Origin of the sequence: Cupriavidus sp. SIMBA_020, from assembly GCF_046535395.1 — a bacterium.
GTDB classification, from domain to species: Bacteria; Pseudomonadota; Gammaproteobacteria; order Burkholderiales; family Burkholderiaceae; genus Cupriavidus; species Cupriavidus campinensis.
In genome coordinates this window covers 1-56,763 of the sequence record NZ_JAWRWU010000010.1, presented here as the reverse complement: position 1 = coordinate 56,763, position 56,763 = coordinate 1, and the positions used below count along the sequence as shown (strand labels likewise).

General features: G+C 68.0%; 49 protein-coding genes (1 of these 49 only partly in view). 21 read left to right on the top strand and 28 right to left on the bottom strand.

Translation table 11 applies throughout. The annotated features are described in order from the left end of the window. Positions 1-273, top strand: partial view of a hypothetical protein gene (locus tag SB751_RS19155; RefSeq protein WP_144201015.1) — the 3' portion only. 99 nt of this gene lie to the left of the window's left edge; the window shows 273 of its 372 coding nt (coding positions 100-372); its start codon lies beyond the left edge, outside the window; its stop codon occupies positions 271-273. 64 nt (positions 274-337) lie between these two features. Here the strand turns inward: SB751_RS19155 and SB751_RS19150 are convergent, their stop codons facing one another. Next, on the bottom strand, positions 338-2,323 hold the full coding sequence (locus tag SB751_RS19150) for a diguanylate cyclase domain-containing protein (protein ID WP_410748297.1): 1,986 nt from the start codon (positions 2,321-2,323) through the stop codon (positions 338-340). 350 nt (positions 2,324-2,673) lie between these two features. On the opposite strand from SB751_RS19150, the gene SB751_RS19145 reads away from it, so the two are divergent. Continuing rightward, positions 2,674-4,167 carry a putative bifunctional diguanylate cyclase/phosphodiesterase gene (locus SB751_RS19145; RefSeq protein ID WP_377732460.1) on the top strand — a complete coding sequence of 498 codons (1,494 nt, stop codon included), beginning with the start codon at positions 2,674-2,676 and terminating at the stop codon, positions 4,165-4,167. A 167-nt stretch (positions 4,168-4,334) separates the two neighbouring features. Here the strand turns inward: SB751_RS19145 and SB751_RS19140 are convergent, their stop codons facing one another. Then, entirely contained in the window at positions 4,335-4,661 is a 327-nt protein-coding gene (locus tag SB751_RS19140; protein WP_144201011.1) for a PadR family transcriptional regulator, read from the bottom strand. 562 nt (positions 4,662-5,223) lie between these two features. Between SB751_RS19140 and SB751_RS19135 the strand changes: the two genes are divergently transcribed. Then, complete coding sequence (locus tag SB751_RS19135; RefSeq protein WP_410748296.1) at positions 5,224-6,135, top strand: DMT family transporter; 912 nt, start codon at positions 5,224-5,226, stop codon at positions 6,133-6,135. An 8-nt stretch (positions 6,136-6,143) separates the two neighbouring features. Here the strand turns inward: SB751_RS19135 and SB751_RS19130 are convergent, their stop codons facing one another. From SB751_RS19130 to SB751_RS19115, 4 genes are all read right to left on the bottom strand, one after another. After that, complete coding sequence (locus SB751_RS19130) at positions 6,144-6,545, bottom strand: PXPV repeat protein (RefSeq protein WP_144201007.1); 402 nt, start codon at positions 6,543-6,545, stop codon at positions 6,144-6,146. Positions 6,546-6,661: 116 nt separating this feature from the next. After that, positions 6,662-7,117 (bottom strand): ferric iron uptake transcriptional regulator, encoded by a 456-nt coding sequence (fur, locus tag SB751_RS19125; protein ID WP_144201005.1) that lies wholly within the window; start codon positions 7,115-7,117, stop codon positions 6,662-6,664. A gap of 478 nt (positions 7,118-7,595) precedes the next feature. Continuing rightward, positions 7,596-9,011, bottom strand: a complete 1,416-nt coding sequence (locus tag SB751_RS19120; RefSeq protein WP_144201003.1) for a heavy metal sensor histidine kinase — start codon at positions 9,009-9,011, stop codon at positions 7,596-7,598. Continuing rightward, the gene (locus tag SB751_RS19115; protein WP_144201001.1) at positions 9,008-9,685 is read right to left on the bottom strand and encodes a heavy metal response regulator transcription factor; all 678 of its coding nucleotides are present in this window, start codon (positions 9,683-9,685) and stop codon (positions 9,008-9,010) included. The genes SB751_RS19120 and SB751_RS19115 overlap by 4 nt, the downstream gene beginning before the upstream one ends. A 178-nt stretch (positions 9,686-9,863) precedes the next feature. Between SB751_RS19115 and SB751_RS19110 the strand changes: the two genes are divergently transcribed. From SB751_RS19110 to SB751_RS19100, 3 genes are read left to right on the top strand one after another with little or no spacing between them, the layout of a single operon-like run. After that, positions 9,864-13,064: an efflux RND transporter permease subunit gene (locus SB751_RS19110; RefSeq protein WP_211942692.1), complete on the top strand. Its 3,201-nt coding sequence runs from the start codon at positions 9,864-9,866 to the stop codon at positions 13,062-13,064. Beyond that, complete coding sequence (locus SB751_RS19105) at positions 13,061-14,266, top strand: efflux RND transporter periplasmic adaptor subunit (RefSeq protein ID WP_211942693.1); 1,206 nt, start codon at positions 13,061-13,063, stop codon at positions 14,264-14,266. Before SB751_RS19110 ends, SB751_RS19105 begins: the two co-directional genes overlap by 4 nt. Next, positions 14,263-15,651: an efflux transporter outer membrane subunit gene (locus SB751_RS19100; protein ID WP_244844464.1), complete on the top strand. Its 1,389-nt coding sequence runs from the start codon at positions 14,263-14,265 to the stop codon at positions 15,649-15,651. Before SB751_RS19105 ends, SB751_RS19100 begins: the two co-directional genes overlap by 4 nt. Positions 15,652-15,698: 47 nt before the next feature. Here SB751_RS19100 and SB751_RS19095 read toward each other — a convergent pair whose 3' ends face one another. Then, positions 15,699-16,592 (bottom strand): LysR family transcriptional regulator, encoded by an 894-nt coding sequence (locus SB751_RS19095; protein WP_144200994.1) that lies wholly within the window; start codon positions 16,590-16,592, stop codon positions 15,699-15,701. 114 nt (positions 16,593-16,706) lie between these two features. On the opposite strand from SB751_RS19095, the gene SB751_RS19090 reads away from it, so the two are divergent. Beyond that, a complete protein-coding gene (locus SB751_RS19090; RefSeq protein WP_211942695.1) occupies positions 16,707-17,591 on the top strand; it encodes an aldo/keto reductase family oxidoreductase in 885 nt (294 codons plus the stop codon). Here SB751_RS19090 and SB751_RS19085 read toward each other — a convergent pair. Beyond that, complete coding sequence (locus SB751_RS19085; protein ID WP_244844466.1) at positions 17,583-18,512, bottom strand: DMT family transporter; 930 nt, start codon at positions 18,510-18,512, stop codon at positions 17,583-17,585. The genes SB751_RS19090 and SB751_RS19085 overlap by 9 nt on opposite strands. 118 nt (positions 18,513-18,630) lie before the next feature. On the opposite strand from SB751_RS19085, the gene SB751_RS19080 reads away from it, so the two are divergent. Next, positions 18,631-19,068 (top strand): Lrp/AsnC family transcriptional regulator, encoded by a 438-nt coding sequence (locus SB751_RS19080; protein WP_144200990.1) that lies wholly within the window; start codon positions 18,631-18,633, stop codon positions 19,066-19,068. Between the two features lie 209 nt (positions 19,069-19,277). Beyond that, on the top strand, positions 19,278-20,936 hold the full coding sequence (locus SB751_RS19075) for a hypothetical protein (RefSeq protein WP_186296943.1): 1,659 nt from the start codon (positions 19,278-19,280) through the stop codon (positions 20,934-20,936). 76 nt (positions 20,937-21,012) lie between these two features. Here the strand turns inward: SB751_RS19075 and SB751_RS19070 are convergent, their stop codons facing one another. Further along, positions 21,013-21,762: an SDR family NAD(P)-dependent oxidoreductase gene (locus SB751_RS19070; protein ID WP_144200987.1), complete on the bottom strand. Its 750-nt coding sequence runs from the start codon at positions 21,760-21,762 to the stop codon at positions 21,013-21,015. Between the two features lie 106 nt (positions 21,763-21,868). On the opposite strand from SB751_RS19070, the gene SB751_RS19065 reads away from it, so the two are divergent. Next, positions 21,869-22,777 (top strand): LysR family transcriptional regulator, encoded by a 909-nt coding sequence (locus SB751_RS19065; RefSeq protein ID WP_144200985.1) that lies wholly within the window; start codon positions 21,869-21,871, stop codon positions 22,775-22,777. On the opposite strand, the gene SB751_RS19060 is transcribed toward SB751_RS19065, so the two are convergent. Beyond that, positions 22,737-23,804, bottom strand: coding sequence for a LysR family transcriptional regulator (locus tag SB751_RS19060; RefSeq protein WP_144201186.1), 1,068 nt, complete (start codon positions 23,802-23,804; stop codon positions 22,737-22,739). The genes SB751_RS19065 and SB751_RS19060 overlap by 41 nt on opposite strands. 177 nt (positions 23,805-23,981) lie before the next feature. Here SB751_RS19060 and SB751_RS19055 point away from each other — a divergent pair, with 177 nt between their 5' ends. Further along, positions 23,982-25,682: an FAD-dependent oxidoreductase gene (locus tag SB751_RS19055; RefSeq protein WP_144200983.1), complete on the top strand. Its 1,701-nt coding sequence runs from the start codon at positions 23,982-23,984 to the stop codon at positions 25,680-25,682. Positions 25,683-25,737: 55 nt separating this feature from the next. Here SB751_RS19055 and SB751_RS19050 read toward each other — a convergent pair whose 3' ends face one another. After that, complete coding sequence (locus tag SB751_RS19050) at positions 25,738-26,352, bottom strand: flavodoxin family protein (RefSeq protein ID WP_144200981.1); 615 nt, start codon at positions 26,350-26,352, stop codon at positions 25,738-25,740. A 287-nt stretch (positions 26,353-26,639) separates the two neighbouring features. Here SB751_RS19050 and SB751_RS19045 point away from each other — a divergent pair, with 287 nt between their 5' ends. The 6 genes from SB751_RS19045 to SB751_RS19020 all read left to right on the top strand — a co-directional run bounded on the left by SB751_RS19045 (position 26,640) and on the right by SB751_RS19020 (position 32,004). Beyond that, the gene (locus SB751_RS19045) at positions 26,640-27,203 is read left to right on the top strand and encodes a hypothetical protein (RefSeq protein WP_144200978.1); all 564 of its coding nucleotides are present in this window, start codon (positions 26,640-26,642) and stop codon (positions 27,201-27,203) included. Positions 27,204-27,207: 4 nt separating this feature from the next. Beyond that, positions 27,208-28,179, top strand: a complete 972-nt coding sequence (locus SB751_RS19040) for a GlxA family transcriptional regulator (RefSeq protein ID WP_244844470.1) — start codon at positions 27,208-27,210, stop codon at positions 28,177-28,179. Between the two features lie 149 nt (positions 28,180-28,328). Next, positions 28,329-29,069: an SDR family oxidoreductase gene (locus tag SB751_RS19035; RefSeq protein ID WP_144200974.1), complete on the top strand. Its 741-nt coding sequence runs from the start codon at positions 28,329-28,331 to the stop codon at positions 29,067-29,069. A 19-nt stretch (positions 29,070-29,088) separates the two neighbouring features. Further along, positions 29,089-29,589, top strand: a complete 501-nt coding sequence (locus tag SB751_RS19030; RefSeq protein WP_144200972.1) for an Ohr family peroxiredoxin — start codon at positions 29,089-29,091, stop codon at positions 29,587-29,589. A gap of 257 nt (positions 29,590-29,846) precedes the next feature. Continuing rightward, positions 29,847-31,052, top strand: coding sequence for an NAD(P)/FAD-dependent oxidoreductase (locus tag SB751_RS19025; RefSeq protein ID WP_144200970.1), 1,206 nt, complete (start codon positions 29,847-29,849; stop codon positions 31,050-31,052). Between the two features lie 232 nt (positions 31,053-31,284). Then, complete coding sequence (locus SB751_RS19020) at positions 31,285-32,004, top strand: response regulator transcription factor (protein WP_281287537.1); 720 nt, start codon at positions 31,285-31,287, stop codon at positions 32,002-32,004. Positions 32,005-32,013: 9 nt separating this feature from the next. On the opposite strand, the gene SB751_RS19015 is transcribed toward SB751_RS19020, so the two are convergent. Genes SB751_RS19015 through SB751_RS19005 form a run of 3 tightly spaced genes read right to left on the bottom strand, consistent with a single transcriptional unit; the run spans position 32,014 to position 34,842 of the window. Continuing rightward, on the bottom strand, positions 32,014-33,216 hold the full coding sequence (locus tag SB751_RS19015) for a DUF3734 domain-containing protein (protein ID WP_144200968.1): 1,203 nt from the start codon (positions 33,214-33,216) through the stop codon (positions 32,014-32,016). A gap of 58 nt (positions 33,217-33,274) precedes the next feature. Then, on the bottom strand, positions 33,275-34,057 hold the full coding sequence (locus tag SB751_RS19010) for a 3-hydroxybutyrate dehydrogenase (RefSeq protein ID WP_144200966.1): 783 nt from the start codon (positions 34,055-34,057) through the stop codon (positions 33,275-33,277). A 41-nt stretch (positions 34,058-34,098) separates the two neighbouring features. After that, positions 34,099-34,842, bottom strand: coding sequence for an acetoacetate decarboxylase (locus SB751_RS19005; RefSeq protein ID WP_144200964.1), 744 nt, complete (start codon positions 34,840-34,842; stop codon positions 34,099-34,101). 413 nt (positions 34,843-35,255) lie between these two features. Between SB751_RS19005 and SB751_RS19000 the strand changes: the two genes are divergently transcribed. Continuing rightward, positions 35,256-36,032: a DUF899 domain-containing protein gene (locus SB751_RS19000; protein WP_144200962.1), complete on the top strand. Its 777-nt coding sequence runs from the start codon at positions 35,256-35,258 to the stop codon at positions 36,030-36,032. Between the two features lie 36 nt (positions 36,033-36,068). On the opposite strand, the gene SB751_RS18995 is transcribed toward SB751_RS19000, so the two are convergent. Both SB751_RS18995 and SB751_RS18990 read right to left on the bottom strand, forming a co-directional pair. Further along, positions 36,069-37,478 carry an amidohydrolase family protein gene (locus tag SB751_RS18995; RefSeq protein ID WP_144200960.1) on the bottom strand — a complete coding sequence of 470 codons (1,410 nt, stop codon included), beginning with the start codon at positions 37,476-37,478 and terminating at the stop codon, positions 36,069-36,071. A gap of 2 nt (positions 37,479-37,480) precedes the next feature. Beyond that, a complete protein-coding gene (locus tag SB751_RS18990) occupies positions 37,481-38,833 on the bottom strand; it encodes a nucleobase:cation symporter-2 family protein (protein ID WP_250025689.1) in 1,353 nt (450 codons plus the stop codon). A 233-nt stretch (positions 38,834-39,066) separates the two neighbouring features. Between SB751_RS18990 and SB751_RS18985 the strand changes: the two genes are divergently transcribed. Continuing rightward, the gene (locus tag SB751_RS18985; protein ID WP_144200956.1) at positions 39,067-40,065 is read left to right on the top strand and encodes a helix-turn-helix transcriptional regulator; all 999 of its coding nucleotides are present in this window, start codon (positions 39,067-39,069) and stop codon (positions 40,063-40,065) included. A 52-nt stretch (positions 40,066-40,117) separates the two neighbouring features. Here SB751_RS18985 and SB751_RS18980 read toward each other — a convergent pair whose 3' ends face one another. The 7 genes from SB751_RS18980 to SB751_RS18950 form a co-directional block, all read right to left on the bottom strand. Beyond that, on the bottom strand, positions 40,118-40,768 hold the full coding sequence (locus tag SB751_RS18980; protein WP_144200954.1) for a DsbA family protein: 651 nt from the start codon (positions 40,766-40,768) through the stop codon (positions 40,118-40,120). Between the two features lie 194 nt (positions 40,769-40,962). After that, positions 40,963-42,306, bottom strand: a complete 1,344-nt coding sequence (locus SB751_RS18975; protein WP_410748295.1) for an epoxide hydrolase family protein — start codon at positions 42,304-42,306, stop codon at positions 40,963-40,965. A gap of 245 nt (positions 42,307-42,551) precedes the next feature. Then, positions 42,552-43,655: a CobW family GTP-binding protein gene (locus SB751_RS18970; protein ID WP_144200948.1), complete on the bottom strand. Its 1,104-nt coding sequence runs from the start codon at positions 43,653-43,655 to the stop codon at positions 42,552-42,554. After that, positions 43,652-44,278: a UbiX family flavin prenyltransferase gene (locus SB751_RS18965; protein ID WP_144200946.1), complete on the bottom strand. Its 627-nt coding sequence runs from the start codon at positions 44,276-44,278 to the stop codon at positions 43,652-43,654. Before SB751_RS18965 ends, SB751_RS18970 begins: the two co-directional genes overlap by 4 nt. Next, positions 44,275-46,566, bottom strand: a complete 2,292-nt coding sequence (locus tag SB751_RS18960; protein ID WP_211942702.1) for a xanthine dehydrogenase family protein molybdopterin-binding subunit — start codon at positions 46,564-46,566, stop codon at positions 44,275-44,277. The genes SB751_RS18965 and SB751_RS18960 overlap by 4 nt, the downstream gene beginning before the upstream one ends. Continuing rightward, entirely contained in the window at positions 46,563-47,054 is a 492-nt protein-coding gene (locus tag SB751_RS18955; RefSeq protein ID WP_144200942.1) for a (2Fe-2S)-binding protein, read from the bottom strand. The genes SB751_RS18960 and SB751_RS18955 overlap by 4 nt, the downstream gene beginning before the upstream one ends. Continuing rightward, positions 46,963-47,922 (bottom strand): FAD binding domain-containing protein, encoded by a 960-nt coding sequence (locus tag SB751_RS18950; RefSeq protein WP_410748294.1) that lies wholly within the window; start codon positions 47,920-47,922, stop codon positions 46,963-46,965. Before SB751_RS18950 ends, SB751_RS18955 begins: the two co-directional genes overlap by 92 nt. 145 nt (positions 47,923-48,067) lie before the next feature. Here SB751_RS18950 and SB751_RS18945 point away from each other — a divergent pair, with 145 nt between their 5' ends. After that, on the top strand, positions 48,068-48,985 hold the full coding sequence (locus SB751_RS18945; protein WP_144200938.1) for a LysR family transcriptional regulator: 918 nt from the start codon (positions 48,068-48,070) through the stop codon (positions 48,983-48,985). A gap of 19 nt (positions 48,986-49,004) precedes the next feature. Here the strand turns inward: SB751_RS18945 and SB751_RS18940 are convergent, their stop codons facing one another. From SB751_RS18940 to SB751_RS18920, 5 genes are all read right to left on the bottom strand, one after another. Next, positions 49,005-50,396, bottom strand: a complete 1,392-nt coding sequence (locus tag SB751_RS18940) for a nucleobase:cation symporter-2 family protein (protein ID WP_144200936.1) — start codon at positions 50,394-50,396, stop codon at positions 49,005-49,007. 236 nt (positions 50,397-50,632) lie between these two features. Further along, complete coding sequence (locus SB751_RS18935; RefSeq protein ID WP_211942703.1) at positions 50,633-52,063, bottom strand: UbiD family decarboxylase; 1,431 nt, start codon at positions 52,061-52,063, stop codon at positions 50,633-50,635. Positions 52,064-52,187: 124 nt separating this feature from the next. Beyond that, positions 52,188-53,102: an amidohydrolase family protein gene (locus SB751_RS18930; protein ID WP_092293969.1), complete on the bottom strand. Its 915-nt coding sequence runs from the start codon at positions 53,100-53,102 to the stop codon at positions 52,188-52,190. Positions 53,103-53,122: 20 nt separating this feature from the next. Continuing rightward, the gene (locus tag SB751_RS18925) at positions 53,123-54,025 is read right to left on the bottom strand and encodes an amidohydrolase family protein (RefSeq protein ID WP_410748293.1); all 903 of its coding nucleotides are present in this window, start codon (positions 54,023-54,025) and stop codon (positions 53,123-53,125) included. A gap of 362 nt (positions 54,026-54,387) precedes the next feature. Continuing rightward, positions 54,388-55,296: a LysR substrate-binding domain-containing protein gene (locus SB751_RS18920; RefSeq protein ID WP_144200928.1), complete on the bottom strand. Its 909-nt coding sequence runs from the start codon at positions 55,294-55,296 to the stop codon at positions 54,388-54,390. Between the two features lie 167 nt (positions 55,297-55,463). Here SB751_RS18920 and SB751_RS18915 point away from each other — a divergent pair, with 167 nt between their 5' ends. Continuing rightward, positions 55,464-56,486: a DUF1338 domain-containing protein gene (locus SB751_RS18915; protein WP_144200926.1), complete on the top strand. Its 1,023-nt coding sequence runs from the start codon at positions 55,464-55,466 to the stop codon at positions 56,484-56,486. Positions 56,487-56,763: the final 277 nt, after the last annotated feature.

Sequence of the window (56,763 nt, the reverse complement as noted above, 5' to 3'; positions counted from 1 at the left end):
TGCAAGACCTCGTTCACCAATTTCGATGCGATTCCGGCCCCCGGCCTGCGCGGCATCGACGCCGTGTTCGGCGGCCAGTGCCCGAGCTGCGGCAACGATGTGGTCGTATTCAAGGGCGAGCCCCAGGCGGTGGCCGAGGCCATGCTGGCCTACGAGAGGATGATGGGCGAGAGCGCGCGGCTGGGCTACCAGTCGGCCGATGGCCGGCACGTGCCGTTCGACGAGGCCGCGCCGCAGGCATCGGACGCTTCCGACGACTCGACCAAGCACTGAGCCGCCGGGCGGGTGGCGCTTTCAGCGCCGAAAGTCCCCCGGCTGGGCAGGTCCTGGCCGCCCCTCAGGCTTCCAGCGCCATCAGCTCCGCCGGGCCAATCTCGTAGCGGCCCCGGCCGAGCGCCTTGGCGCGGTAGAGCAGCGTGTCGGCCATGCGCTTGAGTGTCTCGTCCGTCATCGGGCTACCGCGATAGAGCGCCACGCCGATGCTGACGTCCACGTCGGCCATCACGCCGTCGAAGTAGAAGCGCTGGCCGATAGCGTCGAGGATGGACTCGGCCACGCGCTGGGCCGTGGCGGGCGAGGCGATGTCTTCCAGGATGACCGCGAATTCGTCGCCACCCAACCGCGCCACGTGGTCCTGGTCGCGCACGCAGCGGCGCAGGCGCAGGGCGAACGACTGCAGCAGCATGTCGCCCGTGGCATGGCCGTGCGCGTCGTTCACCGCCTTGAAGCGGTCCATGTCGAGGAACAGCAGCGCCATCAGACGATACTCATCGCGGCTGCGCGCCATGGCGGCGTGGAGCTGGCTCTCGAAGGCGCTCCGGTTCTCAAGCTGCGTCAGGTGATCGGTTTGGGAGATCCGCGCCAGCCGCTGGTGCTCCAGCTTGCGCTGCGTAATGTCCTGCACGTGGATGTGCACCCCCACCACTTGCTTGCCATCCTCGCTCCATTCGGGGCGGTAGCTCATTTCCATCCAGTGCGGCTGCGGCGTGCGGTATTCGCTCTCGAACGTGATCACGGCACCGGCCAGCGCCTGTTGCAGGTAGGGGCGCGCCAGCGCGTAGCGCGCCTCGCCCAGCACCTCGCGCACGGTCTTGCCCCGGATCTCCTCCACCCGCATGCCGAACGCCTGCTCGTAGGCGACGTTGTTGAAGACGTAGCGCTCGTCGTTGTCGATAAAGGCCAGCAGCGAGGGCAGGTTGTCCGTGACCGCGCGCAGCCGGCGCTCGCTGCGCGCCAGTTGCTGGCCGCGCTGGCGCACATCGCGCATCAGGCGGATGAACGCGCGGGTCACGTCGCCGATTTCATCGCGCTGCGGGCGGCGGGGCAGGCGCTCGAAGGCGTCGGCATCGTCGGCGCTGGCCTGCACCACCTGATGCAGCCGCGATAGCGGCATGAGCAGCCGCCGCACCGCCAGCCAGATCAGCAGCGCCACGCCGCCCAGCACCAGCCCGGCCATCATCAGGAAACGCCGCTGCATCTGGCGCAAGGGCGCGTAGGCCTCGCGCGCGGGCAGCACGGCAATCAGCTCCCAGCCCGTGGTGGACATCAGGTGGCGCGCAATCACGGGCCGCTCCGGCATCAGGAATTCGAGCGTCGCGGGCTGGTCCGTCTCGCCGCAGGTGTCACCCAGGGCGCGGGCCGGCTGGCGTGCCTGACGGGTGTCCGGATGCTGCACGTAGACCGGCCTGGCGCCCGCCGACACCAGGCAATAGAACCCGGTGTTGCCCAGCCGGCTATGGGCGATCTCGACCAGGAAGTTCGAGCGCGACAGATCGAGCCAGCCGCCCACGAGGCCCAGAAACTGTCTGGACGCCGAGACCACCGGCATCGCCACCAGCACGCCAATCGTGCCATCGACGCGTGCGTGGATCGGCGCGGCCACCACCGGGTTCAGCGTGCGCACCGCCTCGCGGAAGTAGTCGCGGTCGCCCACTTCGATCGGCGGGCCCGATGACGTCAGCACGCTGCCATTGGCATCCGTCACCACCACTGAATTGAACGCCGCCGGCACAGGGATGGTCTTGCCGATGACGTCGAGCAGATCGGCCCGCACGTCCTCCCGGGCCCGACCGCGTGCATTTTCCAGCACCGCGCCAATCTGTGGCGCCATGTGGGCCAGCATCACGGTGCGGTCGTCCATGGCGGTGTCGAGCTGGTCGGCGGAGAGCTTGACGATGGAGTCCTGCTGGTTCTGGAGCGCGTCCTCCAGGTCCCGGTGCGCGTAATACAGCGAGCCGAGCACGATGCCCGTCCCGAGCACGGCGGCCAGTACCGTGGTGATGAGCGCGATGCGCGCTTTCAGGGAGGGTTGGAGGCGGGGCATGCTGACAAACGCGGGCAAGACGAAAGGCGAGGGCACGCAGGAGTGGAGAACAATGCTGCTCACGCACTTCCCATGCCTGATTCCGGGGGTGCGGCAGCGGGGCAACGTACCACGCATCACCCGTTTGAGTCAGCCGGGGGAAACGGCGTTGACAAGCCCCATGCGTTGCTGCCCGCCCCGCCGCGCATGTGTGTGCGGAAGCACTGTGCGCCGTTGGGCCGGCACGGTATAGTGCGCCCGGCGTAGCGAGTTTGCCCCCCAAACGAGGGGAGCCGGCGCCCCCCGGCCCGCGATGCAGGCCCGGGATATTCACCGTTTTCAGCGTTTCCACCGTCTTTTATCCTGCCTTCATGACCTTGTCCACGTGGTTGCCCGTTCTGTCCTGGCTGCTGGTTGCAGCGGGCGGCGCCTTGGTGGGCTGGATGGCGCGGGCGTGGTGGAGCCGGCGGGCTCCCGGGCAGGTCAGCGCGGCACAGGCGACGCAGGACCAGACCGAGCGCCGCCGCGTGGACGAGTACATCCGCCATCTGGCCCAGCATGACGCGCTGACCGGGCTGCTGAACCGCGCCGCGCTGCACAGCCGCACCGAGGCCGTCCTCGACGATGCGCGCCGCCAGGGCGGGCGCGTGGCGCTGCTGCTGCTGGACCTCGATCACTTCAAGCACATCAACGAAACCCTCGGGCACCCGGTGGGCGACGATGTGCTGCGCACGATTGCCCAGCGCCTGCGTGGCACGGTGCAGCCGCGCGACGTGGTGGCGCGCATGGGGGGCGACGAATTCGCCGTGGTGCTGGGCGGCCTGCGCCATGACAGCGAGGCCGAGCTGACGGCGGCCAAGATCCTGGCGCGCGTGTCCGAGGGCTTGCAGCTCGCCGGGCACCTCGCCGGGCAGCCGCTGCGCGTGACGCCTTCGCTCGGCATGGCGATCTATCCCGACGATGGCGAGACGCTGACGGACCTCCTCAAATCCGCCGATTCGGCCATGTATGCGGCCAAGCGCGGCGGCCGGGCGCAGTTGCGGCGCTTTGCGAGCGAGATGGCCGAGGCGTCGCTGACCCGCTTCACGATCGAGGCACTGCTGCGCCGCGCGCTGGCCGAGCAGGAATTCCGGCTGCGCTACCAGCCCATCGTCGACCTCGTCACGCTGAACGTGGTGGGCGTAGAGGCGCTGATCGCCTGGGAAACTCCCGAACGCGGCGTGATGCAGCCGTCCGAATTCATCCCGATTGCCGAGCAGTGCGGGATGATCGACGCGCTGGGCGAGTGGACGCTGGCCACTGCATGCCGCGAGATCCAGACCCTGCGCACCGAACTGGGCCGCGACATCGACGTGGCGGTGAACATCTCGCCCTTGCAACTGCGCCGCGCGGACTTCCCGGAGACCGTCGCGCGCTGCCTGCAAGCGGCCAGCCTGCCGGCGCCGAGCCTGACCATCGAGGTCACCGAAGGCATTCTGGTGGATGGCGGCGAGACTACGATCGAGTCGTTCCGGCGCGTGCGCCAACTGGGCGTGAGCGTGTCCATCGATGACTTCGGTACCGGCTATTCGGGGCTGGGCTACCTGACGCGGCTGCCGATCAGCAAGCTCAAGATCGACAAGTCATTTGTCGATGACCTGGCCATGCCCGGCCACGACCGCGCCGTGGCCGCCGCGATCATCGCGCTTGGCCATCAGCTGCACCTGCACGTGGTGGCGGAAGGCGTGGAGTCGATGGCGCAGCTGGAATTCCTGCGTGGCGAGGGCTGCGACGCGGTGCAGGGCTTCCTGTTCTCCCAGCCGCTGGGCTTCAGCGCGCTGCGCGACCTGCTGCTGGCCGGCAACGGCTTCTCGCGCGTGGCCTGAGGACGTTCCGGCACCCATCCGGCGCCCCATCCGGCGCCCCATCCGGCGCCGCAGAAACGGGTACGCCTTGAGTGCGCCTTGGGTACGCCTCAGGTACGCTCCGACCATGAAAAAACCCGGCTGGCGCTCAGGCGCACAGCCGGGTTTGTCTTATCCGGGGACGGGGCTCAGCCGTTGACGGTGGACGCCGCCGCATCCTCGCCATTGGGCGAATGGAGCCGGCGGTACAGTTCGTCGATACGCAACCGGCTGCTGGCCAGTTCCTCACGTCCCTGCTCGGTCAGTTGATAGACCCGCCCGATACCGTCGCGCAATACACTTTCCAGATAGCCATCCATCTGCAACGCGCGCAGCAAAGGCCGCACCGTGCCGATATCCACCTGGAATCCGTACTCCATCAGCATTTCTGCAAGCATGGCCACGGTGGCGGGCACCTCCATGGCGAATTGCAAGACGTAGACGCGGGCTAACAAGCCAAGGAACTGTCGTTTCATGAGGCAGGCAACGCAAAGGGGGGACTGACGGTTGACGCGGATTTTACCGCGCGCGCTGCGGCGCTGCCCGTGAGATGCCGAAGTCGCATACGATAGCCGCGTGTCCGACGGCAGAAAAAAAAGAAGCCGCCAGGGTTGCCTGGCGGCTTGTCGGGAATGCGTCGGAGGGGTCAATTAACTCTGGCGCAGAACAGAGTTTAGCGGAATCGAATACGCGATGTCACGCCCTGTGCTAAGGCTCCCCACAAATGGGGGGTAGGTATGTAAGGCATCCGAAAGCGATATTGCGGCCAATCCGCAACATTGGTGATCTTTGCCCCACTTTTGGGCAAGTTTTGGGACTTTTAGCGCGTGTTCTTCGACCCCTTCCGTGGTCAGGATCAGGTCCGATTCCAGCGCGCGGCTTGCCGCCGGGCGCGGTGTAATGGCAGTACCGCGTCACGGGTCGGGGAGTTCGACCCTCCGACGACACGCCCCCATGCCGATCAATTTCTCGTCGTTTTGTATCCAATGCGCAACAGTTTCGCGGCGCGCGCCCGAATCGTTGCTTCTCACCAAGGCCATGAAACCTTCCGACCTGATTCGCCTGCTGTCGCTGTCCGCCATCTGGGGCGCCAGCTTTCTGTTCATCCGCATCGGCGCGCCGGTGCTGGGGCCGCTGCCGACGGCGTTCTTCCGCGTGCTGATCGGCGCCGTCACGCTGGCGGCCTGCCTGATGCTGATGAAAGTGAAATGGGACATGCGCGGCAAGTGGCGCCCGGTGATCGCGCTGGGCATCATCAACTCGGGCATCCCGTTCGTTATGTATTCGGTGGCCGCGCTCTGGCTGCCGGCAGGCTATTCGGCCATCTTCAACGCCATGACGCCGCTGATGGGCGTGCTGATCGGCAGTCTGTTCTTCGCCGAGAAACTGACGCGCGCCAAGGCGCTGGGGGTGCTGATCGGACTGGCCGGGGTGGCGGTGCTTACACGCACCGGCCCGGTGGTGTTCTCGCACGAGGTGCTGCTCGGCGCGCTGGCCTGCCTGGTGGCGACCTCGTGCTACGGGTTGGCCGGATTCCTGACGTGCCGCTGGATCACCGCGCGCGGCGGGCTGGATAACCGGCTCGTGGCGGCGGGCAGCATGGTCGGCGCGACGCTGTTCCTGCTGCCGTTCAGCCTCGCCGCGCTGGTGCGCGAGAACACGCTGCCGGCGGCTGGCCCTGGCGTGTGGGCGGCCATGCTCGGCCTGGGCATGGTTTGCACGGCCATCGCCTACGTGTTGTATTTCCGGCTGGTGGCGGATCTCGGCCCGGTGCGGTCGCTCACGGTGACCTTCCTGATTCCGCCGTTCGGCATCGTCTGGGGCTGGATGTTCCTGGGCGAGGCGCTGTCGTGGGCGCACGCCGCCGGCATGCTGCTGATCGGCGCGGCGGTCTGGCTGGTGCTGAAGCCGGCCGCGCCGGCGGTGAAACCGGCAGCGGCAAGCTCCTGACCGCCGCCTCAGTGGCGATGGTGGTCGCCGCGGTCGCCGTGGTCATCATGGCCGCGATGGTCATCGTGGCGGTCGCGGCCATCGCCATAGCCATGGCCGTTGCCGTGACGATGCCAGGCCTGGTACTGGCGGCGGTCATACCAGCGGCCGCCATCCCAGTAGCGATCGCCATGCCAGCCGATCACGACCGGCGCCACCACCACCGGCGCCGGACGATAGGCCACCGGCGGCGGCGCCACATAGACAGGCGCCGGACGCGGCTCGACATAAACGGGCGCGGGGGCCACATAGACCGGGGCCGGCACGCCCAGGTTGACGTCGATATCGACGCGCGCCATGGCGGCTGTGGAGGCCGTCAGCGCAGCGGCGCCAGCGACGAAAACCAGGAGGGAAAGGGGACGCTTGTTCATCGTATTCACCAGGGGTGAGAGGTTATGACTCCACTCTACCCATCTGGCGTATTACGATTCACGCACATTTGTAACAGAATCGGCCAATTCTGTAAGCGATCTGGCCGGCACTTCTGTCAGATCGACGACTCGCTTCCCGGCACCACCTGGCAGGCCGGGCACAGGCCATAGAGCACCAGCATGTGCTCGCGCAGCTCGAAGTCATTCTCGGCTGCCACCTTGCGCTGGCGTTGCTCGATTCCCTCGTCACGGAATTCCTCCACCCGCCCGCAGCTCACGCAGATCAGGTGGTCATGATGGCCACCCTCGTTCAGCTCGAACACGGCATGGTCGGCCTCGAAGGTGTGGCGCAGCAGGATATTGGCCTGCACCAGCTGGTTCAGCACGCGATAGACCGTGGATAGCCCCGCATCCACTTCCTGCGCCAGCAGGATCCGGTAGACATCTTCCGCGCTCAGGTGACGGCGGTCGCTGCGCCGGAACGCCTCCAGCACATGCATGCGGGGCGATGTGGCCTTGAGGCCGGCGCGTTGGAGAGGGGTAGGGCTGGACTTCACGGATGACAAGGACATGCGGCGGCTCGCACCGGGCGGGGTGCGCTCAGTTAGTTGACTCCACGAGGATTCCGAAGGGCGGTGGGCGCGGGTATCGAAGCATCGAGGCATCGATGGCCCACCGGCCGGGGCGTGCGGGAAATCAGGCGGGAAGCACCCGGGCCGGACGATGCAGACTGGCAGCCCCGTCCCGGGCGGCGCGCCGTGCCTGACGGCGCGCGGAATAAAAAGGTGGCCTGGCTTGTCGCTGGATGACGCGATCGGGAAAACGGGGTCTGGATGTTTTCCCGATCTTCCTGCGACTGGCTACTACCAAACGCTCCGTGTGTCGGAGCGGTCCCCACAAAAGTCGGTAACCGGCGCCGCATTGCTGCCACGCCCTGAAATCTGCTTTGTCTGCGGCGGCGGTGCCGTTCGTCAGACAGTGAAAGCCAGTGTAAATGGGAATCGATCTCATTTCAAGAAAAATCTGCGGGGGGCCGATAACCTTGCGGCCTCAAGCGAGGGGGCTGCTGTGCCGGTCGGGAAACTCGAGCCGGAACGAGGTGAGCGCTTCCGGCTCGGATTGGACCGAGACGGCGCCATGGTGCAGGTCCATGATGGTCTTGACGATGGCGAGGCCGATGCCGGATGACTCCACGGAGTTCGCCCGCGACGGGTCCGCGCGGAAGAAGCGGTCAAACAGCAGCGGCAAGTGCGCAGGGTCGATGCCGGGCCCGGCATTGGTGATCTCGATCGCGGCGTGGCTGGCGCCCGCGCGCCCGCGCACCAGGATCTCGGAGCCCTGGTGCGCGTACCGTACGGCATTGGCAAGGAGATTGCCCAGCGCCCGCCGCAGCAGCGTTGCATCGGCGAAGACCCTGCCGTGGGCGTCGACGCGGATAGTCACTGCGCGGGCCTCCGCCAGCAGCTCGAAATAGTCCGCCTGACGCAGCAGTTCGTCCTTCAGGTCGAGTTCCGCCAGATGGAGCGCCACCCGCGCATTGTCGGCGCGGGCGAGGAACAGCATGTTCTCGATCATTCGGGAGAGCCGTTCGTACTCTTCCACATTGGAGGCGAGCAGGGACTGGTACTCGTCGGCGGAGCGGTCGCTGCCGAGCGCGACCTGTGTCTGGCCGAGCAGATTGCCAATCGGCGTGCGGAAGTCGTGCGCAAGATCGGCCGAGAAGTGGGAAAGCCGGTCGTAGCGTTCGCGCAATCGATCGATCATCTTCTGTAGCGCGCCGGCCAGGTCGTCCAGCTCCGCCGGCAGGGTGGAAGGATCGATCGGCAGGGTGCCGCTGGTGAACGTGATGGACTCGGTTCCGGCCGCGATGCGCCGCAGCGGCGCCATGCCCGCACGGAGCGCGGCGTATCCCAGGATGCCGGCGCCAAGCGCACCGAGGCAGGCCGCGGCGAAGACCTTCCAGCGATAGGCGCGCAGGAGCGCAACCCGGCTGCTGGCCAACTGGAAGATCTCCAGCGTGACCGGTGCCGCGACCGCGCCGGCACGAACCTGCAACGTGATCAGGCGCACGGGGGTGCCGCCGGGGGTGTTCCACATCGCCACGGGGAACATGTCGGGCCCGGTCTCACTCGCAAGATCGGGGTGCTCGGGCCTGGTGCCGTAGTCCGCGCCATTGGCGGCCAGCAACGCGCCGTCGGCGGCGCGTACCCGCATCCCGTATTCGTCATTGCCCTTGACCACACCCAGTATTTCGTTCCAGGCGGGGCTGCCAGGCTGGTCCGATGGGGAGAGCCCAGCCAGCGCGTGCCCGGCCCGCGTGGCCTTGCGCAGCAGTTCCGCGTTGTCACGCTCGATGATCTGGGTGGCCAGCGCGCGATACAGGTAGATACCCACCCCGCCAAAGGAGACGCCGGCGATCAAGGCAAAGGCCAGGGCCAGGCGGGCAGTCAGCGAACGCGTCTTCATCCGGGCTTTCGGCTCTCAAGCACATAGCCGATGCCGCGCACACTGTGAATCAGCTTGGGCGCGAAGCTGTCATCCATCTTGGCGCGCAGGCGCCGGATCGCCACGTCCACCACGTTGGTGTCGCTGTCGAAATTCATGTCCCAGACGTGCGAGGCGATCTGCGTCCGGCTCAGGACCTCGCCATGACGGCGGGCCAGGAAGTGCAGCAGCGCGAATTCCCGGGGCGAGAGGTCGATGCGCGCGCCCGCGCGGGTTACGCGGTGGCGCAGGAGGTCGATGTCGAGGTCCTCGATCTCGATGCGGTCCGCTTCCCGGACCGGCCCCCGCCGCAGCAGCGTCCGGGCGCGCGCCAGCAGTTCCACGAACGCGAAGGGCTTGGCGAGATAGTCGTCGCCGCCCAGTTCCAGCCCCTTGACCCGATCCTCCACCTCGTCCCGGGCAGTGAGGAAGAGCACGGGCGTGTCCTTGTGCTCCCGGAACTGCTTCAGCACTTCCCAGCCGTTCATGCCCGGCAGCATCACGTCCAGGATGACGAGGTCGTAGTCGCCCTCGAGTGCGTGGTGCAGGCCGTCCCGCCCCGTGGTGACCAGATCGACGACGAACGACGACTCGGTAAGCCCTTTGCGGAGGTACTCCCCCGTCTTGGGTTCATCCTCGATGACCAGAATTTTCATGATTCGTCCCCGGCTGCCCAGCGATCGCAGCCCAACCTTGGGGCCGATGATAGCCGGGCGCTCCTCCCGCTTGAATGACAACACTGTAATCAATTTGACCGCGATGCGGAGGGGGTTGGATTTCTAGAATCAGGCCCTGTCATGGCTGATTTGCGCGTGCTGGCGCCTGGAGTGAACTATGTGGATTGTGCGGCTCGCCTTACGTCGGCCTTATACCTTCGTCGTTCTGGCAATACTGATCCTGCTGGCCGGGCCGGTTGCCATCCTGCGCACGCCGACCGACATCTTCCCGTCGATCGACATTCCGGTCGTGAGCGTGGTGTGGAGCTACAACGGCCTGTCCGCGCAGGACATGGCGCAGCGCATCGTCACCGGCTATGAGCGCTCGCTCACCAACAGTGTCGATGACATCGAGCACATCGAATCCCAGTCCTTGCCGGGCGTGAGCGTCATCAAGGTCTTCTTTCATCCGGGCGCGGACATCAATCGTGCGATTGCGCAGACCACGTCGGGCGCGCAGTCGCTGCTGAAGCTGCTGCCGCCCGGCACGACGGCGCCGCTGATCCTGAGCTACAACGCCTCCACCGTTCCCATCCTGCGGCTGGCGCTCGGGAGCGACACGCTTCCCGAGCAGGAGCTGTATGACCTCGGGAACAGCTTCATCCGCACCCAGCTGGCCACGGTGCAGGGCGCCTCCATTCCCCTGCCGTACGGCGGCAAGGTGCGGCAGGTCACGGTGGACCTGCACGTGCCGGCGTTGCAGGCGCGAGGCCTGTCCCCCCTCGATGTGGTCAACGCGATCAACGCCCAGAACCTGGTCCTGCCCGGCGGCACGGCCAAGATCGGTGCGCTCGAGTACCGGGTGGACCTGAACGGCAGCACCGACACCATCGCCGCCCTGAATGACCTGCCGATCCGTAGCGGCCCGGAGGGCACGGTCTATGTGCGCGATGTGGCACAGGTGCGCGATGGCTACGCCCCGCAGCTGAATGTGGTCCGGCAGGACGGCAAGCGCTCCGCGCTGCTGGAGATCGAGAAGAGCGGCAATACCTCCACGCTGGCGATCATTTCCCAGATCAAGGCACTGCTGCCCGGCGTGACGGCGGGGCTGCCGAAGTCGCTCGTTGTGCAGCCGATCTCGGATCAATCGGTCTTCGTCACCTCGGCGATCGACGGCGTGCTGCACGAGGCGCTGATCGCCGCGTGCCTGACCGCCGCCATGATCCTGCTCTTCCTGGGGAGCTGGCGCGCCACGCTGATCATCGCCATCACCATCCCGCTTTCCGTGCTGGCGGCGCTCATCGCCCTGTCCGCCCTGGGGGAGACCCTCAATATCATGACGCTGGGCGGCCTGGCCCTGGCCGTGGGGGTGCTGGTCGATGACGCCACGGTCGCCATCGAGAACATCACCCATCACCGCGAGATGGGCAAGCCGCTGGAACAGGCCATTCTCGATGGCTCCGCGCAGATCGCGCTGCCCACGCTGGTATCCACGCTCTGCATCTGCATCGTCTTCCTGCCGATGTTCATGCTCAGTGGCGTGGCGCGCTACCTGTTCGTGCCGATGGCCGAGGCCGTGGTGTTCGCGATGATGGCGTCCTACTTCCTCTCCCGCACGCTGATTCCCACGCTCGCGCACTACCTGTTGCGTGGGGAAGGGGCGGCGGGTGGCCGCGTTGGTGGCCGCTTCTCTCGCGGGTTCGACCGTGCCCACACCGCCTTCGAGCATGGCTTCGAGCGCGTGCGGCAAGCCTATTCGGCGCTGCTTGGGGCGGCCCTGGGCGCGCCCCGCCGCGCGATGGCGCTGTTCGCGCTGCTTTGCATCCTCTCCATGACGCTCGTGCCGTTCCTGGGACAGGACTTCTTCCCGGCCGTCGACAGCGGCGAGATTCGCCTGCACCTGCGGGCACGGACCGGCACGCGGATCGAGGAAACGGCACGACTGGCCGATCAGGTCGAGGGGAAGATCCGGGAAGTCGTCGGCCCCGCCAATGTCGCGGGCATCGTCGACAACATCGGCCTGCCCGTCAGCGGCATCAACCTGACCTACGACTCCGCGCTGCCCATCGGCACCGGCGACGCCGAGATTCTCGTCTCCCTGAAGCCGACGGCCGGCAGCTCGAGCGCGCTGGTCGACAAGCTCGACGCCGCATTGCCACTGGCCTTCCCGGGCATCAGCTTCTCGTTCCTGCCGGCCGATATGGTGAGCCAGATCCTCAACTTCGGCCTGCCGGCGCCGATCGACGTCCAGATCGTCGGGAACGACGCGGCAGGCAACCGCGCCGTCGCCAATCAGCTGCTGCGCAAGCTGTCCGCGATTCCCGGCCTGAGCGACCTCCACCTCCAGCAGCCCGACGACCAGCCCGCACTCACCGTCAACGTGGATCGCACCCGTGCGCTACAGGCCGGCATGTCGCAACGCGATGTGGCCCAGAACCTGCTCATCTCGCTGTCAGGCAGCGGGCAGACGACGCCGAACTTCTGGCTCAATCCGAAGAACGGCGTGAGCTATCCGCTGCTGGTGTCGGTGCCCCAGTATGCGATGGACTCGCTCCAGACGCTGTCGAACATTCCGCTCGGCATCGGCGCCGCAAGCCTGAAGCAGGGCGGCGCGGCGCAACTGGGCCAGTTCGGCACGATCCGTCGCGGCAACCAGGCCGGCGTGGTCTCGCATTACAACGTGCAGCCGGTGCTCGATCTGTTCGGCTCGGTGCGTGGCCGCGATCTGGGTGCCGTGGCGGCTGACGTCCAGCATGCCGTCGATGGCGTCCGTGCCACGCTGCCCGCCGGCTCGCGCATCGCGGTGCGCGGACAGGTGCAGACCATGCACGCCTCGTTTTCCGGCCTGATGGTGGGGCTGGCGGCGGCGATCGTCCTGGTCTACCTGCTGATGGTCGTCAACTTCCAGTCATGGCTGGACCCGGCCGCCATCGTGGGGGCCTTGCCGGTGGCCCTGTCGGGCATGGCGTGGATGCTCTTCGCCACCCGCACCACGGTCAGCGTCCCCGCGTTGACGGGCGCCATCATGTGCGTGGGCATCGCCACGGCCAACAGCATCCTCGTGGTCAGCCGCGCGCGCGAACTGCTCCAGGAGGGGAAGACGGCCCTTGCCGCAGCCTTCGAGGCCGGCGTCGGGCGCTTCCGGCCCGTGATCATGACGGCGCTGGCCATGCTCTTCGGCATGATTCCCATGGCGCTGGGCGCGGGCAGCGCCGGCGCCCAGAACGCCCCGCTGGGCCGCGTCGTTATCGGCGGACTGGCATTCGGCACCACGGCAACGCTTGTGCTTGTCCCAGTCTTCTTTGCCGCCCTGCATGGCTGGATGGAGAAGCGGGCGCGCGCCTCTGCAACCCTCACTCAGGTACACGACCCCGTATGACCTCGAACGAACCCCCTATCGCGCGGCAACCCGTGTCCCATCGGCCACGGCTCAGGATCGCCGCCGTGGCCGCCGTGGTCACCGCTGTGGTGGCTGCCGCCCTGACCGCCGGCATCGTTCCCCGGGTGAGCGGCGAAGCCGCCTTGCAGTCCCGGGCGCTTGTCGCGCAGGTGCCAGCCGTCAGCACGGTCAATCCGAAGGCGGCGTCCGCGGCGCAGGACATCACGCTGCCGGCCGATGTCCAGGCCTATCAGGACGCCGCGATCCACGCGCGCGTCAGCGGCTATCTGCGCCAGTGGTATGTCGATATCGGCGCACAGGTCAAGGCGGGTCAGTTGCTCGCCGAGATCGACGCACCGGAAGTTTCGGACCAACTGCGCCAGGCCCGCGCCGACGAGGCCACGGCCGCCGCCAACTACGCGCTGGCCAGGACCACCGCCGACCGCTGGAAGGACCTCCAGATCACCCACTCCGTGGCGCAGCAGGAAACCGACCAGAAGGTCGCCGACATGGCGGCCAAGGGGGCGCTTCTGGCCTCGGCACGGTCCAATACCGCGCGACTGGCGCAACTGGCGTCCTATACGCAGATCCGCGCGCCATTCGATGGCGTGATCACCGCGCGCAACGTGGACGCGGGCGCGCTGATCGATGCGGGCAGCGCGCCGGCCCAGGGCCGGGAACTGTTCCACATTTCCGCCGGCAGCCGGCTGCGGGTCTATGTGCAGGTGCCGCAGGGCGTCAGCGCGGCGGTGCGCCCGGGCGTGAAGGGCTGGCTGACGCTTCCCCAGGCGCCGGGCGAGCGTTACCCGGCGACGGTGACGCGCACGGCCGGGGCGATCGACACCGTAACACGCAGCCTGCGCGTGGAACTCGACGTCGACAGTCAGGGCGGCAGGATTCTCCCGGGCGCCTACGCGGAAGTGCACATCGAGCCCGAAGCGGGGCGCCCCGGACTGGACCTGCCCGCCAGCACGCTGATGTTCCCGGCCGGCGGCCCGTCGGTGGCCATCGTGGGCCAGGACGGCAAGATCGCGATCCGGCGCATCGCGCTGGGGCGGGATTTCGGATCGCACGTGGAAGTGCTGAGCGGGTTGACGACAAGCGACCGGGTCATCGTCAATCCGGGCGACGGACTCACCAGCGGCACCACCGTACGCGTGGTGCCGGCGAGGCCCGCCGCCGGGCAGGGAGGTGCAACGTGAAACGGCTTGCGATGGGGCTGCTGTGCGCGTGGCTGGCAGGCTGTGCCACCGCGCCCGACTACCACGCGCCGGCCATGCCGCTGCCGGCGCACTACACAGAGGCGCAAGACGTGGCGCGCCAACGGATTCCCGCCAACTGGTGGGCGGTCTATCAGGATCGGGATCTGGACGCGCTGATCCGTCGTATCGACGTTTCGACCCCAACGCTCGGGAAATCGCTGGCCCTGCTGCGTGACGCCCGCGCCCAGCGCGACGCGGCGCGCGCGGCGTATTTCCCGACGATCGGCGCCAACGTGAGCGCAAGCAGCAGCCATGTATCGGCAAACGTGGTCGGGCGCTCGCTCGCTGGCCAGACCACGCCGGACCGATTGATCGGCTTCGGCGCCAGCTGGGAGCCGGACCTCTTCGGGCGCATCGGCAACAACGTGGATGCCGCGGATTCGCGCGTGCAAGCCAGTGCCGACGATGTGGCGGCGGTTCGCCTGAGCCTGCAGGCGGAGGTGGCGGTGGACTACTTCGGCATCCGCTCGCTGGACCGCGAGTCGGCCCTGCTCAGGCAGACCGTGGAGGCCTATTCCTCCGTGCTCGAACTGGTGACAAATCGCTATCGGGGCGGCATTGCCGCCGAGAGCGATGTGGCGCAGGCGCAGGCCCAGCGCGACAGCACGCGTGCGCAGCTGGCCGACCTCACCCTCGCGCGCACCCAGTTGCAGCACGCGCTGGCCACGCTGCTGGGCGAGCCGGCGAGCACGTTCTCCGTCGCCCGGCAGGACAGCTATGACACGCAGCTCCCCGTCGCGCCATCCGCCGTGCCGAGCGAGCTGCTCCAGCGGCGCCCCGATATCGCCGCAGCGGAACGGCGCGTGGCGGCTGCCAATTCCCTGATCGGGGTCGCCCGGGCCGCGTTCTTTCCGAGCCTCATGCTGAACCTCAGCGGCGGGGTAGAAAGTTCGGGCCTGGCCGGGCTGCTCACCGCGCCGAGCCGCTTCTGGGCGGTCGGCCCGGCCCTGGCCGCCACCGTGTTCGATGGCGGCAAGCGGCGGGCGGGGGTCGATAGCGCCCGGGCGCAGTTCGATGCCAGTGCGGCCGACTACCGGGAGACGGTGCTGAAGGCGGTGCAGGACGTGGAGGACAACTACGCCGCGATCCGCCTGCTGAAGGAGGAGGCGGGCAGCCAGGCGTCGGCAGTGACCGCCTCCCGTCTGGCCCTGGCCCAGGCCACTGACCGCTACCAGAAGGGGGCGTCCGCCTATCTCGACGTGAACGTGGTGGAGGCGACGACGCTCGCCAACGAGCGGACGCTCGAGGAAATCCGGCGGCGCCAGCTGTCGGCCAGCGTCTCGCTGTTTCGCGCGCTGGGGGGCGGCTGGCAACCTGCCGATTGAGGACAAAAAACCATCAGGACGGTCGTTGCTGCCGGTCGTTGCAGCCTTCACCCCGCCGTCTTCACGAAATCGATAAAGGCGCGCAGCGGGGCGGGCACGTGGCGATGGCCGGGGTAATAGAGGAACGGCCCGGAGAAGGTCTGCCACCATGGCTCCAGGATGGGCTCCAGCGCGCCGCTGTCGAGGTAGCGGCGCAGGCCGCCTTCGAAGAAATGGACCACTCCGCCGCCCGCCAGGGCGATCTCGAAGGCGAGGTGGAAGGCGGCGGCCGGCTTCACGACCAGCGGGCCGGGCGGGTCCAGCGTCACCACCTCGCCATCGCGCTCGAAGAGCCACGGTGGCTTGGCGCCGCCCGCGAACTGGCCGCGCAGGCAGGCGTGGCCGAGCAGCTCGCGCGGATGGGTGGGCCGGCCGTGGCGGTCCAGATAGGACGGCGCCGCAGCCGTCGCAAAGCGCTGCACGCGCGGGCCAATCGGCACGGCGATCATGTCCTGCTCCAGCCGCTCGTCATAGCGGATGCCGGCGTCGCAGCCAATTGTCAGCAGATCGACAAAGCTGTCCTCGACGATTACCTCGACGCGGATATCGGGATAGGTCTCAAGAAAGCGCGGCAGCAGGGTGGCCAGCTCCAACGTGGTCACGCTCGACGGCACGTTGAGCCGCAGCGTGCCGGTGGGTTTGTCGCGGAACAGGTTCAGCACGTCGAGCGAGGCTTCCATCTCGCTGAAAAGCGGCGTCAGCTTCTCCAGCAGGCGCAGCCCGGCTTCGGTCGGGGCCACGCTGCGCGTGGTGCGGTTCAGCAGCCGCAGGCCGAGCCGGGCTTCCAGCCGCCGCACGGCAATGCTCAGGCTGGAGGCGGATACCCCGCCGCTGCGGGCGGCATCCCGGAACCCGCCGGCACGGGCGACTGAGACAAAGGCGGCAAGGTCGTTGAATTCCATCGCGGCAAGGGCACGGGTTGTGCAGATTATTGAACAACCCGTGCAATCTAGATGGGATTATCGAACAGCGCAATCGCTCCCATACTCGCTTCACCCATTTCAAAGGAGCGCGTCATGTCGGCATCCCAACCCCTGAACACCTTTCCGCTGGCCGGTCGGACCATTCGCCGCCTCGGTTACGGCGCCATGCAACTGGCCGGCCCCGGCGTATTTGGCCCGCCGAAGGACCGTGCTGCCGCCATTGCGGTGTTGCGTGAAGCCGTGGCACTGGGCGTCAACCATATCGATACCAGCGATTACTACGGCCCGCATATCACCAACCAGCTGATCCGCGAGGCACTGCACCCGTATCCGGACGATCTGCTGATCGTGACCAAGCTGGGCGCGGTGCGCGGCGCGGATGCCGCCTGGATTCCGGCGCTGGAGCCGGCGGACCTGGCGCGCGGCGTGCACGACAACCTGCGCAATCTTGGGCTGGAGACGCTGGATATCGTCAATCTGCGTGCCATGGGCGATATCCACGCGCCGTCGGAAGGGTCGCTGGAGCGGCAGGTGGTGGCGCTGGCCGAACTCCAGCAAAAGGGCCTGATTCGCCACATCGGCTTGAGCAATGTCACCGCCACGCAGGTGGCGGAAGCGCAGCGCATCACGGAGATTGTCTGCGTGCAGAACCAGTACAACCTCGTGCACCGGCATGACGAAGCGCTGATCGACGATCTGGCGCGGCAGGGCATCGCCTACGTGCCGTTCTTCCCGCTGGGTGGGTTTTCGCCGATCCAGTCCACGGCGCTGGCGGACATCGCGCGCACGCTGGGCGCTACGCCAATGCAGGTGGCGCTGGCCTGGCTGCTGCACCGCTCGCCCAATATCCTGCTGATTCCGGGCACCTCGTCGGTGGGCCACCTGCGCGAAAACCTGCGGGCGGCCACGCTGGCGCTGTCGCCGGACGTGCTTGCGGCGCTGGACCGCATCGAGGCGCCGGCCGCCGCCTCACATTGAGGACTTGCCCTCCGCCTCGGCCCTCACCTCCGCCTCCAACATTGCCGCCGGCTTGCGCCATGGCCAGCCCAGCGTCATGCCGGCGGCGGCCACCAGGATCAGCATCGCCCCGACCAACTGGGCCGGGTGCAACTGGTGGCCGAACGCGAGCCGATCCACCAGGATGGCGACGATCGGATAGATGAACGACAGCGCGCCGGTCAGGTGCGTAGGCAGCTTCTGAATCGCGCCGTAGAGCAGGATGTACATCAGCCCGGTGTGGACCACGCCCATGGTGGTCAGCGTGGCCCACGGCACGAGGCCGGACGGCAGCTCCGAGGACACGGCCATCGGCAGCAGCATCACCGTGCCGACCATCACGTGGATCAGCGCGATCAGATGCGGCGGCGTGCCTTTGAGCTGTTTCGCAAAGATCGCGGCCAGCGCGTAGAAGAATGCCGCGCCCAGCGCCAGCAGGATGCCGACCAGGTAGTCGCCATGCGGCGCGCCGGCGCCGGGCCTGGCCTGCACGATCAGCAGCATGCCGCCGAAGGACAGCAGCAGCCAGCCGAGCTTGGCCAGCGTCAGCCGCTCGCGCAGGAACACCGCGCCGAGCGCCACCAGCATGAACGGCTGGGTGTTGTAGACCGCCGTGGCAATCGAGATGGACGCACCCGCGTAGGCCGAAAACAGCAGCAGCCAGTTGGCGACGATGGCCACGCCGCCCGCCACCGCGAGCAGCAACTGGCGCCGGTTGAGCGTGCCCGGCTTCAGGTAGCCCTTTGCGGCGCAGACCGCCAGCAGCACGGCCGCGCCGAACGCGCAGCGCCAGAAAACCACCTGCGTCACCGGGCGGCCCGACACCACCACCAGCCAGCCGATGGTGCCGGAGATGACCATCGCCGCCACCATTTCCATCATCCCGCGTTTGCGCTCGTCCACTGCGAATCCTCCTATCGAGGCTTGGCAGTTTACGAGGTCACCCGCCTGCTGCCCATGCCGGAATGTAGGAAATCGGCCTATATTCCTTACTTAATTAGGCGAAAGGGGGAAATTTCCTATGTCGATCGACGATCTGGACCGGCGCATCCTGGCGCTGCTCCAACAGGACGCGCGCATGCCGGTGAAGGCGCTTGCGGCGCAGGTGGGGCTGTCCTCGCCGGCGGCGTCGGAGCGGCTGCGGCGGCTGGAGGAGCGCGGGGTGATCCGCGCCTTTACGGTGGATGCCGAGCCGCGCACGCTGGGCTATCCGATGCAGGCCATCGTCCGCATCCGGCCGCTGCCGGGGAAGCTCCAGCAGGTGCAGAAGCTGATCGAGTCGATCCCCGAATTCGGCGAATGCGACAAGGTGACCGGCGACGACTGCTTTATCGGACGGCTGTATCTGCGCTCCATCGAACACCTGGACCATATTCTCGAGCGGATTACCGATATGGCGGAGACCAGTTCGGCCATCGTCAAATCCCAGCCGGTGAGGCGGCGGCTGCCGCCGCTTTGAAATGCTTCGAGTGACGGTGAAAGCATTATTGTGATTTCGACAAAATTGCCGAAACACGTCATTCGCGTTGCGCTGTCAATCCCCCCACAGCGGGTTGGCCGGCGCAAAGGCGCTCCCTGACACTCCACGCCGCCGGGCATCGTAGATTTGCCCGCGGGTACGCGCTGCGGGTCGCTGCGCGGGGAAAACACCATACGAAGAGGTCAGGGATGAAATCGAGGATTTTGTTGACGGGTTTGGCGGCGGCGGTGCTCAGCGCCTGCGGCGGCGGTTCCGGGGATGGCACGACTACCACGCCGGCCGGCGGTTCGGGCAGCGCGCCGGTCACCACCAAGATCAGCGGCACGGCCGCGGTCGGCGCGGCGCTGGCCGGCGCCACGGTCCAGGCGAAGTGCGCCACGGGCAGCGGCACGGCCACCACGGCGGCTGATGGCACGTTCACCATCAATATCGATAACGCCACGCGCCCGTGCGTGCTGGCCGTGACCACGCCGGACGGCACGACGATGCACTCGGTGGTGGAACCCGGCTCCGGCACCAGCGCCGTAGCCAACATCACCCCGCTGACCGAACTGCTGACCGCCGCGCTGGCGGGCGGCAGCACCACCACCTTCTTCACCCAGTTCGACAAGAGCGCCCAGGGCCTCGTCACCACGGACGGCCTGTCCAAGGCCAACAACGCCGTGAGCCTGGTCCTGACCGGCGTGGTCGACCTGACGGGCATCGACCCGTTCAAGGCACCGCTGGTGGCCGCCAATGGCGGCAACGCCGGCAATGCGCTCGATCAGCTGCTGGACCAGCTGATGGCGCGCCTGGCCACGGCCAAGACGACGTTGGCCGACCTGTCGACGGCGGTGGGCAGCAACGCCGGCACGACCGCCGTCGGCACGATCCTGCAGCCGGCCTCGGCCACCTGCGCGGGCCTGCGCACGGGCAATTACTTCATGGTCATGGCGACGGCAAACATCGTCGGCACGGTCAAGTTCAACGCCGACACGACGTCGATCGCTCCCGTGGCCAGCTTCGACGCGGGTGCCGAAATTGGTCCCGCCACGCCGCTGACTCCGGTTGATGGCGATGCCTGTCACTTCACGGGCGGCACCGCCCCGATGGTGTTCGACATGATGGTGGCGAAGTCGGGCATGAGCATGATGGTGGTGCCGAACCCGGGTGTCAGCGCCCCCCCGATGCTCCCGCCGCTGCTCGTCCCGGCGCAGACCCTGCCGGTGGCCGAGCTGGCTGGCGACTGGAACGGCCTGGGCTTCGAGCGCGATGACTCCAGCGCGCCGTATGCGCCCTCGCGCGTGAAGTTCACCCTGGATGCCACCGGCAAGATGACCGCCGGCGCGGATTGCACGGGTACCAGCACCTGCTCGCCATGGCCCGCAGAGGAACTGGGCACGATCACGGCCAACCCCGTTGGCGGCTTCGACCTGACGGACTCCTCGGGCTTGGCGCGTGCCGTGGCGTTCAAGGGCACGGATGGCCAGATTACCGCCGTGATCGTGCATACCAACGGCATCCTGATTGCCACCAAGGCGATTGCCCGCGCGATGCCGGTGGTCGGCACGAAGAATTCGTACTGGGACCTCACGGCCTTCGCCGACAACACGATCTTGATGGAAACGGCGTCGACGACGATCACTGCGGCAGATCCGGTGACCGGCGTCTACTCGCGCCTGCGCAACGACGGCCGTCCGGACACCTGGACGCAGAACAGCCCGCTGCCGGGCCTGCGTTATCGCGCGGCCGCCAACAGCGTGCGCGAGGGGATTGCCATGACGCTGAACAACACCGGCGTGGGCGTGATGATCAGCCTCAGCGCGCCGGTGCCGTTCTTCGACATCTCGGTGAACCGTCCGCAGTAAGCGTCCCCCCGCTGTACGTATGACCGAAGCCCGCCTACCGGCGGGCTTCCTCGTTCCTGCGCCCGGAGTAGCCGCTTCAGGTCAGCGAGATGCCGCCGTCCACGCGCAGGTTCACGCCGGTGATGAAGCTGCCGGCAGCGCCCGCCAGCATCACGGCGGCCGATGCCACCTCGGCGGCGCGGCCCAGCCGGCCCAGCGGGATGGCGGCGGCCATGGCGGCCTCGAAGCCGGGGCGCTCGGCCGGGCCGACGCCCAGCTTGGCCAGGATCGGCGTCTCGGTCGGACCCGGGCTGATCACATTGACGCGGATGCCGCGCCCCTTGAACTCCAGCGCCCAGTTGCGCGCGAAGGCTTCGATCGCCGCCTTGCTGCCGGCATAGACCGCGTGGCCGTCGAGCACCTTGCCGCTGGCAATCGAGCTGACCAGCAGCACCGCGCCGCCGTCGCGCAGCAGCGGGTCGATCTTCTGCACGCCGAAGAACACCGCCCTGGTGTTGGTGGCGAAATGGGTGTCGTACTCGTCGATGCCGACCTGCGCGGAGTCGGTGATGATGTTCATCCCCGCGTTGGCCACGTAGATGTCGGCGCCGCCGAAGCGCTCCGCGACGAGTGCCGCCACGCGGTCATGGGTGGCGAGATCGGCAATGTCGCCGGTCAGGCCAACCGCCCGGGGGCCCAGTTCGGCCACGGCGGCCTCCACGGCATCGTTGCGGCGCCCGACGATCACTACCTGCGCGCCCTGGTCGACGAATTGCCGGGCGATGGCGAAGCCGATGCCACTGTTGCCGCCGGTAACGACGGCAACCTTTCCTGCTAGCGTGTTCATATGCGTTCCTGGATAGCCCTGATGGGTTTGCCCACGCATTTAGCCAGAGCCGTCCGGGGCGTCCCAGCCCTACAATGGGCCCTTCACTTGTGCCAATCTGTCATCTATGTCGATTGAACGCCTGCATGGCCTGTCCGCCTTCGTCCGCGCCGTGGAAGCGGGCTCGTTCACGGCCGCCGCGCGGCGGCTCGGCACCACGCCTTCGGCGGTGTCCAAGAGCATTGCGCGGCTGGAGGCGCGGCTGGGCGTGAAGCTGTTCCACCGCTCGACGCGCGCCTGCGTGCTGACCGACGAGGGGCAGGCCTACTACGGGCGCGTGGCGTCGCTGGTGCGGGGGCTGGAGGAGGCCGCCGAGGTGCTGGGCACCCCGTCCACGGCGGTGGGCAAGCTGCGCATCAGCATGCCGAGCGACCTTGCGCGCTCCTTGCTGGGGCCGGTCACGGCCATCCTGATGCCGCGCCATCCCCGCCTGGCACTGGAGGTCAGCGTCAGCGACCAGCATGTCGACCTGATCCGCGAAGGCTTCGACCTGGCCCTGCGCGCCGGGCAGGTGGCCGACAGCGGCCTGTTTGCGAAGCCGCTGGCGGACCTGCCGCTGGTGCTGGTGGCATCCCCGGACTATCTGGCACGGCACGGCGTGCCGCGCACGGTGGCGGATCTCGCCGCGCACCGGCACGTGCGCTACCGGCTGGCCGGGCAGGTGGTGCCGATTGCCTTTGCCGATGGCGCGCGCGTGCCGCTGGAAGGCGCGTTCGACTCCGACAGTGGTGAGGCGCTGCGCACCGCCGCCGTCAACGGGCTCGGCATCGCCCAGATCCTGCGCACGGCCGTGCAGGCCGATCTCGACGCCAACCGGCTGCGCGTGGTGCTGCCGGACGTGGCCCTGCGGCCCGTGCCGCTGCAGGTGCTGCACGGCTTCGGGCGGCGCCTGCCTGCCCGGGCGAAGGTGTTCATCGACTTCGTGGCGGCGGCGCTCAGGCGATCGGGCTCGGAGACAGGGCCGGCTCCGGATTGAAGTCGGTCAGGCAGTTCAGCGCCTGCGCGCGGATCGCGTCGGTCATGAAATCGATAAACACGCGGATGCGCGTGGGCAGGTGCTGCCGGCTCAGGTAGCAGAGGTAGTGCCCGCGGTCGTCGGGCGCGTAGCGGGCCATCGCCACCACCAGCTGCCCGGCGGCGAGGGGCTCGGCGATCTGGTACCCGGCCAGCTGCGCGATGCCCCAGCCCTGCAGCACCGCGTGCAGGACCAGATCGGAATCGTTGAAGGTGAGCCGGGCGGTGGGCATGACCTTGCGCACCTGCCCATCCACCTTGAACTCCCACTCGAACACCCGCCCGCTGGCAAAGCGGAAGTTGATGCAGGCGTGCCGGCCCAGCGCCTCGATCGTATCGGGCAGGCCATGCCGCGCCACATAGGCCGGCGACGCGCACAGCGCGATCTGCATCGGAATCAGCTGCTTGGCGATGATGCTCGAATCCTCGATGCGCCCGTTGCGGAAGGCCACGTCGACCTGCTCGGAGGCGAAGTCGGTGGGCCGGTCGTCTAGCAGCAGTTCGATGGCGATCTCCGGATAGGCCGCCATGAAGCGCTCCAGCAGCGGCGCCACCACCTTCCGGCCAAAGCCCACGGTGGCGCTGATGCGGATCATGCCGCGCGGCGGGCCTTCGCGCAGCTCCAGCATGTCGTTCATGGCCTCCACGATGTGCGTGACGCCCTGATGACAATTCTCGAAGAAACGCTGGCCCTCGCGCGTCAGCTGCGTGGTGCGGGTGGTGCGCAGGAACAGCCGCGTGCTCAGCTGCGTCTCCAGCTTCTGCACGTTGCGGCTCACCGCCGAGCGGCCGATGCCGAGGCGCTCGCCAGCCTTGGCGAAGCTGCCCTCGCTGGCCACCGCCATGAAGGCCATGATGCCCGCGTAGCTCGCGGCAAAGCCCGTGGACAGCGCATCGGCGCGATTTGGCAGGCTGACGCGGAAGCCACGTTCCACGGCCTCTGCGGGCGCCGCGGGCGCCACGGGCGCCAGGGGCGTTGTCGGGACCATCGATGCCGCGCCTGCCGCCGGGTCCAATGTGTCGGATCGGTTCATTCCTGCTGTTCCCCAGTCAAAGCGGTTGTGGATCGATATACGTAAGTCGTACGGCAGTGGCCCAGTGCATGACTGAGTTTCCGGGGCCGGACTGCTACTCTGCAATCCAAGACCACCTCACCCTCAACCGCCATGGACACCCTCCCGACCCCCCTCACTTCCGCCGCCGCTGGTGATGCGTCGGGAGAGCAATCGGCCGCACCGGTCGTCGCGTTTCATCGTCGGCAGATGTATCCGCACCTGAGCGCCGCCGACATCGCCCGGATCGCGCCTTATGGCGCTGAACGGACCTGGCGTGCCGGCGAACTGGTGGTGCGCACCGGCGACCCGGCCAGCGGCCTGGTGCTGGTGGTGGAAGGGCGCGTGCGCATCGTCCAGCGTGACGGCATCGGCGACAGCGCGCTGGTCGTGGAGCACGGCCCGGGCAACTTCCTGGCCGAGATCGGCCAGCTCTCCGGCATGCCGGAACTGGTGGACGGCATCGCCATGGAGGATGTACGGGCCATCGTCGTGCGCCCGGCCTGCCTGCGCTCCCTGATGGTGGCGGAGGCGGTGCTCGGCGAACTGATCATGCAGGCGCTGATCCTGCGCCGCTCGGCGATGATCCAGCGCGGACGCGGCCCGTCGCTGGTCGGCCACGGCAGCGACGCCGCCATGGTCGAACTCCAGGCGCTGCTGCGCCGCAACAACTACCCCTACTCGGTGTTCGACCTCGACACCGACGAGGACGCGGCCGGCATGCTGCGCAAGTTCGAAGCCCACGAAGCGGATCTTCCGCTGATGATCTGCCCCAACGGCACGGTGCTGCGCCGCCCGGACGCCACGCAGGTGCTGGCCTGCCTCGGGCTGCTGCCCGAACTCGACAAGGACCGCGTCTACGACGTCGGCATCGTCGGCGCCGGCCCGGCCGGACTGGCCGCCGCCGTCTACGCGGCGTCCGAGGGCCTGCGCGTGATCGTGCTGGACGCCCTCTCGCCCGGTGGGCAGGCAGGCGCCAGCGCGCGCATCGAGAACTACCTCGGCTTTCCGGCGGGCATTTCCGGCCACGCCCTGACCGCCAATGCGTATGCCCAGGCGCAGAAATTCGGCGCGCATATCGCGAGTCCTGTCGAAGTCGACCGGCTGGAATGCGGCACGGTGCTCAAAGTGCGCACCAAGGCCGGCGAGACGGTGCGCGCGCGCACGGTGATCATCGCCAGCGGCGCCGCCTACCGTCGCCCGCCGATCCCCAACCGGGCGACGTACGAGGGCCGGGGACTCTATTACTGGGCATCGCCGGTGGAAGCCAAGCTTTGCGCCAGACAGGAAGTGGTGCTGGTGGGCGGCGGCAACTCCGCCGGCCAGGCCGCCGTGTTCCTTGGCGCGCACGCCGCGCATGTGCATATCGTGATCCGTGGGCCGAGCCTCGAACAGAGCATGTCCCGATACCTGATCGACCGCATCGCCGCGCAGCCCAACATCACGGTGCATGCGCACACCGAACTGGTGGGCCTGAGCGGTGACGCCCGGCTCACCGGCGTGGTGCTCCGCAACCGCGAAACGGGCGTGGAAGAGAAAAAAGCGATTCAACATGTGTTCCTGTTCACCGGCGCCGAGCCGAATACGGCGTGGCTGGGCGGTTGCCAGGTGGGGCTCGATCAAAAGGGCTTCGTGCTGACGGGCGCCCAGGCCGGCCAGCCGACCAACACACTGGAAACCTGCGTGCCGGGCGTGTTCGCCATCGGCGATGTCAGGTCCGGCTCGACCAAGCGCGTGGCCACTGCCGTGGGCGAAGGGGCCGTGGTCGTGTCACAGATCCACGGCTACCTGGCTGCCGCGCAGGAAGCGGCCTGAGGGCGCCCACCTGAGTGCGCCCGCCCCGGCAGGCGCCGCGTGCGCCGCCTGGTGACTACGCCGCCAGCGACAGCTTGGCCAGTTCCGCCCGTCCGGCTGCCAGTTGCAGGGCCACGCGGGCCACGCGAGCGCCCAGGTAGGCCGAGGTCTTGAGGTCCGCCGCGGTGGCGCCGTCATCGGCGCAGACATCCGCATCGCTCTGGGCCGCCGCGCCGAGGAAGTAGCCGTGGCGATTCATGCTGTCTTCGGTGGAGCCGGAATGGTTGTGCCCGGGCGGCAGGCCCAGGTTGACCCAGTGCATGCCCAGCTGCGCGGCGTAGATCGCCAGTTGCTGCAGCGTATTCAGCTTGTCACCGGAGCGCGAGGCCGCGTTGGTGAAGCCGGCGGCCACCTTGTCCTTCCAGGCGCCGGTGGCGAACACGGTCTGCGACGACGCGTCCATGAACGCCTTGAATTGCGCCGAGGCGCTACCCATATAGGTGGGCGTGCCGAAGATGACCGCGTCGACCGATTCCAGGTCCTTCCAGTGCGCGTCGATCTCCTCCACGGGAATCAGCACGCTCCGTACCCCCATGACACTGCCTGCGCCCGCGTGCACGGCTTCCGCCTGTCGGCGCGTGTGGCCATATCCGCTGTGGTACACCACCGCGACGCGTACTGCGTTATTCATGCTTGCTTCTCACTAAAGACTTCGATGCGGGCCGGTATTGCGGCCTGTTTCAGGACTTGCTTCGATGGTAATTTCGGCCCCATGTGCCGTAAATGACAGCGTTCCCAGATTTCCTGCCAAGCTGCCAGCCGCACGCGGCACGTGCCGGGCATCGGCCGGGCGATTGGTGCATACGGGGAAACGCCGTTGGACGCGCCAGGTGTCTTGTTCACCATCCCGCGCCTGACTAGACTCGCTCTGACAGTGTCCCGATCTTGCCTGCGTCAGCGTGGGCCTCAGACTCCCCGATGAGACAAGACCCGTATCGCGTGCCAATTGCTGTGCTGCCGACCCTCCTGCGCCGAATTCCCGCCGTGCAGCACACCCAGTGCCTGGGCGACGCGCTACGAATCCTCGCCCAGCACCCCGCCGCCAGCGCGGTGGCCGTGCTGAGGGGGGAGGTGCCGGTGGGGGTGATCTGCCGCGAGCTGATTGGCGATGTGGTGCGGCTGCCGTGCTACCGGGGCTGGATCCATCGCGAATGCTGCGCGCAGTTCGTCTCGCAAGCGCCGCACCGGCTCTGCATCGATGCCACGGTCATCGAGCTGGCGCGGGCGCTGACGCCGCTGTTGCACCGGCACCCGGCAGACCCGCTGGTCGTGACCCGGGACGGTGCCTACCTCGGCATGGTCGAACGCCCTGCGCTGGTGCAGGCCGTCATCGACCTGCGCCACGTGCCGCCGGGTCCGCCAGGCAGCCAGACATCAGCCGGTCACGGTCTTGCATCAGATTGCCCGCATGACCTAACATCCACCGATTTCAGCGCTACGAGCCATGGGCCAGACACCTCCGCCACCCGCAGGGAACATTGAAGAGATGCCACGCAATATTCTGTTCGTGGTCTATCCCGAGGTGAGTCTGCTCGACCTGGCCGGGCCGCAGACCGTGTTCTGGGCCGCTTCCCGCTACGCGCACGAGCGCGGGCTGGCCGGCTACCGCTGCCATACCGCGAGCGTTGCGGGGGGCGCCGTACCCTCGGCGGAAGGCACGATGATGCATGTCGAATCGCTGGAGACATTCGATCTGCGCCTGGTCGACACGGTGGTGGTGCCGGGCTCGCCGAAGATCATCGACGTGGCCCAGCACTCCGCAACGCTGATTGCCTGGCTGCACGACGCGCCGGCGAGGGTGCGGCGCGTGGCGTCCGTATGCACCGGGGCCTTCCTGCTGGGCTTTGCCGGCCTGCTCGACGGCAAGCGCGCCACTACCCACTGGGCGATGCGCGACCGCTTCCACCAGCTGTTTCCCAGCGTGGACCTGGACGCCGACGCCATCTTCGTGCAGCAGCAGCAGCTCTGGACCTCGGCCGGCGTCACCACCGGCATCGACCTCGCGCTCGCCATGGTGGAGGCCGACTATGGCCACGAGGTGGCGCTGAACACCGCGAAGGAACTCGCGGTGTACATGAAGCGGCCCGGCGCGCAGCCGCAATTGAGCGAGATGCTGATCACGCAGAGCCGGCAGGTGCCGGTGTTCGAGTCGCTCCATATGTGGATCGTGCAAAACCTGTCCCGGGCCGAGCTTTCCGTCGAGCAGCTGGCCGACTATGTCGGCATGAGCCCGCGCAACTTCGCGCGGGTCTACAAGCAGAAGACCGGCCGCACGCCGGCCAAGGGCGTGGAGCTGTTCCGGCTCGAAGCGGCCCGGCGGGCGCTCCAGGACCAGAACCGGGCCATCGACCAGATTGCCCACGAATGCGGCTTCGGCAGTGAGGAACGCATGCGCGTGACCTTCCAGCGCCACTTCGGCCTCTCCCCCAGCGAGTACCGCCTGCAGGTGAACCGCTAGCCTTTCCCCTTGTACGTCTCCTTGTGATTGGTGCGAATTTGGAAACACCGTGCGCTTTGCGTCGGGCTGGCGCGGCGCGATGCCGGTGTCTAGCATGAGGGTGGATTCATCCCCCCTCGGCAACGCAGCATCCAGCAAGGAGAAGCATCATGAAGATTGTGGTCATTGGCGGTAGCGGCCTGATTGGCGCGAAGGTCGTGGCGCGGCTCGTCGCGCAAGGTCATGACGTGGTGGCGGCCTCGCCGAAAACCGGCGTCAACGCGCTGACCGGCGAAGGGCTGGACACGGCGCTGGCCGGCGCGCAGGTGGTGGTAGACGTGGCGAACTCGCCGTCGTTCGCGGACGACGCGGTGCTGCACTTCTTCGAGACGTCCGGCCGCAACCTGGCCGCTGCCGAGAAAGCCGCCGGGGTCGCCCACCACGTGGCGCTGTCGGTGGTCGGCACGGACAAGCTCGCGCAGAGCGGCTACTTCCGCGGCAAGATCGCCCAGGAAGCGCTGATCCGGGGCGCCGGCATCCCCTACACCATCGTCCGCTCCACGCAATTCCTCGAATTTCTCGGCGCCATCGTCCAGTCGGCGGGGGACAGCGACACGCTGCGCATCACGCCCGCGCTGATCCAGCCGATTGCTTCCGATGACGTGGCAGACGCCGTGGCGGACGCCGCCCTGGCCGCGCCGGTCAACGGCATCGTCGAAATCGCCGGGCCGGAACGCTTCCAGATGAGCGACCTCGTGCAGCGCTACCTCAAGGCCACTGGCGCTGCCAAGATCGCCGTGGCCGATCCGGCCGCGCGCTACTTCGGCGCCGAACTCGAAGAAGGCACCCTGGTGCCGGAAGGGGAGGCGCGGCTCGGCCACATCAGCTTCAGCGACTGGATGCATCGTTAACAACCATCCGGGAGACACGATGGAAAACGAGAGGTTGGAACCTCCACCGCTGACGCTGCTCGACCGATACCGGGGCCAGGGCTTCACCGCGCTCTATACGACCACGGTCACGGTGTCGGGGGGCCCGGCAGAGCACGGCCGTGCGTCCGGCGTGGCGAGATCCGATGACGGCAATCTCATGCTCGACCTGCGGCTGCCTGCCGCGCTGGGCGGCCCGGGCAGCGGCACCAATCCCGAGCAGCTGTTCGCGGCGGGCTACGCCGCCTGCTTCCACGGCGCGCTGAGCCTGATCGCGAAGCGCGCGCACGTCGATGTCGCGGCGATGACCGTGGCCGTCGAGGTCGCGTTCGGGCGCGACCCCGCCGATGGCGCCTACGCGCTGATCGCGGACGTCCGCATCCGCATGCCGGGTGTAGAGCGGCACGTGGCCGAGGAACTCGTGCGCAACACCGAGCGCATGTGCCCCTACGCCAAGATGGCCCGCGAGGGGATGCGCAGCGTCATCGCCGTCGCCCACTGAGTACACCGCCCGGGTGCACCGCCCGGGGTACACCGCCCAAGTACACCGCCGATTGGTGCCTGCGCGGCAACAGCGTGCGTACCGCGGCGGCACTTCCGGACCACCGCGCCACCCCCTACGATTCACCCCAAGCAGGACGGCAACCAAGCCGCACCGCCGCCGTGTCCCCGCACTGCGGCGGTGCCCTGCCCTCCCGTAGATATCCCATCGCTGCGGTGCCCGGCGGTACCCCTGGCTGAGACAAAGAGGAAACGACCATGAAACAAAGGATTCTGATTGTGGGCGGCGGCTTCGCCGGCGTCTGGTCCGCACTCGGCGCGGCGCGCGTCGTCGATATGGAGCGCGGCGCGGACACCGTGGTCGAGATCACGCTGGTGTCGCCCAAGGCCGAGCTGCACGTGCGTCCCCGCCTGCATGAAGCCCATCCCGAGCAGATGGCCGTGCCGCTGCTGCCGCTGCTGAACGCGGTCAACGTGAAGTTCATCGAAGGCACCGTGGACCGGATTCATCCGGGCGACCACAGCGTCGATGTGATCACCACTTCCGGCGACACGCGCTCGGTCGGCTATGACCGCCTGGTGCTGACCAGCGGCAGCCGCCTGTTCCGTCCGCCCCTGCCGGGCCTGACCGAGCATGCCTTCGCGGTGGACCAGATCGACGAGGCCGTGAAGCTGCGCGAGCACCTGCAGGGCCTGGCCGCGCGCCCGCGCACGGCCGCCCGCGATACCTTTGTGGTGGTCGGTGGCGGCTTCACCGGCCTGGAAGTGGCGACCGAGCTGCCGGGCCGCCTGCGCGCCATCTTCGGCAAGGATTACCAGCCGCGCATCGTGGTGGTGGAGCGTAACGAGGCCATCGGCCCCGATCTCGGCCCGGGCCCGCGTCCGCAGATTCTGGAAGCCCTCGACCAGCTCCGCATCGAAACCCGCCTGGGCGCCGGCGTGGTGTCGATGGATGCCACCGGCGTGGTCACGGCCACCGGCGAGCGCATCGATACCGACACCATCATCTGGACCGGCGGCATGGTAGCCAGCACGCTGACCAGGCAGGTGTCGCCGAACCTGGACCGCCAGGGCCGCTTGGAGGTGACGCCTGACCTCCGCGTGATCGGCGCCAAGGACATCTTCGGCGCCGGCGACGTGGTGCGCGCGCTCACCGACGACCAGGGCCACTACTCGCTGATGTCCTGCCAGCACGCGCTGTTCATGGGGCGCTTTGCCGGCCATAACGTGGCCGCGGACCTGCTGGGCCTGCCGACCCTCGGCTACAGCCAGGCGTTCTACGCCACCTGTCTGGACCTGGGCAGCTGGGGCGCGGTCTACACCGAAGGCTGGGACCGCCAGGTCAAGCTGACCCACGCCGAAGGCAAGGAACGTAAGATGGTGATCAACACCCAGTGGATCTACCCGCCCGCTCCGGTGCGCGAGCAGGCGCTGGCCGCCGGGGACCCGAACATCACGTACTAAGCCTCCCGCTCCGCTTCTCTCCGTCCCGTCTCCTCCATCCCGTTTAACCGACGGCTTCCTCCTCCGGGGCCGTCGGTTTTTTTCGTCCTCCGGGGTTATTCGTCCTGTGTATCCGGGCGATTGGTGCGGACTTGGAAACGCGGCCTCCCCGGCATGCGTCTTGTTGGGCGTCGCGGGCCTGCCTAGACTTCCTGCAACTGAGAATTGTTGCCTGCAAGCCCCGGAGCCCATCGTGAACCCCCTGCCACCGAAGTCCCCTCACGGGCGCGCCGCCCCCGAACCGCTGATCTACATCGTCGATGACGACCCCGGCATGAACGATGCCCTCGTGAACCTGCTCCGCTCGGTCGGCATGCGCTCGCGCTCCTTCCTCACTGCGGAGGCGTTCCTGGCAGCGCCCATCGACGACTCGCCCAGCTGCGTGGTGCTGGACGTGCGCCTGAGGGTGGCCAACGGGCTGGAGGTGCAGCGCGAGATCAACCAGCGCGGCCTGTGCCTGCCGGTGATCTTCATCACCGGCCATGGCGATATCGAGATGTCGGTGCGGGCGATGAAGGCTGGCGCGGTGGACTTTCTCACCAAGCCCTTCCGCGACCAGGATTTCCTCGACGCGGTGTCGGCGGCGATTGCCATGGATCGCACCAAGCGCCAGGCGCTGCAGTGTGGCGACGACCTGCGCGCGCGCTACACCACGCTCAGCGAGCGCGAGCGCGAAGTGATGATACTGGCCGCCTCGGGCCTGATGAACAAGCAGATTGCCGGAAAAATGGGGATCAGCGAGGTCACCATCAAGATCCATCGCGCCCGGGCCATGCGCAAGATGGCGGCGCGGACCTTTGCCGATCTCGTGAAGATGGCGCTGGAGCTGGGCCTGTGCCCGCCGCGCGAGACCAGCCCGGCCGGGTCGCGCCCGGGGGATGGCGCGGCCCGGCCGGCGGCGATGGGCTACTGAGTGACCGAGTTACCGAGCGCCCTCGGCCTGGCGCCGATGGATGTCGTGCGTCACGAACGGCGTCTCATGCGTGGGCATGGCCAGCCATTCCGGACGGTCCAGCGTGCCGCGGATATCGTCCAGCCCGCTGGTCCAGTGTTCCTTCATCGTCAGCGGCCCGAACTGGAAGTCCTTCGCGCTGCCTTCGAACGACTTGTCGCGGTAGATCAGCTGGATCACGTTGCGGCGCGCGTCGCACGCGCTTTCGGCGGCGCGCAGGTAGGCCTCGCTCTGGCGGCGCGCCGGGGGCACCAGCGCCAGCACGTCGCTGAGCAGGCGGCGGAAGTTCTGCTGCTCGCTCATGGAGTCGGTAATCAGGCGCGTGCGGCTGGAGTACTGAACGTCCTTCTGGCGCGTGGCCACCGCCATCAGGTCTTCCGGTAGCGCCCCCTGGGCGCTCCACAGGTCCACCTGGAAGATCAGTGCGTTGCGACGGGGCTTGGCCCGCAGGATGGCCGACAGCGGCGTGTTGGAGACCAGGCCGCCGTCCCAGTAGTACTCGCCGTCGATCTCCACGGCCGGAAAGCCGGGCGGCAGCGCGCCGGACGCCATGAAGTGCTCGGCACGCAGCGTGGTCCTGGTGTTGTCGAAATAGACGAAGTTGCCCGTGCGTACGTTCACGGCGCCCAGGGAGACCCGCATCTCGGCATGGCGGTTGATGCGGTCGAAGTCGGCAAAGCGCTCCAGCGTCGCCTTCAGCGGCGAGGTGTCGTAGTAGCTTGCGCTGCCGGCGCCCGGCACGCGCCACAGGCGCGGCGAGAAGAAGCCGCGCTGGCCCTCGACCAGTGCGCGCGCGGCCTCGATGCCATCGAACCAGATCCGCAGCGGGTCTGGCCAGTGCTGGGCGCTGTCGGCTATGGTCTCGTACGGGATCAGGCTGGGCAGCCAGGGCTGGCGGCAGATATGGGCCCAGAAATCACGCAGCCGCGCCACGCGGTGCTCGGGCGCGTTGCCGGCGATGATGGCGGCGTTCAGCGCGCCGATGGAGATGCCCGCTACCCAGTTCGGCTCGATCCCGGCCTCGGCCAGCCCCTCATAGACGCCCGCCTGATAGGAGCCCAGCGCGCCGCCGCCTTGCAGCACCAGCGCCCGCACGGCATAGCCGCGATCTATTTCGATGCTTGCCCGCGCGCCGCCGGAGCTGCCCTGCAGGTGCTGCTTGTCGAGAAACATGTCTTCTCCTCGCTTCGGTTGGCATGGGGCGCCCCTGCACGGGGCGCCCCCGTCGCCCTTACTGCATGTACCAGCCGTGGCTGACCACGAACGACTGTCCGGTCAGCGCGGCGGAAGGGTAGGCGCACAGGAACAGCGCCGTCTCGGCCACGTCTTCCACGGTGGTGAAGACACCATCCACGGTGCCGCCCAGCATCACGCGGCGCACCACTTCCTCCTCGCTGATGCCCAGCTCGCGTGCCTGCTCCGGGATCTGCTTGTCCACCAGCGGCGTGCGCACGAAGCCGGGGCAGATCACGTGCGAGCGCACGTTGTGCTCGCCGCCTTCCTTGGCCACCACGCGCGCCAGGCCCAGCAGCCCGTGCTTGGCCGCCACGTAGGCGCACTTCAGCGGCGAGGCCTCGTGCGAGTGGACCGAGCCCATGTAGATCACGGTGCCGCCCTGGTTGTCGCGGTACATGTGCTTGAGCGCCGCGCGCGTGGTCAGGAAAGCGCCGTCGAGGTGGATGGCCTGCATGCGCTTCCAGTCCGCGAAGCTGTATTCGTGGATCGGGGCGACGATCTGGATGCCCGCGTTGGAGATCAGGATGTCCACACCGCCGAAGCGGTCCGCCACCGCCGCCGTGGCGGACTCGACGGCGTCCTCGTTGGTCACGTCCATGGCCACGCTCATGGCCAGGCCGCCAGCGGCCTCGATCCCGGCGGCCACCTTGCGCGCGGCGTCCGCGTTGAGGTCGGCCACGGCCACCGCCGCGCCCTCGCGGGCCAACCGTTCTGCGATGGCCTTGCCGATGCCGCTTGCCGCGCCGGTCACGATGGCCGATTTACCTTGGAGCTTCATGTTTGTTTCTCCGTAAAAAAGGGAAGGGGGAGGGATTGGGGCTAGCGCTGGAGGTAGTCGTAGACCACCTCGCCCAGCCCGAGGGTCAGGTCGGCCACGTAATGCTTCGCGCCCAGCACCTCGAGCACGGGCAGGTCGGCCACCGGGGCCAGCGCATGGGGGAACAGCGACAGCGCCGCCGGGCCGCTCCAGGCGCCCTTCACATCCACGTCCTTGAGGAAGTAGCAGACCAGCTCGCAGATACGGGCGGTGCCGTCCACATGGGGGATGATCTTGAGCAGGTAGTTGGGCGTGTTCGCCAGGGCGTCGCGCACCTCCTGCGGGTCCAGCGCCTGGTGCTTGTAGCCCATGGTGCCGGTGGCCACGCGCACGGGGCCGTAGTCGAGCGTGCCCAGCAGCGTGTCGGTCTCCACCTCCAGGCGCGGCGTGGCCAGCTTCTTCGGAAAGCCCCAAAGCTCGCGCCCGGCTGCCAGCGGCGGGTGATCGTCGAGGAACATCGCATGGGTGTAGTTGCCGCGCCGGCCCTGGTACATCACCGGAATCACCTGGCCGGACTCGGTGTAGTCGCCAAAGCCGGTGGAGTCCGGCATGCGGATGAACTCGTAGTGGACCACCGGCTCGGCCATCTCAAGCGGCTCCGGCACCACGGCGCGCAGCCGCGCGGGATCGGTGCGGTAGGAGATGACGAAGAACTCCCGCTGGAGAAAGCGGTACGGTCCCATCGGATAGGCCGGGCTGCAAAACGGTGCGGCGAACGCGCGCGCCCGGATGGTCTGGACGTCCATGTGCTTGTGCCTCCTGAAGGCGGTCCGTGCCGCGGCCCCGCTGTCCCCATGACAGCGAGCCGTGACGGTCCGGTTCATTCTGGAAGGCCGGCGGAGGGGAATCCATCAGACGTGGGTATCTATCGCCGCGCGGCCAGTGCTGGCAAGGGCTGGCGGCGGATGGGGGCGGTTGGCGGGCGGTCCGGCGCTATACCGGACGGCGGCGCGATCATCCCGGAGGTGTACCCGATGCTGCCGGACGGGTGATGGATTGTGACGACGCCGACACAGGCGGGCGTGCGAACGGAACCGCAGCCCTACGGAATCCCGTCAGCCTTGTTACTCCCCAATCCCGGTGCCGGGTGCCAAACTAGGCTGGGATCGCCCCGCACAGGACGCACAGCACGCACAGGACGCACAGGAGATTGCGAACCATGACGACATCAAGCAAGGACATGAAGACCCCGCCGGTGGTATCGCCGGACGCCTGGGAGGCGGCACGCCAGCAGCTGCTGGTGAAGGAGAAGGCCCAGACCCGCGCGCGCGATGCGCTGGCCGCCGAGCGCCGCCGCATGCCGTGGATGGCGGTGGACAAGACGTACACCTTCGAGGGGCCCGCCGGCCAGGTCAGCCTGGCGGAGCTCTTCGACGGCCGGCGCCAGCTCATCGTGTACCGCGCCTTCTACGAACCCGGCGTGCATGGCTGGCCCGAGCACGCCTGCCGGGGCTGCTCGCTGGTGGCCGACCAGATCGCCCATCTGTCCCACCTGAACGCCCGGGACACCACGCTGGTATTCGTCTCGCGCGGGCCACAGGCGGAGATCGCCGGGCTGAAGGCGCGCATGGGCTGGGAGGACATTCCGTGGTTCACCATCACGGACCGCTTCGATGCCGACTTCGGCGTGGACGAATGGCACGGCACCAACGTTTTCTTCCGCGACGGCGACCGCATCTTCCGCACCTACTTCCTCAACAATCGGGGCGACGAGCAGATGGGCAACACCTGGAACTACCTCGACATCACCCCGCTGGGGCGGCAGGAGCTCTGGGAGGACTCGCCCGAGGGCTACCCGCAGACGCCCACCTACAAGTGGTGGAACTGGCACGACAGCTACGTCGCCGGCGCGCCGCCCGACAGGAAATGGGTGGAGATCTCCACCGCCGGCGAGAAGGCATTCCGTGAAGCCTCGGCGGCGGACAGGAAGCCCTGAGCGCCGCACCCCCCGGGAAGCCTTCGGCCGGGGCGCCTACGCCATCAGCACTTCCAGCGCCGCGCGCGCCTCGCGGCGCAGCTTGTCCACGTCGAGCCCCACGACCTCGCCCTGGCGCACCACGTGCCGGCCGCGCACGAACACGTCGCGTACCGGGGTGGGTTCGCCCGCCGCCACCGGGGCGGTGGCGATGTCGTGGAAGCCGGCAAAGCGCAGGCCGCCCACCTCGTAGATCGCCAGATCGGCGGACTGCCCCGGCGCCAGCGTGCCCACGCCGGGCAGGCCCAGCACCTGCGCGCCGCCGGCCGTGCCCCAGTGGATGACCTCTTCCACGCGGGTCTGCGCCGCGCCGCCCAGCGCCCGGTGCACCAGCCACGCGAAATTGGCCTCGTGCACCATGCTGCCGGACTCGTTCGACGCCACGCCATCCACGCCGATCGACACCGGCACGCCGGCATCGGCCATCGCGCGCACCGGCGCAATGCCGCTGCCGAGCCGCGCGTTGCTGACCGGGCAGTGCGCCATGCCGGTGCCGGTACTGCCGAGCAAGCGGATCTCGTCCGGCGTGACGGTGACGAGGTGGGCGAACCAGACGTCCGGGCCGAGCCAGTCGTGGTCGGCCACGAACTGCACCGGCGTGCAGCGGTACTTCTCCGCGCAGAAGCGCACGTAGTTGTCAGTCTCCGACAGGTGCGTGTGCAGCCGCAGCCCCATGCCACGGGCGAAGCCGGCCACCTCGCGCAGCAGCACGGGCGGCAGCGAGAACGTGGGCGTGGTCGGCGCCACCGCCACGCGGCGCAGGCCGTCTGGCGCGGCATCGTGGTAGCGGGCCTTCAGACGTTCGATATCGCCGAGCATCTCGTCTAGGGTCTCCGGCACCAGCGCCGTGGCGCGCATGCCGGGATGGTCGCCGGCGGACTGGATCGCGCCGCCCCGGCACAGCACCAGCCGCATGCCGAGCGCTTCGGCTTCCTCGAACAGCGCGTCGCCGGTCTCCGCGCCATGGCCGTGGTGGTAGAGGTAGTGATGGTCGGCGCAGGTGGTGGTGCCAGACAGCAGCAGTTCGGCAATGCCCAGCCGCACCGCCGTGCGGAACAGGTCGGGCGTGAAGCGCGCCAGCCGGGGGTAGGGCACGCTGGCCAGCCAGTCCTGGAGATCGGCATTCATGCCGGCCGGCACCGCCTTGAGCAGGTTCTGGAACAGGTGATGATGGGTGTTGACCCAGCCGGGGTAGACCACGCAGCCGGTGGCGTCGATGACCGTCTCGTCGGCGCCCGGCACGAGCCCGGCCGCCAGTTCGGCGATGCGCCCGTCGCGGATGCGGATGTCAACGGCGCCCGCACGCGCCGCGGCGCCGGCCCGGCCGGTCATCACGGCCGCCGCGCCGCGCACCAGCAGGTTGCCTTGCAGGGCGTGGCGAAGGGAAGGGGAGAGAGGGGTGGTCATGGCTACATCTCCGCGATGTGTTCGGGCGTGACGGCCAGCTCCGGCTCCTCGTCGCGCACGGGAATGCCGTTGAGCAGCAGGTTGAGGAAGACCGACACCACGCAGGCGATGATCACGCTGCTGTGGACGAACGGTTGCAGCGCGGCGGGCAGCCTGGCAAGCAGGGACGGCATGATCACCGGCATCAGCGCGCAGCCCAGCGTGATGGCCACCACGCTGAGGTTGGCCGGCTTGCGCTCGTAGTCCACCTGGCCGAGCGTGCGGATGCCCGCCGCGACCACCACGCCGAACATCACCAGCGCGGCGCCGCCGAGCGCAGCCGAGGGGATCGACGAGAACAGCGCGCCGATCTTCGGCACCAGCGCCACCGCGCAGAGCATCACGCCGCAGGTGGCCACCACCCAGCGGCTGCGCACCCCGGTAACGATGACCAGGCCCACGTTCTCCATGAAGGCGATGAACGGGAACGCGGCGAACATGCCGCCGATGGCGCTGGCCAGCCCGTTGGCGCGCAGGCCGTTGGTGGCCTCGCGCTCGGTGACGGGCCGCTTGACGATGTCGCCGATGGCCACGAACAGCCCCATCGACTCGACCATCTGCACCACCATCACGATCACCATGGTGGCGATGGCGCCGGCGTTGAAGGTCGGCAGCCCGAACGCAAACGGCGTGACCAGCGTGAACCAGGGCGCACGCGCCACCTCGTCGAAATTGCCCATGCCGAGCAGCCACGCCGCCACGCCGCCCATCAGCAGGCCGATCAGCACTGCCAGGCTGCGCACGAGCTTGCCGCCGTGGCTGTTCACGAACAGGATCAGCGCCACCGTGCCGAACGCCACCACGAAGAACATCGGCGAGCCGAAATCCTTGGCGCCGTGCCCGCCGCCGGCCCACTGGTAGGCCACCGGAAACAGCGACAGCCCCACGGCGGTGATGATGCAGCCGCTCACCACGGGCGGAAAGAAGCGCTTGAGCCGGCCGATCACCGGGGCCAGGAACAGCGTGATGACGCCAGCGCCGATCACCGCGCCGCAGACGCCGTTGAAGCCCAGCGCGGGGTCGCTGCCGATGGCGATGACCGGCCCCACGGAGCCGAACGCCACGCCCTGCATCAGCGGCAGCCGTACGCCGAACTTCCAGACGCCCACGGTTTGCAGCAGCGTGGCGATGCCGGAGGTGAACAGCGCGGTGCTGATCAGCAGCGTGGTCTGGGCCGGCGTCATCTTGAGCGCGCCGGCCACGATCATGGGCACCGCAATGGCGCCGAGGTAGCTGACCAGCATGTGCTGGAAGCCGAGCGAGACCATCGCCCGGGCGGGCAGCATCTGGTCGACGGGGTGGACTGGGGGTTGCATGGGGGCGTCTCCTGCCATGTTGGAAGGGCGGGCCAGCCGATCGTGGTCGGGCCGTGCTGCCGCCGGGGGCCGCGTGGCCGCCTGCACTGACAGTAGCGAGCGCGGCGCGGCGGCCGTAGCATCGATGCGAAGCCGCCAGCACGGAAACGAAAAGGCACAGCACAGCGGGTTTCCCTGACTTGCCCGCATGGGTCGCGGCTCCTACGATGGCCGCACCTCACCGGAGACGTGCCATGACGCAGCGCGCCGCATCGCAGACAGGCAACACGGCCCACGCTGGCCGCGCACGGGCGCTGGACCACGTGCAGTCGCTCTCCGCGCGGGTGTTTGGGCCCACACGGCTCGATATCGGGGACGCTACGGGGGACGCCGAGGATGACGCACCGGACGTGCAGCTGCGCACGTGCCAGATCGGTCACCTGACGCTGGCCACCACGCGCTATGGCCGGGCGATGGAGATCGAGCCGCGCGTTGGCAAGGACGAATTCGTGATCCAGACCGTGACGGCGGGCCGCTGCCGGCTGCTGGCGGGAGGCCGCGCCGCCGAGATGCCGGTGGGCGCGGTGCGCGTGTTTTCGCCGTCGCTGCCGGTGCGGCTACAGCCCGATGCCGACTGCGAGCGCTTCAGCGTGGTCATCCGCCGGCAGGCGCTGGAGGCGGCGTTTCTGGAATGCTTCAGCTTCGACGCGCCGGCGCCGCTGGTCTTCGATTTCCACGCGGCGGATTCGGCGCGCTGGCAGGCGATGATGGCGTGGCTGCGTACGGAGTTCGACGCCCGCGCGCAAGGCGCCGCATTGGCCACCGAGGCGATCACCGACGCCGCCATCGAGCGGCTGGTGCTCGGCACGCTGCTGGTGGACCAGTTCGGCCACGACGGCAGCCTGCTGCCGCGCGGCTTCCGGGCCGCGCTGCCGGCCTACGTGCGTTGCGCCATCCGCTACCTGCGTGCCCACCTCGACAAGCCGGTCACGCTGGGCGCGCTGGCCGCCCATTGCGGCGTGTGCGAACGCACCCTGCAACTGGGCTTCCGCAAGGCCAAGAACACCACGCCGATGGAGTACCTGCGCGTGCTGCGCCTCCAGGCGGCGCGCGCGGACCTCCAGCGCGCCACGCCGGGGCGCGGCGCGGTCTCCGCCATCGCCCTGCGGCACGGCTTCACGCACCTGAGCCTGTTCTCGCGCGAGTACCAGCGCGAATTCGGCGAACTGCCTTCGGCCACGTTGCGGCGCTGAGGGGATGCGGGGCATCGCCGCACGATGCCGCACGATGCCGCACGGTGGAGGCTCAGGCGGCCGCGCTGGCAGCTTCCATCACATGCTTCAACTGTTGGGCAACATCGCTGGCGTGTGCGTAGCCGCCCGAGACGTGGTGAAGACGGCCGCCGTGATCCAGGACCAGCGCCGGGAAGCTGGAAATGCCCCAGCCGCGTGCGGTGCGGAAGTCTTCCACGGTGGCTGCGATGGCAGCGTCGCTGAGCCACTGGTCCAGGAACGTCTGCGCGGAAACGGCATGACCCTGACGATTCAGCGCCTGCGCCGCGACGTCCGCCAGTACCTTGCCGTCCGTGGTGTCGAGCGCATCGACGTAGAACGCTGCCTGCAAGGCGCGGAATACCGCCAGGAGGTCGGATTGGGGGAATAGCTGGCGAGCCGTGACGACGGCGCGGCAGATGGGCTCGGTATCGTAGACAAAGTTCTCGCGCGCCATCAGCCCATCGCGATTGAACGGCAGACCGCTCGCGCTTTCCACCCGGCTCCAGTGATGGAGCCGGAAGCGCTTGCCGGCCTCGTCGAGGATGTCGGTGGCGCCAGCGCGGATGCCACCCACGACAATGCGCAACGGCAGATCGGGGAAGCGCTCACGAACCTCGGTCAATTCCTTGCCGAATCCATAGCACCACGAGCACATCGGGTCGCCAACATAGACCAGTTCCATTTCTTGCCTTTGATCGTTAGAGGGTCGCGCCGTGGCGACCGGGTGGAGATGCGCCTTCCGGCGCGGATCGAGCTTTCGGTAATGAAGAGGACTATAGAAGCGCGGACTGGCCCGATGAAGCCATCCAGGTGAACTTGAATTGATACATGGTGGAACAAGTCCGCGCCCTGAGCGTCAACGCTTACGCGTCTGCGCTAGCGCAACGACCTGAAGCTCGTGCGGACTTCTTCCGTGAACGCCCGGGGTTGTTCCCACGCCGCGAAGTGGCCGCCCTTGGGCAGGCGGTTGAAGTGAATCAGCTTCGGGTAGGCACGCTCCGCCCAGCTTCGTGGCGCGGCGTAGATCTCGTCGGGGAACACACTCACGGCAACCGGAATGGCGACGTGCTTCGGCGCGAAAAAGTCGAGCTTGTTCTCCCAATACAGCCGCGCTGAAGACACCGCAGTGTTGGTCAGCCAGTACAGCGTGACGTTGTCGAGCACGTCATCGCGCGTCAGGCCTTCCCGCTGTCCGTCGAACACGCGTGCGATCAGTGCCTGGCTGGCCGCATCGTGGTCGAGCATCCACGCCGCGAGGCCGACCGGCGAGTCCGCGAGCGCATACAGCGTCTGCGGGCGGTTCGCCATCTCCAGCGCATAGCCAAGCCCATGCTTGTAGAACGTGTCGAGCTGCGCGTACGCATGCTGCTCGTCGGGTCCCAGTCCACCCGGCGCGGCCCCGCCCGCCTTGAGCGCGTTGGCGATGTCTTGCGGAATGGTGGCCGGCATGTTGGTGTGAATGCCGATCAGCTCCGGAGGCGCGATCAGCGCCATCTGCTCGGTTACCGCATTGCCCCAGTCGCCACCTTGTGCCGCAAAGCGCGTATAGCCGAGCCGCTGCATCAGGGTGACCCACGCGCGTGCGATGCGCGCGGGATCCCAGCCGGTGGTGGTCGGCTTGCCCGAGAAGCCGTGACCCGGCAGCGACGGAATTACCACGTCAAAGGCGTCGGCCGCCGAACCACCATACGCGGTGGGGTCCGTGAGCGGGCCGATGACCTTCAGCTGCTCGATGATCGAGCCGGGCCATCCATGCGTGATGATGATCGGCAACGCGTGGCTGTGCTTCGAGCGCACGTGGATGAAATGAATGTCGAGACCGTCGATCTCGGTGACGAACTGCGGCGTCGCGTTGAGCCGGGCCTCGATCCTGCGCCAATCGTAGTGCGCCTCCCAGTACTGCGCGAGCTTGCGCACTGTAGAAAGTTGCACGCCCTGCGTGGCGTCGGTGACTGTCTCGCGCTCGGGCCACTGCGTCGCCCGGATGCGCCGTCGCAGATCGACGAGGCGGGACTCCGGCACATGCACGCGCAGCGGGCGGATGGCCGTGCCGCCGGCTGGATTGCCGGACGGGCTGGCGATCCCGACGCTTGGCGGGCTCTCGCCGGCAAAGGCGAATTCGCTCAGGGACCCGCTGGCGACGGCTGCCGCTGCCGCACCCACGGAATAGCCGATAAAGCGGCGGCGCGATGACGCCTGGGGAAGTGCATCGTTTGACATACAAGCTCCTGGTTATCCATTGAGTCCGGTTGGCGGCGCAGACGCCGCCAGGTCTTGGCAGCAGTATGGAAAAGTCGGAGCAGGACTTGAACGGTAGCCCGCGTACAACTCTTGTGCGGGGCAGGAACAATGCTTCGCAAGAAAAAAGCGGTGCAGGCGGCGTCACGCCGCACTGCACCGGCAAACACCCGACTGTCCGGCAGACGGGTCCCAGAGCGGTATCAAACCACCAATCAGGCCACCAATCAGGCCGCCAGCTGGGCGGGCTGGCACACGCGCAGGAGCGTCTGGAGCCGTGCGCGGTCGAGGTTGCGGCCGATAAAGACGAACTTGCTCTCGCGCGGGCGCGCGTCCCACGGGTCGGCGGGATGGAAGTCCATCAGCCGGTGCACCGCCTGCAACACGTGGCGGCGGTCGTCGTCCTGCACGGCGACGATGCCCTTCATGCGGAAGACGTCGTTGCCCTGCGCGGCCAGCAGGGCCTTGAGCGCGTGTTCCAGGCGCTGGCGGTCGAACGGGGTGTCGAACAGCAGGGAGACCGACGTCACCGACGGGTCGTGGCGATGGGCGTGGTCGTCGTCATCCGCATGGCCGTGCTCGCAGGTCTCGTCGCAAACATGTTCGTGATCATGGCCGTGGTCGTGCCCGTAATCATGCCCATGCAGGTCGTCCGCCGGCAGCGTGGCCACGCCGGGCGTGAAGCCACCGATGCCGAGGATGCGCGACAGATCCACCTGAGCGTGGTTCGAGCGCAGGATCTGCGCGCCCTCGTTCAGGTGATGAAGCCGGGCGGCCAGCGCATCGAGCCGTTCGGCGCTCACCAGGTCGGACTTGTTCAGAATGATGCGGTCCGCCGCCACGATCTGGTCCACCGCCTGGTTGTCGAAGCCGGAGAGCTGCGGGTCGTCCAGGTGCGATTCGATGTGCACGGCATCCACCAGCGTCAGGATGCCGTCGAGCGTCACCTGCTTCGCCACGTCGTTGTCCATGAAGAAGGTGGCCGCCACCGGCGTGGGGTCGGCCAGCCCGCTGGTTTCCACGAGGATATGGTCGAAGCGCTCCGGCTGGGCCAGCAGCGTCTGGAGAATGCGCACGAGGTCGGTCCGCACATCCACCACGCAGCAGATGCAGCCGTTGGTCATCTGGTAGATCTCCTCGTCCGAGGTCATCACCAGATCCGAATCGACATCCACCTCGCCAAACTCGTTCTCGATGACCGCGATGCGGTGGCCGTGCTTCTGCGTGAGGATGTGGTTGAGCAGCGTGGTCTTGCCGGCGCCAAGGAAGCCGGTGAGGATGGTCACGGGCACGGGCGGCAGGGACTGCGGGGTAGCTTGCGGAAGGGTCATGGTGTCTCCTGGGTGGGAAAGTCCGAATGCACGGCGGCCAGCGTGGCGCGCATGCCGCGCCAGCGCGAGACCAGCCCGGCGTGCTCCACGCCGAACAGGTCCAGCACGCGGCCCACGGTGTGGCCGACAATGTCGTCCACGCTCTGCGGATGGGCGTAGAACGCCGGCACGGGCGGCATGACGATGGCGCCCATCTCGGTCACCGTGGTCATGTTGCGCAGGTGGACGAGGTGCAGCGGCGTCTCGCGCGCCAGCAGCACCAGCCGGCGGCGCTCCTTGAGCATCACGTCTGCCGCGCGGGTGACGAGGTTGTCCGCCAGACCGGTGGCAATGGCGGCCAGCGTGCGCATCGAGCAGGGCGCCACCACCATGCCGTCGCAGCGGAACGAGCCGCTCGCCACGGTGGCGCCGATATCGCGCACGTTGTGCACCACATCCGCCAGCCGCTCCACCTCGGGCCGCTGCATGCCGAGTTCGTGATGGATCGTCAGCAGCCCGGACGGCGAGCAGACCAGATGCGTCTCCCAGCCCTCCGCCGTGCCGAGCGCCTGGAGCAGCCGCACGCCGTAGGCCGCGCCGCTGGCCCCCGTGATGGCCACGACCAGCCTGCGCGGGGCGTTCATGGCCGGGCCTCGCCGGGCAAGGCGGACCTGGCAGCAAGCGCGTGCAGCACCTGCTCGGGCCGGATCGGATAGTGGCGGAAGCGCACCCCGATGGCGTCATACACCGCGTTGGCGATGGCCGGGCCGATGGCAACGATCGGGTCCTCGCCCACTCCCTTTGCGCCGAACGGCCCGCCGGGGTCCGGCGCGGCTTCCAGCAGGATCGTGTGGATCGGCGGCATGTCCATCGCCAGCGGCATCTTGTAGTCCACGAAATTGGCATTGAGCGAGCGCCCGGTCTGCATGTCGATCTGGTAGTCCTCGTACAGCGTATGGCCGATGCCCTGCTGGATGCCGCCCTCGATCTGTCCCGCCGCCGCCACCGGGTGGATGACCTTGCCGATGTCGTGCACCGGCACCACCTGCGCCACGGTGATAAAGCCGGTCTCGGTATCGACCTCCACCTCGACGAAATGCGCGGCGAACGAGTACGACTTGGTGGGGTGATAGGTGGCCGTGCCGACGAACTGTGCGGCAGGCAGGCCCTTGCGCGGCATCACGGCCTCGCGCACGGTCAGCGTGGGGCCGGGGCGGCTCCGCACGGCAATCACGCCGTTGGCGATGGCCAGTTGCTCCGGCGCGGCTTCCATCTGCGCGGCGGCGCGGGCCAGCAGCTGCGTCTTGATCTCGCCGGCCGCCATCTGCGCCGCGCGGCCGACCATATAGGTGGTGTGGCTGGCAAAGGCGCCGATATCCCACGGCACCACGTCCGTATCGCCATGCACCACGCTCACGCAGTCGAACGGGATGCACAGTTCCTCCGCCACGATCTGCGCCAGCGCGGTGTGTGCGCCGGTGCCCAGCCCGGCGGCGCCGGTCAGCAGCACCACGGTGCCGTCCTCGTTCATCTTGACGATAGCGTTGCCCTGCTCCTTGATGCCGGGGTAGGCGCTGCTGCCGTGCATCTCGCACCCCACGCCCCAGCCGCGCCGGATCACGCCCTGCTGCTGGCGCGTCTGCGCGCGCCGCTGCGCCCAGCCGGTGGCCTCCATGCCCTTGCGCAGGCAGGCTTCCAGGCCGTGGCCGATCAGCGGATGGTTGGAGGGCGCGATGTCGCCCTCGCGCACGGCGTTGCGCAGCTTCAGCTCGGCGGGGTCGATGCCGAGGTGGGCGGCGGCCTCGTCCATCTGGATGTCCAGTGCGTAGTAGGTCTGCACCACGCCGTAACCCCGGAAGGCGCCGGCGATGGGGCTGTTGGTGTAGACGCAACGCCCCTCCAGCCGCACGTTCTCGCAGCGGTAGAGCGAGACCATCGCGGCGGTGCCCACGTTGGTCACGCCGGGGCCGTGGGAGCCATAGGCGCCCGAGTTGAACACCACCCTGGCCTCGCGTGCGGTGATCGTGCCGTCGTTGCGGAAGCCCTGGCGCAGCCAGATCCGCGCCGGGTGGCGCGTGCGGCCACCGAGGAAGGTCTCTTCGCGCGTGTATTCCATGCGCACCGGGCGGCGCGTCTCGCGGGCCAGCAGCGCGCACAGGAACTCGCTCTGGAACAGGTCCTGCTTGGCGCCGAAGCCGCCGCCCATGTGGTCCACCAGCACGCGCACCTTGTGCAGCGGCAGGCCCAGCACCTCGGCCATGATCCCGCGCACCATGAAGGCGGTCTGGGTGGAGATCCATACGGTCAGGTTGCCGTTGCCGTCCCACTTGCAGGTCAGCACGTTCGGTTCCATGTAGGCCGGCGTGGGGCGCCCGCCCTCGTAGATGCCTTCGAGGATGAAGTCGGCCTCGGCGAAGCCGCGCTCCACATCGCCCCGCTCGATCCGCACCGGCGGCAGTACGAGGTTGCCGCCGGGCGCGCGGTCGTGGATCAGCGGGGCGCCGGGCGCGGCGGCATCGTCCACGGTGAACACGGCGGGCAATGGCTCGTATTCGACCTCGATCAACTCCACGGCGCGCGCGGCGATCTCCTCGCTGATGGCGGCCACGGCGGCCACGCCTTCGCCCCAGTAGCGCACCTTGTCGTCGAGGATGTACTGGTCGCAGGTGACCGAGGCGGAGCGCGGGTGCGGCGAGCCCGCGTGCAGCACGCGCGGCACGTTCTCATGGGTGAGCACGGCCTTCACGCCGGGCAGCGCCAGTGCGGCCGAGGCGTCGATGCGGCGGATGCGTGCATGGGCCACATTGCTGCGCTTCATCTTGGCGTGGAGCAGGCCGGCGAGCGGCATGTCGGCGACGTACTTCGCGTTGCCGGTGACCTTGTCGAGCAGGTCCGTGCGCTTGACGCTGTGTCCGATCACGGCGTGGGTCATCGCGTGGCCTCCGGTGCGTGGCGCAGGGTTTCGGCGGTCTGCTCGATGGCCTCGATGATCTTGGTGTAGCCGGTGCAGCGGCAGATGTTGCCGGCGATGGCGAAGCGGATCTCGTCGCGCGTGGGCTGGGGGTTCTCGTCCAGCAGCGCCTTGGCCATGACCACGAAGCCCGGCGTGCAGAATCCGCACTGGGCCGCGCCGCAGCGCATGAACTGGTCCTGCACCGGGTGCACCGTGTCGGGGTCGGGCTGGATGCCCTCGATCGTGACCAGCGTGCAGCCGTGCGCCTCGGGCGCCAGCACCAGGCAGGCGTTGGTCGGCTTGCCGTCCATCAGGACCGTGCAGGAGCCGCATTCGCCGACGTCGCAGCCCTTCTTGGTGCCGGTGAGGCCGGCGTCATGGCGCAGCGCGTCGAGCAGCGTGCTGTGCGGCTCCACCGCGAGTTCGCGGGGCTCGCCGTTGAGGGTGAGTGCGATGAATTGGCGCATCAGTGGGTCTCCGTTTCCTGCAGGGCCAGTTCGATGGCACGGCGCGTGAGCACGCCCACCATCTCGCGGCGGTAGCGGCGCTGGCGCGCACGTCGCTGATCGGGCGGGCATCCTCCATGGCCGCGTGGGCGGCCTGGAGAACCAGCCCGGCCGAGATGGGGCGGTCGCGCAGCATGGCTTCGGCGTGCACGGCGCGGATCGGGGTAGGGCCGACTGCCGCCAGCACGATGCCGACGTCGAGGCACTGCCCGCGTTCCACCGTAATCGACACCGCCACGCCTACAGTGGCCAGCTCCATCTGCACGCGCCGGCCATGCTTGAGGTAGGCCTTGCCGGTGTAGGGCCGGGGCGCCGGCACGGTCAGGCGCGAGACCAGTTCGTCGGCAGCCAGCGCGGTCTTGCCGGCGCCGGTGACGAAGGCCTCCACCGGCATCGAGCGCGAGCCGGACAGGCCATAGAGGTGCACCTGCGCGCGGTCGGCAATCAGCGGCGCCAGCGTATCGGCCGATGGCGACGCGCGGCAGACATTGCCCACCACCGTGGCGCGGTTGCGCACCTGGATCGAGGCGAAGTCGGTCACGGCTTTGGCCAGGCTGGCGTAGTGGCGCCGGGCCATGTCGGAGGTTTCCACCTCCCGCGTGGTGACCAGCGCGCCGATGCGCAGGCCCTCGGCGGCATCGAACGTCAGCACGTCCATGCCCGGGATCTTCTTGATGTTGATGACGCGGGCGGGCTGGCGGTGCGACGCCTTGATCTGCACGAGCAGGTCGGTGCCGCCCGCCAGCACGCTGGCGCGCCCGCCGCAGCGGTGCAGCAGCGCGGACGCTTCGGCAAGCGTGGCGGGTTCGAGGTATTCAAACGCTCTCATCGTGGCTCCTGTGGGGGCGGCGTGTCGGTGAAACCATGATGGTTGGCGCGCGATCATCGGTAAATACCCATAACCGGATTTATTGATCGTGTTACGCTCTGAATCGACCACCACACCACGCTTCAACAGAAAGCACGGGGGAGACATGGCCAACCTCAGCAATATGAATGTTTCGCTGCGGCAACTGCGCGCCTTTATCGCCGTTGCCGAGGAACTGCATTTCACGCGCGCGGCGGAGAAACTGAACCTCTCGCAGTCGTCAGTCAGCGCGCTGATCCACGAACTGGAAGGCAACCTGGGCCTCAAGCTGTTCGACCGCCACACGCGCCTCATGCAGATCACCCAGGCCGGCGCCGAGCTGCTGCCGACGGTCAAGAAGGCCGTGGCCGACATCGACAGCGTGCTGGAAAACTCCAACGAACTGCGCTCGCTGGGCCGGGGGCGGGTGTCGATTGCGGCGTCGTCGATCCAGGCGGCGCTGATGCTGCCGCGCTTTATCCGCGAGTTCTGCGTCGGGCATCCGGGCGTGAAGGTGGAATTGCACGATGTGTCCGAGCACGAGGTGCCGCGCATGGTCAGCTCGGGCGAGGTCGATTTCGGTATTGGCACGATTCCGGAGGGCCAGCCGGACCTCACCGCGTACCGGCTCTCGTCGGATGCCTTCGTGATCGTCATGCCGCCGCATCATCCGCTGGCGCGGCGCCGGGAACTGACCTGGGAGGATGTGGCGAAGCTGCCGGTCATCGGCCCGCACCGGGGCAACCCGATCCGCGATTGCCTTGATGCAGCGCTGGCGGTGCGCGGCATCACGCTGTCACGCGTGCACGAGGTCTTCCTGCCGCTGACGATGGTCGGCATGGTCGATGCGGGGCTGGGCATCGCCGTGATGAGCACGGCGGTGACCCGGCTGACCTCGGCGCTGGGGCTGGTCACGGTGGCGCCGCGCGACCCGGCGATTCACCGCGATATCTCGCTGCTGGTCCACGCCGACCGCTCGCTTTCGCCGCCCGCCCAGTCCTTCCGCGACCTGCTGATGAAGCACAGGAAGGAACTGGGCGAGTAAGTCCGGGCAGGCTCCGGGGTCAGGCGATCTTCTTCGCCAGCATCTCCGGCGCCCCGGCCTCAGCCCGGGTGTTGAACAGCAGGTTCAGCAGCACCGCGCACAGCGTGCCGAGCAGGATGCCGTTCTGGCAGAACTTGGCGACGAGTTCCGGCAGCTGCACGAAGAACCTGTCCGCCACCAGCGGAATCATCCCCATGGCGATGCTGACCGCCACGATATAGGCGTTCTTCTTGTTCTCGACGAAATCCACATGGCCGAGGATGCGCACGCCGGTGGCCGCCACCATGCCGAACATCACCAGCGCTGCCCCGCCCAGCACGTACTGCGGGATGGACGCCGCGAAGAACGCCAGCTTGGGCAGGCAGCCCAGCACGATCAGCATGCCGCCTGCCGTCGCGCACACCCAGCGGCTGCGTACGCCGGTCACCTGCACCAGCCCCACGTTCTGGGCGTAGGAGGTATAGGTGAAGGTGTTGAACACCGCCCCCACCAGCGCGCCCACGCCATCGGCACGCAGCCCGCGCGCCAGGTCATCCGGCGTGACGGGCCGCTCCACGATCTCCCCGAGCGCCAGGAACTGCCCCACGCCCTCGATCATGATCACCACCATCACCACGCACAGCGTGACCGAGGTCATGGCGTCGAAGGTCGGCCAGCCGAAATGGAACGGCGTGATCAGCTCCACCCAGTGCGCCGTGTGTACGCCCGAGAAGCTGACCTTGCCCATCGACAGCGCGATGACAAAGCCCACCGTGATGCCGATCAGCACCGCGACATTGCACAGGAAGCCCTTGAAGAAGGCGATCATGACCAGCACGGTCAGCAGCACCGCCGCCGCGATGCCGAGGTTGGCGGGCAGCCCATAGGCCGGATTCGGCACCGGGCCGGTCGGGCTGGCAATCGTCGGGTTGCCGCCCGCCGCCCAGTTGATGCCGACCCGCATCAGCGAGATGCCTATGATGAGCACCACGGTGCCGGTGACCACGGGCGGGAACCAGCGGATCAGCCGGCTCACGTAGGGCGCCGCCACGTAGGTGAACACGCCGGCCACCATCACCGCCCCGAACACGGCGGGCAGCCCGAGCGCGGGGTTCGATCCGGTGGCGATGATCGGCGCGATGGCGGTGAAGGTGACGCCCATCATCACCGGCAGGCGGATGCCGATCTTCCAGATGCCGACGCTCTGGATCATCGTCACCAGCCCGCAGCAGAACAGGTCGGCGGCGATCAGGAAGGCAATCTGGTCCTTGGGCAGCTTCAGCGCGCCGCCGATGATCAGCGGCACGGCAATGGCGCCCGCGTACATCACGAGCACGTGTTGCAGCCCGAGAGCGGCCAGGCGCAGCGGGGGCAGGACTTCATCGACCGGATGCACGGGCGGTTTCCCGTGGGGGGCGTGGTGGGGGGTCATGCTGTCTCCTTGGTCTTCCAGGCCGGTCGCCGCATGATGGGCCGGAAGGGAGTCGCTGTAGCCGCCCCCCGTGGTCTGTGCCACGTCTTCCGCCACCTGCGTTGTCGTTGTCGGGGCAGCATGCCAGCCACCGGTCAGTGGGTATACAGGCGCCACGGATGAATCGATCGGCAAAGCCGATCAATCTGCCCCTACGGCGCGCTATCTAGGGGCTGGTTGGGGATTAGGGCGTCGGGTCAGTGTTTTCCCGTATCGAGCCGCGCCAGCAGTGCCGTGGCGCGGGCCATGGCGGCGGGGTCGATGCGGGCACGGATGCCGTCGAAGGCCGGGCCGCGCGTGGCGTCCAGCCCCATGCGCGAGGTGGTGCCCACGCCGGACGCCGAGGGGTCGAGCGCGCTGCCGGGCAGGCCGTCCACCACCACTACGTCCAGGTGCGGCTGCAGGTGCGTGGCGATGGCCCACAGCACCTCCTCGTCGCGCGTGATGTCCACATCCTCGTCCACGGCGACCACGGTCTTCAGGTACGGGTCCCAGCCGAGCAGCCCGAGCATGACCTGCCGTGCCTCCCCGGGCCGCGACTGGCGCAGCGCCACGTAGGCGTGGAAGTGCGTGCCGGAACTCGGGTAGTGCACCGCCGTGACGCCGGGAAAGCGCTCGCGCAGCTTCTCCACCATCTCCGACTCGCGCGGAATGCGTCCGAGGTTCAGGTGCTCGGCCGAATTGCCGCCGACCACATCGACCAGCCACGCATCGCGGCGGCGCATCACCGTCTCCACGCGCAGCAGGTTGTTGGTGGAGCGATCGGACGAATAGCCGGTGAACTCGCCGAACGGCCCTTCCTCGACGCGCGCCGACGGGTCGATCACCCCTTCCAGCACGATCTCGGCGTGCGCCGGCACGGCGATGCCATAACGCGGCGTCCGTACCACCTCAAGCGGCGCACCGAACAGCCCGCCGGCCACGTGGCGCTCGTCCACGCCGTACGGCAGTCGTGCCGCGCCGGCCAGCATGAACAGCGGATGGGCGCCGATCACCATCGCCACTGGCAGCGGCTTGCCGGCCGCCGTGGCGCGCTGGAGCATGCGCCACAGGTGCCCGCGCGAATGCAGGCTGGTGGCGATCTCGCTGGGCGAGTGCAGCATCGACCGGTGATAGCTGGCGTTGCCGATGCCGGTCTCGGGGTCTTCGGCAATCAGGATGGCATTGGTGATGTAGGGGCCCCGGTCCGTGGCGAAGTGCCGGATCGCGGGAATCGTCGACAGATCGACCTGCTCCTGCACGATGTCCGTCACCGCGCCGCTCGGCAGCACGCGTGGCGGCTGCATGCGGCGGCTGCGCGCCTGGTACTCGGCATGGATGCCGGCCGGCGAGACTCCGCCGAGCATGCGCCCCACGCGCTCGCGCGAGGCGAACAGGTTGGTGACCAGCGGCGTGGCGAGGCCCGCCACGTTCTCGAACACGATGGCCGGATGGCGGTTCTGCGCGGCCAGTGCCCAGACCAGCGCGGTCGGGTCCTGGTCGGCGGCCACGGGGTCGCGCACGGTCAGGACGTCGTCGGGATACGCCGCGCGGTACGCGGCCAGAAAGGTGTGGAAGTCTTGGGATGTGTCATCGAACCCCGCCGGCGGCGAGGTCGATGGCGTGGGCGAGGTGGGTAAGGCAGTCATGGCATGGCTCCGCTTGGGTACAAGGCTGGTACAACCATCGGGAGTCTGTTGCCGCGCGCGGGCGGGCCGGGGAGGGCGGCCCGCGCGTGACCAGACGGATGTCAGGCTTGAGCGATGAGCGAGATCAGCGCGTGCTGGCGTAGGTGTCCTTGAGCCGCGCCTGCGCTTCCTCCTGGGTCTTGGGCGGTGCGGTCGGCTCGATACCGACCAGCCGGGCGATGTTGTTGCCCATGTAGCCCTCCAGGCCGTCCTCGTCCAGGTCCATGCCCTGCGGGGCGGGCCCGCACAGCATTTCCAGCTCGCGCAGCCACATGCCGGGCTCGTTGGGCGGCGTATCCGTGCCGAACACGATCTTGTTGCGCGGCAGCTGCCGGGCGAACTCGACAATGCGCGACTGGAAGCACCAGCCAGACTCGCAATACACGTTCGGCGTGTCCATCGCCATCCAGAACGCCTCGAACGAGTAGTTGCCGCCGGTCTGGATGCCGAAGTGACCGATGATGAAATTGACCATCGGGAACTCGCGGATCACCGGGTAGAACATCGTCGGGATCGTGTACGGGCCGTCGCCGGTATGGATCAGCACCACGATGTTGTACTTGGCGCAGACCTTCATCGCCGGGCGCAGCCAGTCCAGCGCGCGGTCAGGCCGGTAGCCGTGCATGTTGGCGTGCAGCTTCAGCATCTTGAAGCCGTACTCCTTGATGTGGAACTCCAGCTCCTGTGCGCCTTCCTCCGGGCCCCAGCGCGGGTTGAAGGTGAAATTGCCGATGAAGCGGTCCGGGTACTTCTGGCACAGGCTGGCGACGTAGGCCATGTAGTCGCGGATGCCTTCGCGGCCACGGCGGTTGCCGTCGCGGTAGCCGGTGTTGCCCGGCGGCGGCTGGATAAAGCCCATGTCGATGCGGCGCGGCTTGCCGTTGATCATGTAGGGGCCGTCCATCATCTTGAGCAGGCGCTCGCCGGTGAAGGGCTCGCCGGTGTGGCGCCAGGCTTCGTCGACGAGGTTGGTCGGGTGCAGGTGGGTATCGATAATCATCTGTGGCTCCGGGTGCGGAATCAGGCGGCCAGGCGGGCGTGGGCTTCTTCCAGCGTGCGCGGCACGGGCGTGGGTTCCAGGCCGATCATGCGGGCGACGTTGTTGCCGAGGTAGTCCTCGAGCGTGTCTTCGTCGAGGTTCAGCCCCTGCGGCGGCTCGAAGCAGAGCACCTCCAGCAGGCGCAGCCACATGCCGGGCTCGTTGGGCGGGGTGTCGGAGCCGAACAGGATCTTGTGCTTGGGCAGCACCTTGGCGAACTCGACGATGCGCGACTGCAGGCACCAGCCGGACTCGCAATACACGTTCGGCATGTCCATGGCCATCTGGAACGGCTCGAAGCAGTACACCCCGCCGGTCTGCACGCCAAAGTGGGCCATGATGAAGTTCACGGTCGGGAACTCCTTCATCATCGGCACCCATTCGGTGGGAATGCTGTACGGGCCGTCGCCCGTGTGCAGCTTGACCAGCACGCCCAGCTCGGCGCACTTCTGCAGCGCCGGGCGCAGCCAGTCCAGCGCGCGGTCGGGCCGGTAGGCGTGCATGTTGGCCTGGAACTGGACCATCTTGAAGCCGAGCCGCTTCACGTAGTGTTCCATCGCGTTCACGCCGTTCTCCACGCCGCAGCGCGGGTTGTAGACGTAGCAGCCAATGAAGCGCTCCGGGTACTTCTCCACCATCTCGCGCGTGTAGCCCATGTACATGTCGATGGACTCTGCGCCGCTGCGCTCGCCGTCGGTGTACGTGTAGATGGTGTTGCCCTGCGGCGGCTGGATGAAAGCCTTGTCGATGCGGCGCGGCTTGCCGTTGAGGGTGAACGGACCGTCCATCATGCGGATCAGGCGTTCGCCCGTGAACGGGTCGCCGTCATGCCGCCAGGCCAGGTCGACCAGGTTCGTCGGATAGCAACTGGTGTCGATGATCATTGAGATCCCCTAACGATGACTCAGGTGGAAGACGTGCATGCCGGCGCTCGGGGACGCTGGTCATGCCGCTTGCGGGAGTCGTGTCAGGGGGCGGGTGCGGCTGGATGCATGGCGCCACTGACGAACGACTCCGTCAGTGAGCAATCTCCAGTTGAACGGGGCGGCGTTGCGCCGCCGGTGTCCAATCGACCGCTTATACCCACGCGTTCGTTATACAGGATAGCCGGCGCCGCGGCGGCATTCATCTGGAACGCAGATCCATATATCGGCCGGGCCGATGAAGCTTGCGCGAAACAATGCGTTCGGGCGCGGGGAACGCTTTCATGGGATGGGTCCGGCCAGCCGTAGCCGGGTCCGGCGGTTCAGGGCTCGCGCGCTGTGTCCGGCGAGAGGCCCAGTACCCAGTCGCGGAAGGCGTCCAGCGCGGGCGCGTGGGGGCCGTCTTCCGGATAGGCGAAGTAGTAGCCCTGGCTCACGTCGAGCACCCGTTCCACCGGAATCACCAGCTGGCCGGTTTCCAGCTCGCGCTCGATCAGCAGGCGCGGCGCCAGGCCGACACCCAGCCCGGCCGCCGCGGCGGCCGTCATCATCGTAAACAGCTCATAGCGCGGCCCGCGTGCCGCCGCCACGCTGTAGTCCCAGCCCTGCACCGCATACCAGTCGCGCCACGCCTGCGGGCGCGTGCTCAGGTGCAGGTGCCGGCACTGGGCGAAGCCCTCGGCATCGGCCAGCGCGTGCGCCGCCCTGAAGGCGGGGCTGCACACCGGCACCATGCCGCCTTCCCGGAAGATCACCCCGCCGCGCGTGCCGGGCCAGAACTGGTCGCCGAAGTAGATCGCTGCGTCGTAGGCGCAATCCTGGAACGAAAAGGGCTGCGAGCGGGCGCTGAGGTTGACCGTGATCTCGGGGTGCAGCCGGGCGAAGTCCGGCAGGCGGGGAATCAGCCATTGGGTGGCGAAGGTCGGCACCACGGCCAGTTCCAGCGTGTAGCCCTGGGTGCGGCCGGCGCTGATCTCCTGGGTGTCCCGTTCGATATGGTCCAGATGGCGCCGTACGCGCGCCGCGTATTCCCGGCCTGTTTCGGTCAGCTCCAGCCGGCGCCGTACCCGGGTGAACAGCGCCACGCCGAGCCGCTGCTCCAGCAGGGCCACCTGCCGGCCGACGGCGCTCTGGGTGAGCGCGAGTTCGTCGGCGGCACGGGTGAAGCTGCCCAGCCGGGCGGCGGCCTCGAACGCGAGCAGCGCGTTCAGGTTGGGGATGTCCTTTCTCATGGCGGGCGGGGGCGACAGCAGGTTGGGGCGACTTGGGGGCGGCAGGGGGAGAGTATAGCGAGACGGACATCGTGCGCGCGGCGCACAACGTTGTGAGCATTCGTCGCTTGTGACCCGCCCGGCGCTGCCGCTATGCTGCGGCGCAACCTTACCGTGACTACGTTCCCATGAATCCGAATATCGCCAAGCTGCTCAACGCCAACCTGGGCGCCGCCCGTGCCGCCCACCTGCTGACCCTGGTCACCATGCCCGAAGGGCTGCCGGCCGATATCGAGGGCCGCGCCACGCGTGCCGAGATCGCCCAGGCGCTCAATGTCGTGCTGTTCGGCGACATCCTGGACCGCGTGCCCACCGGCCGCGCCTACACCGACGACGTGGCCCGCGCCGGCGGCAAGGTCACCTTCGACCATGGCGCACTGCGCACGGTGAAGTGGGAGAGCGGCGCGCTGCCCGAAGGCGAGGCGGCCTTCACGCGCATCCTGCGCCCGCTCGGCTACGTGCTGAACGGTACCTACCCGCTCGACCGCATCGGCATGACCGGCCGCTCCTACGCCCATGCCGACGCCCCCGAGCAGATTGCCCAGTTCTTCCTGAGCGAGTTCCACCCGGAGCGCGAGCGCTACAGCGACGCCTTCCGCGCCGCCGTGACCCGCGTGACCGAAGCGTCCGCCGACCCGCTGACCCCGCGCGCCCAGACATTGCTGTGGCAACTGGAACGCGACGGCCTGCTGGCCGTGGCGGATGGCGCCGAACTGGTCGGCCTGCTGGCGCGCTGCTTTGCCCGCCAGCACCCGGCGCCGCGTCTGGAAGACTACGAGACGCTGCTCAAGGAATCGGCCGAAATGGCGTGGATCTCCACCGAAGGCAACGCCTTCAACCACGCCACGGACCGCGTGGTGGACGTCTTCGCCCTGGCCGATGCCCAGAAGGCGCTGGGCCGGCCGATGAAGGAAAAGGTCGAGGTCTCCGGCAGCGGCCGCGTCAAGCAAACCGCCTTCCGCGCCGATCCCGTCACGCGCGAGTTCGTGGGCGCCAACGGCGAGACCGTCACGCGCCAGGTGCCGGGGTCGTTCTACGAGTTCATCACGCGGGATAGCTTCGAGGACGAAGCTGCGGCCCGTCGCCGGGTGGATCTCGGGTTTGACGCCGGGAACGCGCAGGGAATCTTCAAGATGACGGCGGCAGCCTAGGGGGCTTAGGCGGAGGCAACGGCAGGAAGGCGCCGCAAGGCGCCGGTTTCGATAATTCAATAAATTTGAATAACTATGACAGCGATAGCCCGCTTCCGGTGGCGGGTTGATCGCTATAGTTCAGCACATGGGCAGCGCAACAAAGCCGAGAAGCGAACAGCGCGCTGACCAAGAAAACCTCAAACTTATTGAATATCTTATTACCGGAGAAACCACCATGTCGAACGCCAACAACGCCAAGCTGCAAGTCCTGACGCCGCGCAACAGCCAGCTGATC

Bases quoted from the DNA above. Each gene is read 5' to 3' on its own strand.
- SB751_RS19135 (WP_410748296.1), top strand. From the start codon at position 5,224: ATGAAACCTTCCGACCTGATTCGCCTGCTGTCGCTGTCCGCCATCTGG.
- SB751_RS19060 (WP_144201186.1), bottom strand. From the start codon at position 23,804: ATGGTCCCGACAACGCCCCTGGCGCCCGTGGCGCCCGCGGCGCCCGCA.
- SB751_RS19115 (WP_144201001.1), bottom strand. From the start codon at position 9,685: ATGAAAATTCTGGTCATCGAGGATGAACCCAAGACGGGGGAGTACCTC.
- SB751_RS19065 (WP_144200985.1), top strand. From the start codon at position 21,869: ATGTCGATTGAACGCCTGCATGGCCTGTCCGCCTTCGTCCGCGCCGTG.
- SB751_RS19090 (WP_211942695.1), top strand. From the start codon at position 16,707: ATGTCGGCATCCCAACCCCTGAACACCTTTCCGCTGGCCGGTCGGACC.
- SB751_RS18975 (WP_410748295.1), bottom strand. From the start codon at position 42,306: ATGTCAAACGATGCACTTCCCCAGGCGTCATCGCGCCGCCGCTTTATC.
- SB751_RS18935 (WP_211942703.1), bottom strand. From the start codon at position 52,063: ATGACTGCCTTACCCACCTCGCCCACGCCATCGACCTCGCCGCCGGCG.
- SB751_RS18970 (WP_144200948.1), bottom strand. From the start codon at position 43,655: ATGACCCTTCCGCAAGCTACCCCGCAGTCCCTGCCGCCCGTGCCCGTG.
- SB751_RS19035 (WP_144200974.1), top strand. From the start codon at position 28,329: ATGAAGATTGTGGTCATTGGCGGTAGCGGCCTGATTGGCGCGAAGGTC.
- SB751_RS18960 (WP_211942702.1), bottom strand. From the start codon at position 46,566: ATGACCCACGCCGTGATCGGACACAGCGTCAAGCGCACGGACCTGCTC.
- SB751_RS18915 (WP_144200926.1), top strand. From the start codon at position 55,464: ATGAATCCGAATATCGCCAAGCTGCTCAACGCCAACCTGGGCGCCGCC.
- SB751_RS19050 (WP_144200981.1), bottom strand. From the start codon at position 26,352: ATGAATAACGCAGTACGCGTCGCGGTGGTGTACCACAGCGGATATGGC.
- SB751_RS19005 (WP_144200964.1), bottom strand. From the start codon at position 34,842: ATGGACGTCCAGACCATCCGGGCGCGCGCGTTCGCCGCACCGTTTTGC.
- SB751_RS18990 (WP_250025689.1), bottom strand. From the start codon at position 38,833: ATGCAACCCCCAGTCCACCCCGTCGACCAGATGCTGCCCGCCCGGGCG.
- SB751_RS18950 (WP_410748294.1), bottom strand. From the start codon at position 47,922: ATGAGAGCGTTTGAATACCTCGAACCCGCCACGCTTGCCGAAGCGTCC.
- SB751_RS19110 (WP_211942692.1), top strand. From the start codon at position 9,864: ATGTGGATTGTGCGGCTCGCCTTACGTCGGCCTTATACCTTCGTCGTT.
- SB751_RS19150 (WP_410748297.1), bottom strand. From the start codon at position 2,323: ATGCCCCGCCTCCAACCCTCCCTGAAAGCGCGCATCGCGCTCATCACC.
- SB751_RS19120 (WP_144201003.1), bottom strand. From the start codon at position 9,011: ATGAAGACGCGTTCGCTGACTGCCCGCCTGGCCCTGGCCTTTGCCTTG.
- SB751_RS18965 (WP_144200946.1), bottom strand. From the start codon at position 44,278: ATGAACGCCCCGCGCAGGCTGGTCGTGGCCATCACGGGGGCCAGCGGC.
- fur (WP_144201005.1), bottom strand. From the start codon at position 7,117: ATGTCCTTGTCATCCGTGAAGTCCAGCCCTACCCCTCTCCAACGCGCC.
- SB751_RS19095 (WP_144200994.1), bottom strand. From the start codon at position 16,592: ATGGAATTCAACGACCTTGCCGCCTTTGTCTCAGTCGCCCGTGCCGGC.
- SB751_RS19055 (WP_144200983.1), top strand. From the start codon at position 23,982: ATGGACACCCTCCCGACCCCCCTCACTTCCGCCGCCGCTGGTGATGCG.
- SB751_RS18920 (WP_144200928.1), bottom strand. From the start codon at position 55,296: ATGAGAAAGGACATCCCCAACCTGAACGCGCTGCTCGCGTTCGAGGCC.
- SB751_RS19045 (WP_144200978.1), top strand. From the start codon at position 26,640: ATGAGACAAGACCCGTATCGCGTGCCAATTGCTGTGCTGCCGACCCTC.
- SB751_RS19145 (WP_377732460.1), top strand. From the start codon at position 2,674: ATGACCTTGTCCACGTGGTTGCCCGTTCTGTCCTGGCTGCTGGTTGCA.
- SB751_RS19010 (WP_144200966.1), bottom strand. From the start codon at position 34,057: ATGAAGCTCCAAGGTAAATCGGCCATCGTGACCGGCGCGGCAAGCGGC.
- SB751_RS19075 (WP_186296943.1), top strand. From the start codon at position 19,278: ATGAAATCGAGGATTTTGTTGACGGGTTTGGCGGCGGCGGTGCTCAGC.
- SB751_RS19140 (WP_144201011.1), bottom strand. From the start codon at position 4,661: ATGAAACGACAGTTCCTTGGCTTGTTAGCCCGCGTCTACGTCTTGCAA.
- SB751_RS18940 (WP_144200936.1), bottom strand. From the start codon at position 50,396: ATGACCCCCCACCACGCCCCCCACGGGAAACCGCCCGTGCATCCGGTC.
- SB751_RS18925 (WP_410748293.1), bottom strand. From the start codon at position 54,025: ATGATCATCGACACCAGTTGCTATCCGACGAACCTGGTCGACCTGGCC.
- SB751_RS18995 (WP_144200960.1), bottom strand. From the start codon at position 37,478: ATGACCACCCCTCTCTCCCCTTCCCTTCGCCACGCCCTGCAAGGCAAC.
- SB751_RS18955 (WP_144200942.1), bottom strand. From the start codon at position 47,054: ATGCGCCAATTCATCGCACTCACCCTCAACGGCGAGCCCCGCGAACTC.
- SB751_RS19015 (WP_144200968.1), bottom strand. From the start codon at position 33,216: ATGTTTCTCGACAAGCAGCACCTGCAGGGCAGCTCCGGCGGCGCGCGG.
- SB751_RS18930 (WP_092293969.1), bottom strand. From the start codon at position 53,102: ATGATTATCGATACCCACCTGCACCCGACCAACCTCGTCGACGAAGCC.
- SB751_RS19070 (WP_144200987.1), bottom strand. From the start codon at position 21,762: ATGAACACGCTAGCAGGAAAGGTTGCCGTCGTTACCGGCGGCAACAGT.
- SB751_RS19025 (WP_144200970.1), top strand. From the start codon at position 29,847: ATGAAACAAAGGATTCTGATTGTGGGCGGCGGCTTCGCCGGCGTCTGG.
- SB751_RS19080 (WP_144200990.1), top strand. From the start codon at position 18,631: ATGTCGATCGACGATCTGGACCGGCGCATCCTGGCGCTGCTCCAACAG.
- SB751_RS19030 (WP_144200972.1), top strand. From the start codon at position 29,089: ATGGAAAACGAGAGGTTGGAACCTCCACCGCTGACGCTGCTCGACCGA.
- SB751_RS19105 (WP_211942693.1), top strand. From the start codon at position 13,061: ATGACCTCGAACGAACCCCCTATCGCGCGGCAACCCGTGTCCCATCGG.
- SB751_RS18980 (WP_144200954.1), bottom strand. From the start codon at position 40,768: ATGGAACTGGTCTATGTTGGCGACCCGATGTGCTCGTGGTGCTATGGA.
- SB751_RS19000 (WP_144200962.1), top strand. From the start codon at position 35,256: ATGACGACATCAAGCAAGGACATGAAGACCCCGCCGGTGGTATCGCCG.
- SB751_RS18985 (WP_144200956.1), top strand. From the start codon at position 39,067: ATGACGCAGCGCGCCGCATCGCAGACAGGCAACACGGCCCACGCTGGC.
- SB751_RS18945 (WP_144200938.1), top strand. From the start codon at position 48,068: ATGGCCAACCTCAGCAATATGAATGTTTCGCTGCGGCAACTGCGCGCC.
- SB751_RS19130 (WP_144201007.1), bottom strand. From the start codon at position 6,545: ATGAACAAGCGTCCCCTTTCCCTCCTGGTTTTCGTCGCTGGCGCCGCT.
- SB751_RS19040 (WP_244844470.1), top strand. From the start codon at position 27,208: ATGCCACGCAATATTCTGTTCGTGGTCTATCCCGAGGTGAGTCTGCTC.